Raw genomic sequence first — 57671 nt, 5'->3', positions numbered from 1 at the left:
ATCGTGCGCGCCGGTTTGCCTTCGTTCAGGCAGGCGGCGACCAGCGGGAGCAATTCGCCCAGCTTCGCAGCGTCTTTGTCGCCGGCGCGGACGGCTTTCAGGTTCTTCTCCTGAGCTTTTTCTACGGTGGTGAGGTCGGCGAGAGCCAGCTCGGTTACAATCGTTCCGATGTCGGACAGCGGATCGACTTTGCCGGACACGTGAATGACATTGTCGTCTTCGAAGCAGCGCACGACATTGACAATGCCGTCGGTTTCACGAATCGTTGCGAGGAATTGGTTTCCCAACCCTTCACCTTTCGAGGCGCCGGCCACCAATCCGGCGATGTCCACAAATTCGGTGGTGGCATATTGCATGCGTTGCGGCTTGACGATATCCGCCAGCGCCTGCATGCGCGCATCCGGGACTTCTACGATGCCGATATTCGGCTCGATCGTGCAGAACGGATAATTTTCCGCGGCGATCCCCGACTTGGTCAGCGCATTGAACAAGGTAGACTTGCCCACATTGGGCAGCCCGACGATTCCACATTTCACACTCATGACAACCCCTTTATAGTCATTGCAATAGTAGATGAGCCCCTGCCGGTGTCTCTGCAACGTCGGAGACGGAACCGTCAATGAAAACCGGTCGCGCATTCTACGTGGTCAGAGTCGGTTTGGTCCACCCCTCCGTATGGCAGGCCGGGGTGATCGAGCGGGGTTAGTGAGCGGCTAGGATCAGCTTGATAATGCCGGAGATGTCTTGGACATCGGCTGACGGGGACGCATTGTTCGTAAGGCGGTTATAGCCGGCTTCGAAAGACAGCAGCGTGGCCCATGCCTGCGAGCGCTGCAGGTCCCAGGCAAGGATGCCCTTCCCGCCGACTTGTTGGGTGTCGATCAGTCCGTCGCTTGAATGGGCACTGGTATAGTTGCCCGCAGCGCTCAGCCAGATGCGTTGATTGTGCCGGTACTGAACCGCCACGGATGCGGAGGGTGATTCGATTCTGGTGCCCGACCAATCTTGAAGTTCCTCTCGGTACGCCAGCGTTGGCGTGATGGTGAGGGTGTTCAAGGGCCGAATCGCGGCGGTGAACGTTTGCATGCGAACGGTATTCTCTGCTCCGTTGCGCTGTAGATCGCTGCCGAGAACATAGGCGGAGGCGAGTCGAGCGTTCCAGGCGGCACCGGTGTAGGCCAGGGCCCCTTCGAGGGTGTGGGTATGGTTTCGTTGTGGCGCCACTCCGAGCGGCTCCGCGGAACTTCTGATACCCGTGTTTGAGTAGGTCAGCATGAACTCAGGCAAGCCGGGACTCTTCCAGGCGAGTCCTAATCGGCCGTAGGTGTGTCCCAGCCTGCTCCTCGTGGTGTCCCCGGTTACGTTATTCCATTGCTGGCCTAGGGCACTTCGTAGTGTTGTCCGTCCGGACTTCCATTCCCCCCAGACTTCACGCGTCGCCTGATCCGGCCCATTGATGAAGGCTTGCCCGGCGGAACGGTAGAGCACGCCGTATCGGACCGAACCTGCCGTGCCGGTGACGCCCAGGCGCAGCATCTGGCCGGATGCGTCGTCTCGAGTATCCCCGGGGATTTTGTTCTGCAGCCAGGTCGCCCCACCCTCACTTTTTGCCATTTCCGCTTCTGTCACAATCAGGCCATTGAGTAGGTTGATCGACGAGAGGAGTCCATGGGTGCGAGCTTGTTCCGTTTCCGGCGTCAGGGTCTGCAGCCGCGTGGCGGTTACCGTGGGCGGAGGAGCAAAGTATGTCGATGTCAGGCTGGTTTGGTAGAGGGCAGGGGAGGCAGGTTTGAGATCGGTCTGAGTCGTTGGATCAGAAAACAGCGCGCTCCATTTCGCGAGGGTTTGGTCGGGCATCGATCCCTCTCCGCCCCACACGAGCGAGGCGGGGACTATCAATATAAGCGTGAGGATGAGTCGCCAGGGTAGCTGCATTTTTCTTAGGCATAAGCTCAGGGTTCACTATTAAATGTAGCACTTGAAAAATTGCCGTAAACCGCTGGAAAGGAAGGCCTGTTGGGCTGTTCTCAAATCGTGGGTTGAGGTAATGGCGGTCGGACTCGGTGGATAAAGGCAATCTATTCAGATAGTTGCATACGCAGTGACAATCGCGAACAGGCCTGAACAGTCTAGGATAAGGGGAGACTGTGAGGCGATGCTTGGATTCACGACACAGGACTATTGACGAACGCGGGCAAGTTTTTGGCTGTTAAGGGCTTCTTGCCCAGAAAAGCGAGGCGGATAGCTCATGATGTTCAGGAAGACGCAGGTGTCTTCCTGTTCATGGGGGGACGTCTCTCGAGAATGTCCTTGCAGCACCCCCCTCTCTTGGAGAGGCTTCGTCTCCCCGGAAGAGGGGTATTAACCTATTAGCAACGTTGGTACTCTTCGAAACGTTTGAGAGCAATTGAAGTAGGGCGTCTCCTATCGTGGACGACTGTTTCTGTAGTGGTTGGTTAACCGATGCATCCGGCTGGTTGCGAGAGTAGGGCTCTCTTCTTTCGACAAGTGAGTTTCAATCATTCCGAGACAGTTTGGGGGATCGACAATGGTGAGGCGAAGGTTATGGTCTGGTTCCAAGGACATCGTCGGTAATTATTGGCGGAGAAAACATGTGACGAGGGTAGGCCTATACTCGCTCGTAGCACTTTCCGCGCTCTGGTGTGTCTGGGCCAATGCAGAAACTACTCGCATCACTCGACCAGATCAGGGCCTCACGGCCATTTCTGGCGGTCAGAAAATGCATGCCCGCTACAAGGACGGAGAAGTGATCGTCAAGTTCCGCGACGGAGCATCGGCTGCCACCATTGCAGCTGCCGAGACAAAGACTGGCACGCAGGCGATAAAGTCGTTCATCGGAGGCTCCCATCGGTTGCATCATCTCAAGCTGGGGAAAGGAGTCTCAGTCGAAGCTGCTATTGCGACCTATCGGCAAGACCCCGCGGTCGAGTATGCCGAACCAAACTATATCTATGAACTCGCAGGCATTCCCAATGACTCGCTGTTCAGCCAGTTATGGGGGCTTCATAACACGGGCCAGACGGTTCGAGGTGTGACGGGTACTGCTGGCGCCGACATTCATGCGGTTGAAGCCTGGGACATTACCACCGGTAGTTCAAACGTCATTATCGCCGTCATAGATACAGGAATCGCCTACGACCATCCAGACCTTGCGCCTAATATGTGGACAAACCCTGGAGAAATACCGAATGACGGTATTGATAACGACGGAAACGGTTACGTGGATGATTACTATGGGTATGACTTTTCCAATAACGATAGCGACCCGATGGACGTAGTGCACTTTCCCACTGGCATGCTGGGGCATGGGACGGCGTTGTCAGGCACTATGGCAGCGGCGGGGAATAATAGTCTCGGCATAACCGGCGTCATGCAGACAGCAAAACTCATGGCTCTCAAAGCGGGAAGCGGGGTAGCGTTTGAACACGTGACAGCCGCCGGGTTCATTCCTGCAGGCAACTATGCAATTGCAAAGGGCGCCCGCGTAATCAATGCGAGTTTTGGAAGGCTTGGGGGAGCGTGCAGTCAGGCAGAATACAACATGCTGAGTGCCGCCAACGCGGCGGGCATTATGGTCCTTGCTGCAGCCGGTAACGATGCTCAGGACAACGATCTGGTGCCATGGTACCCGGCGCAGTACAGCGTGGCGACTCCGTGCGGGCCTGCTCTGCCGAACGTCATCGCGGTGGCTGCGACGAACCAGAACGACGGCCTGTCGTATTTTTCGAGCTTTGGCGCGACATCCGTTCAAATCGCAGCGCCGGGGACTGAAGAAACCTATACGACCTATCCGACGCAGAATGTGACCAACATCCTTTTACACACATTTGATTCGAACCCAGGCGGGCTTGGGTATATCTTCAGTGGTACCAATAATGGTTGGGCCTTCACCGATGCGCAAGCTGTAAGTCCTCCATACAGCCTCACGGACAGTCCGGGGGGCAACTATTTAAACAGTACCAATTCATTTGCCACGGGTCCGGTCTTTAGTACGGCTAGTCGACATGGCTGTCTGCTGATCGGCGATGTGCGCCTGGCTTCTGCCGGCAATGGTGACGGTATCCTGGTGCAGGCTTCCGGAGATGGAGGCACAACCTGGACAATCGGGAACAAGTTTACCTCCTCCTCGGCCGGCTTATTCAGGAGCCGTCCCCTGGAAGAAATACGCGATGACAACCTGTCCGCTCGCTTCCGGATCAACTTTTTCTCGGACGCTGCTGGCACAGATGACGGTGCGTATCTTGACAACCTGCGTGTTGACTGCGTGTCGGGTCCCCCCTCTGGAGTGACGGACTATGGTTTCCTGGGCGGCACGTCGTCGGCCACGGCGCACGTGACGGGTGTCGTGGGGCTCCTCCTGTCTGCCAATCCAACCTTAACCGTGGCGCAGATCCGCAATGCCATCATCAATACCGGCGATGTGCTCCCCGCGCTGGCCGGTAAGACGCTGACGGGTCGCCGACTCAATGCCCGCGCGGCGCTCGATAGTATCGGCACGTTTGCCGTCACTGTGAATAAGGCGGGGACTGGTTTGGGGGCGGTCACATCGGCACCGAACGGGATCAACTGCGGCGCTACCTGCAATTTCCAGTTTCCCGCAGGAGCGAGCGCAACGCTGACGGCTACTCCTGCGGCCGGATCAGTGTTCTCCGGATGGAGCGGGGGCGGGTGCACCGGTATCGGTACGTGCTCATTGTCCACGACCGCTAGTGTGACAGCCACCTTCACGTTGGCGCCGCCGGCACCGTTTACTGTGACGGTGTCCAAGAGCGGGGCCGGAAGCGGAACCGTGACGTCTGCGCCGCAAGGGAATAGTGGGGGTATCAACTGCGGAGTGACCTGTACGGATCAATTCAGCCAAGGCACGACAGTAACGCTTACCGCGACCCCTGCCGCCGGGTCTGTGTTCTCCGGGTGGAACGGGGGCAATTGTGTCGGTACTGGAACTTGTCAGGTCACCGGGGATGCGACGGTGACAGCAACCTTCACACTTCCTCCGCCGCCGAATACCTTCAATGTTTTGGTGGCAACGGTGGGAGCCGGATCAGGAACAGTCACGTCAACACCGGCTGGAATTAACTGTGGTGCGACCTGCAACGGTAACTTCCAGGATGGCACTATTGTGACTCTTGCGGCGACCGCAAACTCCGGCTCTACATTTACTGGTTGGAGCGGGGGTGGTTGTACGGGAGTCGGTCCCTGCGCCGTCAATACGGCTGCCACCGTGACCGCGTTGTTTGACGGTCCGGTTTCATCAGGGGGCGGGGGCTCTCAAGGTTCTTCCGGTGGTGGCGGAGGCTGTACGATTGCGCCGGTGGGCTCGAATGATGCCTTCATGCCGAGCCTACTTCTGCTGACGCTCGGTGCGTTGTGTTGGAGAGCTCGAAGCCGGGATTGCTGATGTGAGACCCCACTCTTCTGTCATTATCCCGCCGAGGTCTCCAGGTAACCCTCTGGAGCCTCGTCGAGATGTCAGTGCGTCCATGGCTTCTGTTGCATCAGTTCTCTATGAGCTCTTGGGGCGCAAGCCTGTAAAGGGGTTTTATCGTTCCTCCGCCTTTCTCTCCAGCCTGGCCGTAGGAACGGCTTTCTTTGGTGTGTTCCCCTTGCTGGTGGCAGTTCAGCCGTTACCCTGGCCGCGCATTTTGTCTGTGGGGTTCCTGATGGCTGCGGTGTGGCAGCCGATTGTCGAGGAGCTCTTGTTCCGGGGATGTTTGCAAGGAGTTCTGGTGCGTCGTGCCTGGGGAAGGCGAACGGTCATTGGGATAAGCCTAGCGAATCTATTGACGTCGATCTTCTTCATCGGTGCCCACATCCCGACACACTCGCTTCTTTGGGCATTGCTAATACTGTTTCCTTCTCTAGTTTTTGGAGTCCTACGCGATCGGTCGGGGTCGGTGGTTCCTCCTATCGCTCTCCATATGTTCTATAACACAGGATATTTCCTTATCGCCGGAGGCTCCGCTATCGTCTGAATGCGGATGATCTGTCTTCAAAGGTGACTCTCGACCCATTCCTCTGCCTCGTGGGCTATCCCATAGCAGCCCAGATCTTCTGCGCATTCTCGCCGGTGAATGTCATGTCATCCTGCGCGGACGAGCTCCGCTCAAAATAGAGATGCAATAATCCTCCACCAAAGTGGGCCTCACGGACGAGATCCAGATTGATTGCGACCTCACCGGTACGTTCTTCGTCATTCACTTTGACAAACCGCATGACTGTTCCCTCCTGGTTGTAGTCTCATGATAGGGGTAGTGACGTGACCGATTCCCATTTAGAGCAGGCCGTGCTCGATTTCACGCAGGTAGAGAAAGTCCGGGGCTTTGACTCCTGCCTTCCTTCTGATCTCGACCAACTCCGGTGATTCGAAGAAGCGACGAGCGTTGTCCAATGACGACCATTCTGAAAAGTGCACGATACGGTTGGCGTCGGTGTCGTATCGCAGCAGCTGATAGCGGATTTCTCCGGCAGTCTTTCTGATGCCGGCCGCCTGGTCGAAAATGGTTTTCCATTTCTGGTAGTCCTCGACTTCATGAATGATCAGCACGTGCGGCATGTGGACTCCAATGAGAGAATGTTGGTTCAGGAGACAGATAGGCTTGGTGCAATCAGTCTACTGCATCTATGGCAGGGCATTCATCTCTTGGAGTCTGCAGGAGGGGGAGATTTTCGTGTGGCGCTGTCAGGATTTAGAAGAGCGTCGCGTGTCAGAGTTGCGAAGGCGCTGTGCGCGGGCGCTTGTTTCCATTGGACTAGGTGGGGCGCTTCAGTAGAGCTGCGAGGCGTGCGAAAGGCGTGAAGGGTGACGGGGGATTTTGCTGCGGGTCTGGAATGGCCTCTCCGGGCGCATCAACGGCCTGATACCGCTGATGCTCATTGTCGTGACAATAGAGGCAGAGTAATTCCCAGTTGCTTCCGTCGGGCGGATTATTCTGATGGTTATGGTCCTTATGATGGACGGTGAGCTGGCTCAGTTTCTTGCCGTCGAATTCGCGTCCGCAGTGGGCGCAGATCCAGGGGAAGAGTTTGAGCGCCTGTTCGCGAGGGGTTTGTTTCCGTTGAGGCCGGTAGTCCGCTGCCATGCGCGCCTCGAAGTGAACCGCGACTTGATCAAAACGTATTCTACAGCAAGGCGCGAGCGAAATCCCGTCTCCGTTGCGTCAGGCCCGGCATAGGCCGGTCGCGCCGCGCAGCTGGATGAGCGGCGAGGAGAGGGAGGAGGTGGCGACTAGCTCTACGCCGGGCGACGGTCTCTGGGCATGGGATCCTCTCCGCTACATGCTTACGCCGCCGTCTGTTTGATGGTAAAAACTCCTACCCCTCTCGTAATGATGATCTGCCCCGCTCGGCTTAAGCGACCGACTTCTTGAAAGAACTCGTTCCAGGTGAATTCAGGGTAGCGGGCGACTAAGGCTTCGAATTCGTATTCTGCCGAACCTTCAAGGAATTCGAGTATCCGGCCGGTAATGGGTCTTTGCTGTGCCATCGCGATATCTCCTCATGAGCCTGTCATCTTCGGACAATGTGTATCTGGAATAGCCTGCCTGTTATGGTCTGCATGGTGAGGCCTTTCAATCTCCGGAGGGCGTCCCGTGCGTCGAAGGCATGTAGAGAAAGCAGAGCGCATCAGGGATATGGAAAAGCACTACAAGTGCTGCTGGCGTTCGGGCGGCGGAGACTGGAGCATCAATCGCATAAGAAAGGCGCGGGCCGCGCGATGGATCAAACAGTCGGCGAGGCAGAAACGTCTTCTATATATACTGTGCTTGAAGACACATGAGGTCAAGCGATATGTTGGCGCTCATATTGGGATGGAGATTGTGGTACCGTTCTCCCACGAGCGCTGCCGCTGAATGAGTCATAAAAGATGTGTATTCTCATGCCGCGTGCGGGGTGGACCGGAGGGTTGAGTGAGCGGCATGTGGTCGCTGTCGAAACGTAGGCCGTAAAATGAGTAACGGATCACTTTTAACCGCCCTTTAGGGCAGGCTAATTATTTTTCTTCCCGTGACATTACCTCCTTTTCAGACTCCGTCCGATAAAGTACAATAGCGGCGCTTACCGCGGTCGACCTTTCTAACCCTACACGAATGTGTGAAGAGGGCGGTGAACGATGAGAGCGACTTATGAATAGCTTGTCCAGCGAGTCCATCACTCAGCAATCGGGATCGGCGACCATTCAATGGGCCACCGCGATTCCGTTCATACTGGTTCACCTGATGGGCCTGTGGGCGATTCAGACCGGAGTCAGCGTTGAGCTCATTGTGCTGGCCATTGCCAGCTATTACCTGAGGATGTTGGCCATCACGGCAGGGTACCACCGCTACTTTTCCCATCGTTCCTATAAAACGGGCCGGGTCTTTCAGTTTCTCTTGGCTGTGCTTGCGATGACGTCGGCGCAGAAGGGGGTGTTGTGGTGGGCTGCCCACCATCGGCATCACCATAAGCACTCCGACCAGGAACAAGATCGCCACTCCCCGGTGCAGCGAGGGTTCTGGTATTCCCATGTCGGATGGCTCTTGACCAACGAATACGATCGCACTGAGTTCGCCATTGTGAAAGACTTGGTGAAGTATCCGGAGTTGCGCCTCCTCAACCGGTTTCACTATGTGCCGCCGTTCTTGTATGCGCTGCTGATCTATATGGTGTGGGGATTTCCCGGTCTCGTCTGGGGATTCTTTATTTCCACGACCGTGCTCTATCATTGCACCTTCTTCATCAACTCCCTGACCCACATCATTGGACGTGTGCGATACGACTCCCGCGATGGAAGCCGGAACAGCTTCATCCTGGCGATCCTCTGTTGCGGAGAAGGCTGGCACAACAACCATCACTACTATCAGTCATCGGTCAATCAGGGGTGGCGCTGGTGGGAGGTGGATTTTTCCTACTATCTCTTGATCCTGCTCTCCTGGTTTCGGATTGTGTGGGATCTTCGAACCCCTCCCGATCACATCAAGGCCAATATCTACGCTCCCGGCAGCTAAGTACTTCGGGGCCGTTCAGTCGCGCGGTCAATCTTCTCGTGCGGTCATCCATGCGCGCTCGGGCTTCACGCGAGTCAGCACCGGTGTGACGTATACCCGCGCACCATCTTCGAGGCGGGATGAGTGAGGACCTCGATATGAACCCACAGCATACGATTCAGGAATTACTCGAACGAGCCCGCGTGCACATTGGCGGCCCTGAGTCCGGGGATATCATGATTCATGATGAGCGCTTCTATACGCGTGTCCTTGCCGAGGGTTCGCTCGGACTCGGGGAGTCTTACATGGACGGCTGGTGGGATGCCAAGCAACTGGACGAGTTCTTTTTCCTGGTTGACTCTGCCGAACTCGACAAAGCCGTACACGATAAGCACCTCCTCCTGAATACGTTCAAGGCTCGCCTCTTCAATATGCAGGATAAGGCGCGCTCGAAACGGGTTGCGCAATGTCACTATGACCTGAGCAACGAGTTTTACGAACAGATGCTCGGCCCGCACATGCAATATACCTGTGGCTATTGGAAGAAGGCACAAACGCTGGCGGAGGCACAGGAGCACAAGCTGGATTTGATCTGTCGCAAACTACAGCTCAAGAAGGGCGAACGGGTGCTGGAGCTGGGCTGCGGGTGGGGAGGATTCGCCCGTTTTGCCGCGACTAACTATGGTTGTTCGGTGGTGGCCTACAATATTTCCGAGCAGCAGGCGGCCTATGCGCGTCGTTGGTGTGCCGGGCTTCCTGTTGAAATCCGGCTCAGCGACTATCGTGAAGCGACCGGGGAATTCGACAAAGTTGCCGCCATTGGCATTTGCGAGCACGTGGGATTTAAGAATTACCGCACGCTCATGGAGGTGGCTCAGCGGACCGTGAAGCCGCATGGGTTGGTGTTGGTCCATAGCATCGGCAACAATGCCTCGGTGAGCACCAGCGATCCGTGGTTCGATAAATATATCTTTCCCGGCGGGATGCTACCTTCGGTGGCGCAACTGGGCGCCGCGATGGACGGACTCTTCGTCATGGAAGACTGGCATAATTTCGGCCCCGACTATGACCGCACATTGTTGGCATGGCAGGAGAATGTCGATCGGCATCGGGGGGAATGGGACTCCACCTTCGACGAGCGGTTCTTCCGGATGTGGCGCTACTACCTGCTGTCTCTCGCGGGGGCGTTCCGCGCCCGCACCATCCATCTCTGGCAGATTGTCATGTCAAAGCATGGCCTGTTGGGTGGCTATGAATCGGTCCGGTAACGGTCATGATCTCGCCTGACGAGTATGTTCGAAAGCGGGAGGCAGTCGCCCAATTCCTTCGTACTTCAAATCAGACCGGAACCCTCGCCCTCGAAAAGACGACCTCCAATCTGTTCCGGCAACGAACTCCAGAGCCGCGGCACAAGCTGGATGTGCGTCACTTCAATCAGGTGATTCGCATTGATCCGGACGAGCGGGTTGCCGAGGTCGAAGGAATGACGACCTACGATGACCTGGTTCGTGAAACGCTGCCGTTCCAGTTGATGCCGGCCGTCGTGCCCCAGCTCAAGTCGATTACCATCGGCGGAGCCTTGGCTGGAGTGGGGATTGAGTCCTCCTCGTTCACGCATGGCTTTGTACACGAAACGATTCTTGAAATTGACATCCTCCTACCCGACGGCACGGTCGTCATCGCCACCAAAGACAATGAACACAAAGATCTGTTCTTTGGTTTTGCCAACTCCTATGGCACGTTGGGCTATGCGCTCAAAGTGAACGTGCAGCTTGTTCCCGTCAAGAAATTCGTCAAGCTCCGGCACGAGCGATACTCAGATCTGAATAGCTATTTTCACGCACTGGGGCTTGTATGCCGGGACAGGCAGGTGGATTTCGTCGACGGTACGATGTTCGAGGAGCACGAGCTCTATATCACGACGGGCGAGTGTGTCGACCGGGCCGAATGGCTCAGCGATTACACCTATCGCCATATCTATTATCGATCAATCCAGCAGAAGACCGTCGATTATCTGACGATCCACGACTACCTGTGGCGATGGGATACCGACTGGTTCTGGTGCTCAAAGCACTTCTTCGTCCAGTATCCTGTGGTGAGGTGGCTCTGGGGCAGGAAGCGTCTCTGTTCCACGGTGTATTGGAAGCTGCGCAGCCGGTTTAACCGTTCACCCTTTGCGCAGCGGGTGGCCAAGGCGCTGACCGGTCGGCAGGAGGCCGTGATTCAAGACGTCGAAATCCCGCTTGAGCATGCGGCGGAGTTTGCCGGGTTTTTCAATCGGGAGATCGGCATCAAGCCTGTCTGGATCTGTCCGGTCATGGCCGATGATCCGTCTGCCTCGTACCCGTTATATCCGATGACACCCGGGAAGCTCTACGTCAACTTCGGATTCTGGGATGCTGTGAGCACCGATCATGAGGACGGGTATTTCGACAAGAAAGTCGAAGCCAAGGTTCGGGAGCTGCACGGCAAAAAATCTCTCTACTCTAATGCGTACTATTCTCGCGAAGAGTTCTGGCAGTTGTTCAATGAACCAGCGTATCGGAGGCTCAAAGCACGATACGATCCCGCAGCCAGGATGAAAGACTTGTACGAAAAATGCGTGCTGAAGCAGTGACTTCTCGTCCCTTCCCTTCGTGCCCGTTCTACTGTTGGCATCAGGCATTTCTGCCAGGATCCTGCAGAATGGCTTGAGCATGCACTCACATTCCGACTCGGGAAAAATCGATATACCCGCGTTCAACGTTTGTGCTCACGAGTTGTACGTGCAGGGTGTCTCCCACATCAAGTCCGTTCGCACCCGTCGTCAGTTTCCCTTCCACCGGCGGCTCAAGCAGCCGAACCCAGGTACCCTTGTCGGAGGTGCCTGTCACAATGGCATCGAACCGTTGTCCGATCAGCGGCTCCAGCAAGAGGGCTGCGGCGGATTTGCGCAGTTGCCGCTCGACCCGTTCGGCATCGTCCTCCTTCTCCGTGCAGTGGCTTGCCAGATACTCCAATTCATCGAGACGATAGGGGGCAGGCGAGCCGGTCAGCGCAGCCTTGACCAATCGCTGGGTGATCAGATCGGGGAAGCGCCGGTTGGGTGCGGTGGAGTGCGTGTAGCCTTTCACGGCCAGTCCGAAATGTTCCGGCGCGCCGTCCGTCGAGCGGTCGAGCACATATTCGCCCCGGCCGATCAGCTTCACAATCGCCAGGGAGAGATCCGGAAATCTGAGGGGATCGGCCTGCCGCCGTTTCACGAGGAACGTTTCGAGTGCCTGTGCGTTGGGTTCCCCCGGCAAGGATTCGCCCCAGCGCGCCGCGACCTCGATGATCCGCTGCCAGCGCTCAGGCGATCGCAGGATGCGACGGAACGACGGCACGCCCTTACTCTTCAGGTAGGATGCGGTGGCCTGGTTGGCCGCAATCATGAAATCTTCGATGAGTTCCTTTGCGCGGTTCTTCTGCTCGACCCGGAGCGCAGTCAGCACCTCGCCTTCAAAGACGGCTCGCGGCTCAATCGTTTCAAGGCTGAGCGCGCCCTGCTGGTGCCGCCGTGCTTTGAGGCGCTGCGCGACCTGATCTTGAAGACGAAGCTGACCGTCAAGTCCAGGAACGGTCGTGATCCGTTCTGGCGCAGGACCGGTTCCCGCCAGCCATTCGGCCACCGCGTTATACGCCAGCTTGGCATGGTTATGGACCAGAGCCCGGTAGAGCGTGGAACTGAGCACCGCCCCATCCTGCGCGACCACGAACTCCACGACGAGCGCGAGACGGTCCTGCCCTTCGCCCAGCGACGTCAGATCCGTCGAGAGTTTTTCCGGCAGCATGGGAAAGAGATCGCCGGAGGTATAGACCGATGTCGTATTGTGCCGGGCGTGCGCATCCAGGGCGGAATCTTTCGTGACGAGCGCGTCAACATCGGCAATCGCAACCAGGATGTTCACCGACCGGTCCGGGTGCGGTGTGGAGACTGTGAGTTGGTCCAGGTCCCGGGAATCGTCATTGTCGATCGATGCCCACAGCAGTGCTCTCAGGTCGCGGAGGGAAGAGGACTGGTCCGTGGCGGGTGTCTGGATACGGCCTAATTCAGCCATTGCCGCGGCTGAAAAGTCCGGCAAGAGGCCGCGCTCAATCATGGCACGACGGGCGATGCTCTTGAGATCGGAGCGATGACCGGTCATAGGTTCCTCAGGGTAAAGAAAACACGTCCTTGAGGCCTAGCTATAGCACGAACGCGGTCTGCATGGCGTGATTCTTCATGCGTCGTTCCTGGAGGCCTGGAACCCATGGACCTTCCCTCAGGTTGCTGAACCTGCCGCGCTTCGCTATGATTCCTCGCACATGCCACCTCAACCAGAGCACCAGACGATATCGAAGGCCAGCAGGCTGACGCATATCGCGTTGATGGTCGGGACGCTCGCACTCGCTGGCCTTATCCTCAGCCCGCTATTTTCTCCCATCCTCTGGGCGGTTGTACTGGTCTATGCACTGTATCCGCTCTATGGCCGGGTCCTCCGGGCTACCGGCGGACGGGAAGCGCTGAGCGCCTTTCTTCTGTGCGCAATCATGACCATCGGATTCCTGCTCCCGCTGTTCTATCTGACGCTGCTCGTCGCGCAGGATCTCGCCGGGATGGTCTCCTCTCTGGTCACGTATCTGCAGCAGGGCGAACAGTCCGTCGGGGAAGGTTGGCGGCGGTACCCGGTGATCGCGGGGTTCGTCGCGCAATTTCAGAACCTCGAGCGGTTGACGGGGAGTGATTTGCAATCGAGCCTGGTAACGGGTGTGGCTGACCTCGGGAAGCTCTTGATTCAGCAGTCGACCAACGTAGTGAGCAATGTGGTGCAGTGGGCGATCGAGTTCGGCATCGTGCTGTTGACTGCGTTCTACTTTTTCAGGGACGGGAAGCGCTTTGTCGATTGGACGCAGGAGAATCTGCCTATCACGTCGGAGCGGCGCCGGTTGGTTCTGACGCGATTCGACGAAGTGGTCAAAGGCGCTGTGTATGGCAATACGATTGTGGCTTTGCTTGAAGGATTCATCGGCTGGTTGGCATTTTGGGCGGTGGGGTTACCGTCCCCGATCCTGTGGGGTACGGTCATGGCCATCACGGCCTATATTCCGTTCGTTGGTGCTGCCCTGGTCTGGGTTCCGGCTGCGATCTATTTGGCTATCCAGGGAGCGTATACGCAGGCGGGAGCGCTGGTCGCGGTGGGAATCGTGTTGTCCGTGGTGATCGATGAACTGGTGCGGAATATGATCGTCGGTAAAGCGTCGAAGGTGCACTCGTTGATCATGTTTTTCAGTGTGATCGGTGGCATACAGTTTTTTGGCTTGATCGGCATCGTGGCGGGACCATTGGTCGTCGCGGTGGCGTTGACCCTGCTGGAGACATACCGGAATGAGACGGCCGCGCCGGGTCCGATCGCGACGGAAAGATCGGAAGGGACGAATTGATGCGGAGAGAGCCCGCCGAGTAGCGGGTGACGTGTCACACAAGACAAAGCATGACGGTCCCTTTCCGCGCGCCGCGACCAGAGTTGCCACCGGTGCAGTCCCCGGGGAATTTACACGCGGCGACCTTGAATGACCCGGATCAGAATGACCACGATCGCGAGGACCAAGAGGGCATGAATGAATCCGCCCATGGTGTAGGAACTGACAAGGCCTAGAATCCAGAGAATTACGAGCACAATCGCAATCGTCTCGAGCATCGTGTGTCTCCTTGCTTTATAAAATGGTCTGCCGACGGTTCTCCTGTAGGGACCTAGTGGCTTCCTCGGGGCGTGGAGCCCTGTGTACCGCTCCGCATCTCCTGCATCCGTTTTTCATGTGATGCTTTGGCTTTCTCGCGTTGCTCGGGTGTCAGGACCGCCAGCGCGTCGCGGCGGGCTTTGAATGCCGACATCCGGAGTCCAACCTCGAGCATCTCGCTCTGTTTCACTTTGGCTTCGAGAGCGGACAGATCGGTCTTCTCATCTTCCACCAGCGCCAGTAATTCGCGTTCGGCCACGAGGATTTCCGCGTCGGCCTTAATCCGCGCGCGATCGTAATCCAGTTCGACGGTTTTCAATTTCTTGACCTGTTCTTCGGTCAGCCCGATCTCCTGCTGGTGCTTTAACATATGCCGGAGGTGGTCCGCCGCATGGCCATGATGGCCCATCCTTTCCTCATAACCGCCATGACTGCCCGCCGACGCATGCGCGGACCCATATTCCGAGTCTGCCAGGCTGGGCTGCACTCCCAGGCCTAACATGGCGATCATGCTCATGGTCCCTGTTATGAGTTGACGGGTCTTCATTGAAACCTCCTTGAATGGCGCCGCTCCTTGAAGGGCCGATGCCGAGTTGACGGTGTTATTCGGTCTTGGCCTTTAATTCTTTCGCCTTGCCTTTGATACGTTCGCCGGCGGCTTTGGTCTTGCCTTTTGCCCGCTCCATCGTTCCGCTGACTTTATTTCCCTGGGCCTCTTCTATTATGGCCTTCGTTTCGCCCTTCGCTTCTTGCCCCTTGGCCTTCACTTCCCCTTTCATACTTTCCATCTTGGCCTTCGCGTCATCGGCTTGAGCCATCTGTGGCATTCCCGAGAACATCCCGATCACTGCGATGGCGACTACCATGACCTTGTGCATTGAATCCTCCTGGTTAAAAGTGGAATCCGTAGACCTTCTGACTTGCCGCATATGACCGCAAGGCTCGACGAGCAAGCGATCAAGAAGCGCAACACTACATTTATGATATCCAGTGGGAATTCTGAAAACTGATCAATAGTGAACAGTTGAAGAGCGGTGTTGGTGCCAGAAAATCTGGTGGTTTGGATCAGTTCCTGTGTGACAGGGCTTTCAAGCGGCGACACCAAACACCGCGCCTACTCCGGCGGTCAAGGCCATGGCGAGGGCACCCCAAAAGGTCACCCGCGCGGTCGCCGTGAGTACGGGGGCTCCGCCGACCTGTGCAGCCAGGGCACCCAGGAGGGCGAGAAACAGGAGCGAACTGCCGGAGACGGCCCACATGAGCGTCGCTGTCGGCACGACAAGGACCACCAGGAGGGGCAGGATCGCACCCACTGAGAAGGTGACGGCTGATGCCAACGCGGCTTGAACCGGTCTTGCGGCCGATTTGCCGGATATCCCCAGCTCATCGCGTCCATGGGCGCCGAGGGCATCATGCGCCATCAACTGGGTCGCGACCTTCGAGGCGAGCGCTGCATCCAGTCCACGCCCGATGTAGATATCGGTCATTTCTTTCTGCTCCTGCTTGGGATGTGTTGCGAGCTCCCTTCGTTCACGGTCCAGGTCGGCCCGCTCGGTGTCGGCTTGTGAGCTCACCGACACATATTCTCCCGCCGCCATCGACATCGCGCCGGCCACCAGACCGGCCACTCCTGCGATCATAATGTTTGTTGTATTTGCGCCTGCGGCAGCCACGCCTAAGACGAGACTTGCGGTAGAGACAATCCCGTCGTTGGCGCCAAGCACGGCCGCACGGAGCCATCCGATGCGGTGGGTCTTGTGTATTTCGCTGTGTGGCATTCTGTGCCTTCCTTCGCAAGCATGTGCCAATCGCCAACTGACCCGTCCATCTATTCCGGACAAGGCTACGGCACTAGGGGCTTTCTATTCAGTACATCAGTGCTCTTCTCACGTGAGTATACGCCAGGGCCGGAGCGATCGTTTCGAGGAGAAGAGCCATGACGGGTGAGAAGCGTTTTGAAATCATGCAGACCAGTTGTGCTTTGTATCGTTCTCCGGTTTCTCGATGAAGTGAGCACTTTTGATCAGACGAGGCGCTTCGCAGTGCACCAGTATGTACAAAACGTATGATCTATGTCTAACAGGAGGTGCATTGTGAAACAGGTCTCTTTAGTTGTGAGTGTGATGCTCGCAGGGCTCATTCCCATCCTCGCATCGTGCGATTCCAATAAGCCGTCGATGCCTGCGGCGAAGACCAGTGCCGCAGAGGCGGTGCCTGCGTCGGAGACAGCGCTGATGGCGACTGCCGATTCTCCCGGCCGGGCGGACAATGACGAGGCCGTCTCCCAGTATAAGCAGGGGAAAATGGATGCCGCGATCGAAGGCTTCCAGAAAGCCGTCAAGGCTGATCCGAAGTCGGCTGAAGCCCAGTATAACTTGGGCCTCAGTTTCGACAAGATCGGAAAGCATGATCAGGCGACGGCGGCCTTCAAGCAGGCGGCGGCACTTTCCCCGACGAATCCGGCTATTAAAGATTCAGCAATCGTCAAGAAACACACGTCATAAGATTCTCGTCGGGAGCGTCGACGGGGCCCGCTCCGTCGACGTCCACTCCGGATGGACGAAGGCGTTGTGAGTCGATCACTGAGGGGCGGGGAGTAAGGCGTGTCTGACGCCTTGCTCATCCCGACCCGATTTCAGGAGGTATGCCATGGCGGAAAAACTATGTGCGCACCCGGGCTGTACCTGTCCGGCCGAGCCGGGGAAAGAATTCTGTTCGTCAAACTGTCGGGAGGCTAAAACCGGTGATCCCTGTCCTTGTGGTCATGCGGGATGCGGAAAGAAGTAATAGCAGATCGGGTCCTCGCAGGGGGCCGGAACATAGCAAAAGCAGCGAGGTGAATATGATGCGGTCTACACGTATGTGCGAACACGATTCCCCTTCACTGGCTCTCAGAAGATGGTCCGGGAAGCCGAATCAGCTTGCGAGCATTCTCATTCTGAGCTTTCTTCCTGTCGTGACCTATGCTGCCGATGGACTTCCGTCGTCCCCGCCGGCGGGCAGTCGCGCGCCGGACCCCGGCGTTATTCCGGAACAAATGATCGAGCCCGGCAAGGTCCCGCCTGCTCCGTCCAAGAGCGATCCGGGTATCCAGCATATGCCGGAGAAACTCGGTGATCCCCGCGGTGCGGTGAAACCACCGAGCCTTGATCCCGGTATATCGAAGAATCCTGACGCGGTGCCTCCCGCACAGAAGAGCATCAATCCCCCTGCTGGAGGATCACCACCGGGGAAATCAGGCGGGCGGTAGCGGAGAGAGTCGCCCCAAATATGACAGCTAGACCTGGTCAGTCGGTCTGGTCTCGTCTGTGTCTTAGACGCGAGGGTGTTTAGGTCACAGGCGAGAACGACCCGGCCTGAATCAGCGCACCCATGCGTCGCGAATGGGGTGTTCAGTTTCTCGCGAGGTTCTCATCAGTTATTGCTGATGGCGTGCATCATAAGGCATCGACTGGCACATGGCACGTCCTTGGCCTGGGTGTGAGTCTTGAGGGCAGTCATCGCAATTGTTACATCCTGAGCACTTTTGACCAGATTGCTTTCTCCCAGAGGATAAAATGATCCGGAGAGCCCAGTACTGAAACAGAGATTATTACCCAAGTACTATCGAATGAACCGAACTCCAAGCGATCTAACCTTCTTCGGAGAGCACACGATGATACCGACTGATCACCATCCAGAGCGCAGCGATATATGGAAAACAGACGTCACGGATCCATTGATGGGCCGTAGGGCTCTTTATCAGCAACCACAGGTATCGGTTGTTCTGATTTTCTTGGATGAAGCGCTGTACCTTCAAGAAGCGGTAGATAGCGTTTTGTCCCAGACCTGTGACACGTGGGAGTTACTTCTAGTGGATGACGGTTCCACGGACGGCAGTACCGACATTGCCAAAGTCGCGGCATGGCGGCTGCCACACAAAATCCGCTATCTTGAGCACGAGAGGCATGTCAACCGGGGGATGAGCGCATCACGTAATTTGGGACTCACGCATGCGCAGGGTGAGTATGTGCTGTTTCTAGACGGTGACGATGTCTTAACTCCGGAAGCACTGAGAGAGCAGGTGGCACTGCTGGAGGATCATCCGGAAGTGGGAATGGTCTATGGACCCATGCACCATTGGTTCGGGTGGAATGGAGACTCCGATGAGCAGCGTCGAGATTTCATTCAAAATCTTGATCAGGAACCCAATGTAGAAATTGAGGGCCCAAAGGTTTTGGCGGCTTTTATTCGTAACGAGAGTGCTACTCCCTCTGGCAATTTGTTCCGCACGGCGCTGGTTCGAGCGGTCGGCGGCTTCGAAGACAAATTCAGAGGTATGTATGAGGACCAGGTATTCAGGGTCAAATTCTGTTTACGGTTCCTCGTCTATGCGTCGAGTCGGGTGTGGTACAAGTATCGGAAACACTCGGATTCGAGTTGTGCTCAAGCTGTGAAGCTGAATCAAGCTTACGATGCGAGAGGAAGATTCCTGCAATGGGCAGAAGACTTTTGCCGTCACCATCATGTCCGGGATGCCCGCGTGTGGATCGCGTTGAGAGAAGCCCTGCACCCCTATAGGTATCCCAGGCTCGCCAGGCTTAAGACGCAGATGCTTCGGTATAAAACCCGCGTGGTCTGGCGTATCATTGAGGTCATCAGTCCGGTTGCTCGCCGACTACTTTCCAAAGCGACTCGAGAACGGATTTGGAGCTACCTAAACGGTATGAAGAGCCTTCTCGCTCCATCTGGCGGTGTAAAGCAGAAACAGCCGGTAGCACAGGATCAGATTGCGGTGAAAGTTGAGCGGCTGTCTAAGCAATACACCATTACGGTGAGACCAGAGAGCAGCCAAACGCTATCCGAACGGCTTCATGAATCGTTCAGAAATATCTGGAGAAGTCCTAGGGAGACGAGCCAAGAAGCGATTTGGTCGTTACAGGATGCCTCATTCGAAATTATGCGTGGAGAGGTCGTGGGCGTTATCGGAAGGAACGGGGCAGGGAAAAGCACCCTGTTGAAGATCTTATCGCGTGTCACTGAGCCGACGAGCGGCCGCGTCGAAATATTCGGGAGGGTCGGGACACTGCTCGAAGTCGGTACCGGCTTTCACCCCGAGCTGTCGGGACGTGACAACGTCTACTTGAGCGGCATTATCCTGGGGATGAAAAAGCAAGAAATTGACGCGCGATTTGATGAGATTGTGGCGTTCTCTGGGATTGGAAAGTATCTCGATACGCCGGTCAAACGTTATTCAAGCGGCATGTATGTCAGGCTCGCCTTCGCCGTCGCCGCACATTTAGAGTCTGAAGTACTAATTGTGGATGAGGTGCTCTCGGTTGGTGACGGGGAGTTTCAGAAGAAATGCTTGAGTAAGATACAGGAGATGGGGAAGCAAGGAAGGACTGTGATTGTAGTTTCTCATGACCTTCCCACGGTTACGAGGCTCTGTCATAGAGCGATCCTTTTGGACAAAGGACGCTTGGTTGCCGATGGGCCGACAGGAGAAGTCGTCAGCAAGTACCTGCATGGCGGGATTCATGCGTCCAGTGCAAGGGAGTGGTATGACCGGGCGAGTGCTCCTGGAAATGATGCTGTCAGGATTCGTGCCGTACGCATTCACAATGATCACAGAGCGATTGCCAATGTCATCGACATCAGCAGGCCGTTCAGTGTGGAGTTGGAATACGAGGTGCTTCAACCAGGTCTCATTCTCGCCCCTCATTTCGGACTGTTCAATGAAAAGGGCGATCTGCTGTTCCTGGCGTATGAGGTTAATAGCGCTTGGAGAGATTGTCCTCGAACTATCGGAAAGTATATGAGTCAGGGAACCGTGCCCGGTCACTTGCTCACTGAGGGAACGTATTTTGTCAGCGTGTTTTGCCGAACCTTGCAAACGAGGGAGGTTGATATTGAGGAACACGAGGCTGTGATGTTCCAAGTGGTGGAAAGTAAGCAAGGCAATTCTGCGCGCGGGAACATCGGAGGGCATATACCCGGTTTGATCAGGCCGCTGCTGGAATGGAGCACTCATTTCGAAGAGCTCGCAGAGGCCATTGTTCCTTGCGAGTTGACTAATAAGTAATCATTGAGGAGGATTCATCAGAGGGACAGAGAATCCTCAATCGGATAGACGCTGCCAAGAGTTATTCCCTCGTCAAGGACGCACTGGCGATCGGCCTGCGACTTCTCCAGCCTCCCTTGAATTCCACGTTCGGCGAGCCCTTCGACATTGCCGACCGCACTCTTTCGGACAAGGTGAACGGCACGACTGGTCTGATTTCTCCAGTCATCAAATGGGTCGCCGCGTCAGTTGACCGAAAGTTGGTGGGGGCGTACGATCAAAACATATTCATGCCGACTACGTCCGGGCTGGAGGAGGTTCTCGTGGAGAATCAAATCGAAGATCAGCCGGTCCTCACTCACATTCAGCGCCTGGTCGAAGAAGAGCACCAATTGCACGAGCTTAGAGCGCATCCCAAAGCTGATCGGAAGCGGCTGGCGCAAGTCAGGGTCGAACTGGATCAGTGCTGGGATCTCTTGCGCCAGCGACGAGCACTTCGCGACGTCGGGCTTGATCCGAACGAGGCGGGAATTCGCCCGCCGGAGATCGTCGAGAATTATGAGCAGTAGGGCTCAAGTCCCGCTCGGCGCCGCGCTTCGCTGGTGCGGTTTGTATCGATAGGCTTCCTGTTCCTGGTCTGCCGGCATGATCTCCTCCGTACGTCATCATATCTTTAACCAAGGAGGGTGCGATGAGTAAGCCAATGTTGTTTGCCGGTATGGTTGCCTGTTGTCTCGCCATACCGGCCGTCGTCCTCGCGGCGGATAAAGCGCCGAAGCAGGGGGCCTCCGTGAAGGAAGTCAAAGCCATGTCTGTGCAGGAACAGGCCGCCCTCGCGTTGAGCGCGGCGACGCCGCTCATTTCGAAAGACGCCGGCGTGATGGTGTTCGGTGCGGATGGAAAGCTGACCGAAGCGCGAAAGAGCGCCAACGGTTTCACGTGCATTCCTACGGTCCTGAACCTGCCGGCTCCGGATCCGATGTGCATGGATGCGGCTGCGCAGCAATGGATGACTGATTTGATGAATAACGCCCAGAAGCCGACGAACACAGTTCCGGGAATCGCCTATATGGCCCGCGGCGGTTCGCACTTTGAAAAAAGCGGCCAAGTGGTGATGTCGGCAGATGGAGCGAAAAATGTCTCCGAACCTCCACACTGGATGCTCATGTGGCCGTTTGATGCCGCAGGCACGAAGCTGCCGGTCGCGCCGAACCCGTCAGGAGTCTACATCATGTTTGAGGGCACCCCGTATGCGCATCTCATGGTGTATCAAGACCCCAGAAAAATGAAGTAACCGCCGTGAGCCGTGCGGAGAGTCTCGTCTTTCTGCACGGCGCCCGTTCGGCAGCTGACTGCTCCTGCAAGACAACCCTGATCGGCCGTTCGCTTTCCACCTGTGAAGATGGTCATATCCGCACTGTGCGGGTTGAGCGAAAACACTCATGGAATGAGAAGTCGCGTGGACGTCGGCTCCGCGATGAATGAGAAATAAGCGATTGGCCTGCATCCGGCTGCATTTCTTCGATCTCTCCAATCCTTTGTGAAATTAGGTTTGCTGTTTGCAAAGAGGCGGTCATGGCCGGTTGCTGAAACTATGTGACAGGTGAGGGCATCATGATCTGGTGCGGGTTATGGATTGTGTGGAGGGGGAACGCATGAAGGTGTATGGGATACTGCTGATGGTCGCGATGCTTCTGTCGCCTTCGCTGAGCGACGCCCGCTGCCGGTCTCTGGCTGAGAGTGCCAGCCTCGGGAGTGAGTACGGCACGTTCCCTTTGTACCCGGCCGAACGCGTCGTTGAAGCAGGTCAGGATCGTGGGAGTGTGGCGCTGCAATGGGTCGGGTACGGCATCGGAGTTCCGCTGTTTATCGTGTCGATTCCGGTGGCCATGGCCGGAGCCGGTGTCGGCGCCGCGCTGCATCCCTGGACGACGTGCAAAGAGGCGGAAGGCCGATTGCCGATGCCGGAGGTTCAGCAGACCGCGGTTCAGCGGCCGTCGATTCAGGAATGACTCCACCGAGTGCTGAACCGATAGTCAAATAGACTGTCGTCGCCTCTCGTTCCCTTCCGGAGGTCTCTTCAACGTATCGGCGAAGGCCTACTTCACAAACGGATGGCCGGCCTGTTGCCAGTCCTCGAGGGGCATCACCACCGCAGTTGTGTGTGTGAATCCCAACTCAGCTAGCGACTGGGCGGCTAGTGAGGCGCGGTTGCCGCTTTGGCATTGAAGGATCACATTTCGCCCAAGGTCGGGGTTAGCCGGAAAGCCCACCTGCTTCCAGATTTGGAATTCGAGAACTCCGCGGGGAATGTTGATCGCCCCCGGCACATGCCCGGCGGCAAACTCGTTCGGCTCGCGCACATCCACGATCAGCGCATCACCCGGACTCTCCACGACTTTGCGATACTCCTCCATGCCGATCGTCTTGACCTGCTTCTTCGCCGCGTGAACTTTCTGCATCACCACCGGCGGAACACTCTGCCCGAACGCGTGGGGGGGAACCGCCAGCACCACACCGATCATAATGGCCATTGAGGATGTGAATAACTGCTTCATGGGGATCTGCCTTTTGTGGGAGGTGAGAGGAAGCCGCTACGCTAGCGCCTTCCTATTGATGACCGCAAGAAGTCTACCCCGTTCCATTGAAATGCTCAAGGCGCTGCGGAGTGTGGGGGGAGGCAGATTCGTCGTTCGTGAAACGTGAAACGGATCTGGTAATGGAAGGCTATCGATTAGAAAGACGAGAAGCGAACGACGTTTCACAAGAATGGAGTTGCCACTCGCCGGGAAAGCGGCTCGAACATGGCCATGGTGTAACTATGATAGTGAGCTGTATTGACCAGACCGGACATCTCGCTTGAGACACTATTTGAATAAGTGATCCATGCCACAAGGGGGATTCATTGCAACGTTATCCTTCCCATCGAAGTATTCTGTCGGCCGTGCTCCTTCCGATACTCGTGGCCTTATCCCTGAGCGCCTGCGGAGACGTCAGTACGATTTCTGCTCCTTCTGCCCCTGCAGCATCAGGCCCATTGACGATTCTCACATCTGATCCTCTTCCAGTTGGAACAGTCCAGGCTGACTATAACGTGACGCTGGCGCCTAATGGAGGAACACCACCCTACACCTGGAGCTTGGCCACTGGATCGCCGGCATTGCCTAACGGGCTTACGTTGACTCCATCCACGGGGAAAATTGCAGGGGTACCAACCACCGCCACCGCGACCAGGTTCACCGAGTTCACCTTGCAGGACTCGAAGGGACAGTCGGTCCAAAAGGTCCTCGCGATTACGGTTAATACCGCGCCGACGCCTTTGGCCATACTCACAGGCTTCCTCCCAGCCGGAACCATCAACCAACTGTACGCATTTGCGTTAAGCGGGACCGGCGGGACTACACCTTACACGTGGGGCCTCAAAAATGGCTCTGCCCCTCTGCCCAGTGGTCTCACCCTGGATTCGAGTGGAGTCATCAGCGGAACACCCGTTGTAACCGGTAACGATGCCCATACCGTTACGGTACGAGATGCGACGGGATTGACGGTCGAGAAATCCCTGGCGTTGACCATCAGTTCCGTTCCGCTCTCGATTACGACCACCTCACTCCCGCAAGGGACCGCAAATCAGAGCTATAGCGCCACGTTAGCAGCATCAGGAGGCACGGGGGCCTACACCTGGGGACTCGCCGGCGGATCCCCGGCTCTACCGAATGGATTGACACTGAACCAGTCTACAGGTGTCATCAGCGGCATCCCGACCAACACAAGCAGTCTTTCCTATACATTCACCGTGAGAGATGCCACACCGCCCATACCCCAAACAGCGACCCAGACAATGCAATTGATTGTCGGAGCGGCTCCGCCGGCACTTGCTATTACGACGAACTCCCTGCCGCCAGGCACCGTGGCGCAGTCTTATACAGCTACAGTAGGAGCCTCAGGAGGCACGGGCATAACAACGTGGGATCTCGCCGGCGGCTCATTGCCTGTCGGGCTCAACCTCAGTTCAAGCGGGGTGCTTACCGGGATACCAACGACGGCAGGGACATCTTCACCGACCTTCAGAGTCCGGGATTCCGGGACACCGCAACAGTCAACGCAAAAAACCTTGCCGATCACGATCAACTTACCCGCGGCGCCGAACATCAACACCACGTCGCTTCCCGCGGGAACATTCAACGAGGCCTACAACCAGACTGTTTCGGTCACGGGCGGCATAGGGACTTTGATCTGGGGTGTGACCAGCGGCGCGCTGCCCCCTGGCCTGAACCTCAATGCCTCAAGTGGAACGGTTTCAGGAAGGCCGACCAGCACGGGCCCGTTCACCTTTACCCTGCGGGTCACTGATGCGATTCCGCAATTCGATGAGCAGAATTTGACGATCGCCATCAACTCTCCGGCTCCGCCCTCCATCACCACATCATCGCTCCCGACCGGCACGGTCAACCAGCCATACTCCAATACCCAATTGACGGCCACCGGCGGTGCGCAGCCTTATTCATGGTCAGTGAGTCCGGCGTTGCCGAACGGTCTCTTGCTCAACCCATCGTCAGGCGTCATCAGTGGAACACCGCTCAGTGGAAGTAACGGCAATTCCAACCAGGAATTCACCGTGACTGATTCAACCCTCCCGATTAATCAGCAAGGCAAGAGAACACTGTCGCTCGCTATCCTTGCGAATGTTACGCCTGTGACGATCACGACCGCCTCTCTACCAGGCGGCACGGTCGGCCAATCCTATACTGCTCCATTGCTGATAGCCTCAGGAGGTACCTCTCCCTATAATTGGAGTCTCAATAGCGGCTCGTCGCTGCCGCCAGGCCTTACATTGAGCGCGTCCGGAGCCATCACCGGCACGCCGACCGCCTCAGGCACAACCTCCACGACATTCAAGGTGCTGGACTCCACTGTTCCCAACCAGCAGTCGGCCATCAAATCACTTTCGATCGCGATTAGCGCCTCGCGACAACCATTGAACATCACGACGAAGTCGCTGCCGGACGGCAAGAGAAATCAAGCCTATACTGCGACGCTCACGGCCTCGGGAGGCACGACACCCTATACCTGGTCAGTGACCCCTGCCTTAGCCGCAGGGCTCACACTGTCTCCCGCGACGGGAGTGATCAGTGGTACCCCAACGGCGACAAGTGAAACCGAGCACGATTTTACTGTTCGGGATTCCACCAATCAGACGACCACAAAAGAGCTCGACCTTCGGATCAAAAAGTAGCTGGGAATCCTCCTTCGAATGCACCCGCTAGTTGTCGGGCTTCTCTCGCCTATGAAATGTCAGAATCATGAATGTCCTTGCGGGATCTGGGATCAAATGGCACACGTAGACTATGAGTCACGTGCGAAGAAAACTATGTGGCAGTTTGGGGTGTGGTCTCTGGCTGGCGAGCGTGCTGAGTGCCTGCGGCACCGCGCCTGCCACTATGCCCGCCGCTCCGCCCGCCACCCCAGTGGTGCACAGAAGTAGTCAGGTTGTCGAAGAGTCAAGTGTTGTGCAATCGCTTCAAAAGCAATTGCGCGAGCGGGAGAAGCGGATTGACGAATTACAATCCCAACTGAATATCCTGAAGATGATTGATCAGGACGTTCAAGTGCGGAGAAAGCCTGCCCGTACACCTGCAACGCTGAAGCCGGGCGAGTGAACCTCGCTGGAGCCTTCCCGCGTGGCTTCCTTCGCTCGGACACTACGGAGGAGGATGAATCGCCGCGATTATGCGGAGCGGACCGCCGGTCCCACCGACAATCTTCATCGGCAGGGCAACCACCTCAAATCCCATATTCGGAAGAGCGCGGAGGTCGGCAAGATTTTCGAACACCGGCACGTTTCGGGAGAGGAGCGCGACATGCGCCTCAAAATGGGTGGATTGTCCATAATCGATCGAGGCCGTGTCGATTCCGACGGCCTTGATCTGTCGCTCGCGCACCAGCCACGCAGCGGCTTCAGGATGCACACCAGGGAAATGGAGTGCACGCACACCCTCAGGCCCTCTCAGTTCTGTTCCCAGATAGTCCTGCCTCGACGGCCAAAACCTGGAAAACCCGGTATCGAGTAACAGGATCGTCCGGTCAGGAATGCGCCCGTGCGTCGTTTCCCATCGTTCGAAATCCTGGATCGTGATGCGGTAATCCCGATCCCGGGCGCATTGTTCCGATACATCGATTCGGACACCGGCTCCTGCCAGATTATCAAGCGGAATCTGATCCAGCGTCTGTCCGCCTTTGGCAAAATGAATGGGCGCATCAATGTGCGTCCCGCCATGTTCGGCCATCTCCAGGCGGTTCGACGCGTAATAGTAGCCGCCTGGCGTCTCACCCTCATGCTGGACGACGAGCCGGAAGTCATGTTCCGTCGGCCATACAATCGTGTCTGCTCCGAACGCATGGGTGAGATCGATCAGCCGTGAGTGCTCCAACGTCGGATGATCAAGCCGAGGCTGGCTGACATTGCATCCCGCGCTCACCAGGATCAGTGACAGCACGAGCCCATTCATCAACTGTTTCACCATAGCAGCGTCCCTCAATACTCAGTCTTCTTGCGGTATTCTCATTTATCGAATGTCGGCAAGTCTACGGCAAATCCGGAGATGGATTCATCATGTCTGAGCCGAGGGGGAGTAGTGTGGGGGGAAAGCGAGGAGTACGCCGAATTCTTTCAATGTTTTTCCCCCTCACGTGATGGTACAAGATTGCCTAGTCATGTTTCCCCATCGCTAGAAGCCTCAATGCGAAACTCCGGCCGTACCCGGCAAACGATCTTCATCTTCGTGGTTGGCGCGCTGGTGATGGCGCTGAGTCTGCTCTGTGCTGAGATGGCCATTAGGTATCTTGTAGCCTATGATGCCGATGGAACCTCCCGGCTCTCTATCCTGAATAAGACCCTGTATCTCAAGCCGTTTCGCTCGCCCGTCAATGCGGTAAACGATATGATGGAGAAGTATCGCTCCGGGCGGTCCTACCTGACGTACGACTCCACACTGGGGTGGGTGCAAAGGCCCGGCAGCACCTCTGAGAACGGGTTGTATCACGCGAACCGCGACGGTGTGCGAGCAGGATCGAGCGAGGAGGGGATGCCGGCCAGGAGCAACCGTCTGCGGGTGGTCTTGCTAGGGGATTCCTATACCCATGGCGACGAAGTTCCTTTCGAACAGACTTGGGGCGCGTATCTGGAAAAGAAGTTAACGGAAGCGGGGATCCCAGCCGAGATCGTCAACCTGGGGGCGCCGGGCTATGGTATGGACCAAGCCTATCTGCGCTGGCAGACGTCAGGCGCGGCGTTTCATCCGGACCTCGTCATTTTTGGATTTCAACCTGAGAACGTGAAGCGCAATCTCAACATCTTGAGGATGCTCTACCACAGGCCCTCCCGCATGCCCTTGAGCAAACCGCGCTTCATTCTGGACGATCGCCACCTGGAAGCGATCAACATTCCGACCGTAACGCCGGACGAACTGTCCGACCTCTATGCGCACATTGACAGATGGGAGAATCTCCGCTTCGAGTACTTCTATCGACCGGCCGACTATGAAGAGCATATCTGGATAAAGAGCAAACTGGTGGCTGCCGTCATGGCACTAATCGGCCAGTGGTCGGCGGAGTGGAAAGACCCCGCATTTTATGCGATCGAGAACGAGCCGAGCCAATTGGCCCTCGCAATCTTGAGCGAACTTCAATCTGATGTCGAGCGACAGGGGGCCGCCTTTCTCGTGGCCGCCTTCATCCCGAAATGGAATTTTCAGTATGTGAGTGCCGCACGCCCCTTGCCGTATCAGGATTTGCTGGAAGCCATCAAACAGCGGTACGACACGGTGGAGACCGCGCAACAGCTCTATGCTCAGGTGAAAGAGGGGGATCTCAACGAGTTATTTGTAGGGGAGCATTATTCGGCAAAGGCGAACAAAATAGTGGCAGGAGTGATTGCCGAGGCCATCAAGCAACGTCAATCGACAAAGCTGCCATCCCGCGGGCGCTAAGCGCGCGTCACGCAGTCTCCGTCGATACGATGCGATGAATATGAATTGCGGGCCGCGACGGCAGGGCTGATAAATCATCGATCCCCCGCCATGCGGCGGTCAGAAAATTTCATCAATTCCCGGCTTCAAGTGCGTTATGTATAAGCCATGAAGATTCTGCTAGTCAGCGATTACTCGGTGCCGAGAGGCGGCAACGAGGTAGTCACGCTGTCGCTCCGTGACGGGTTGCGGGCGCGCGGCCATGATGTGCGTCTTTTTGCGAGCCGCGCATATGCGGATGAAGCCGCCGAACCGGCGGAGTACGGCTGTTTTGGAACGGCGACGCCGCTACGGGCGGCGTTGTGGTGCGGCAATCCGTCCGCGTTTCTCGGATTACGCCACGCCCTGGCCGATTTTCAGCCTGATGTCGTGCATGTGCGATTGTTTCTGTCTCAACTGTCGCCGCTGATCCTCCCGTTACTGCGCGAGGTCCCTGCCGTGTATCACGACGGGTGGTATCGAACCGTGTGTCCGATCGGATCGAGAGTGTTGCCGGACGGGAAGGGATGCCATGAGCCGGCCGGCTCGATTTGTTATCGAGCCGGGTGCGTGCCGGCCCTCGCCTGGCCGCTCTTAATGACGCAACTGCATCTCTGGAGGTGTTGGCGTGACGTATTCGATGTCGTCGTCGCCAATAGCCGATCGGTCGCCGAGTGGCTGGAAGTCTCCGGTATCCCCCGTGTTGAGGTGATTCCAAACGGCATCAAGGCCCGTGAGCCGCGCCCTCCGCTCTCGGGCCCGCCGATTATCGCATTTGCCGGTCGATTGGCGTACGAGAAGGGGGTCGATACGCTTTTAGACGCGTACAAACTGGTCATCAAGCAGCGGCCCGACACGCAATTGCTGATTGCCGGAGAAGGGCCCGAAAGCGGTCGGCTGCGGAGGATCGCGGAGCAGCTCGATGCGAAGATCGAGTTTCTCGGCCATCAGCCGCGCGAGATCATCGAACACCGGTTCAATGCCGCCTGGGTGCAGGTCGTGCCCTCGCGCGGGAGCGAGGCCTTCGGAAATGCAGCGGCCGAAGCGATGATGCGGGGCACCGCCCTGGTGGCCAGCGCCACCGGAGGCTTCACTGAGTACGTGCGGCACGAAGAGACGGGGCTCCTGGTTGCGCCCGGCGACCACGCCGCACTCGGACGCCTGTTGCTCAAGGTCCTCGGCGATCGGGAGTATGCCGAATCCCTCGGCCTGGCCGGCCGGCGCTATGCGCTCATGGCCTTCGATCAGGGACAATTTCTCGACCGGTTTATTGCCATCTACGAAGGGCTGACCAAGGCGCGATCCGTTTCTGTGTAAGCCGGTTGGGGCTCTTAGGGCCTCGCAGCCGGTCCGCTGCTCCGTTCCCGGACTGGCGCGATCATATCGGCACAGTCGGCGACGCGAACAGAAGAACCGGAGTCGGCCGCCTGGGTGACCGCAAGGGCGACACGGGTGGCTGCCAGCCCGTCCGCAAATGTGGCGCCGGATCGGGTGCCGTCGTGAATGGCTTGGACGAAGCCCTGCCACTGATTGGCATACGCGTTGGCGTAGTATCCTCCGATGGCGGCTCCCTGTATTGTACGGAGCACTCGATCAGGCGCGGAGAGAACTCTGTTCATGAGTTTATTCATCCCCTTGCATCCGGACGGATCGAAGCGGAGCCCGTCGAGCGCGTATCCGGAAATGCGCAGCCGACCGGCCGATCCATAGATGTCGATCTCCAGGTCGTCCACCGTTCCCTGGCAAAACCCGGCGGTGGCAACGATGCCGTTCCCCAGTCGCGCCGTCACTGCTGCCGTAATGTCATTGGGCTGTTCTGAGCGGCTCACGACCTGGACTTCCTCGACGCGGCTTCCGGTGAGGAATCGCCAGAGGTCATAGTAGTGCACCCCCGACTCGATCAAGACGCCGCCGCCCGCCTCGCGGCGCTGACGCCAGGCCGGCACATTCGCGCGCCGGAGAATTCCGCTGGTAAACACGGTCCGGAGCAGTTCGACTCTGCCGAGACGGCCGGAGGCAATCCGTTTCTGCGCCTCTTGCACGAGCCGATGCCAGCGAAGATGGAAGCCGACCATGGTCGTCACCTGCGCCGATTCGGCTGCCTGGACCAACTGCGCGCACTGTCCGAGCGAGAGGGCCAGCGGCTTTTCCATGAAAAGGTGCTTCTTCGCGTCCAGAGCTGCCAGTCCGATGACGTCGTGCAGGGCCGGCGGGACGCAGACTGCCACGGCATCGACCGATGGATCGCGCAGCAGGGCGCGATAGTCGAGGTATCGGCCGGGGATTGCGTAGCGATCGGCCATTGCGTAAAGGGTTTCCCCGGTAGTTCCGGCGATCGCGGTCACCCGTACTCCGGGGAGACGGGTCAGGACAGGCAGGTGCAGCCGTGATGCGGCCCCGGCATAACCGATGACTCCTATTCCGATAGACATTCGACATCCTTTCAGGATTCGGTTGCGGGTCCTCGCTTCCGTTTCAACCCGCGAAGGGAGATCGCAGGCCGTCGCATGGATGACGCCCTGCGCGCGCCCTTGAACCGGTGCTGAGGGAGGGTTATTCTGCCGCTGATCTCAGCAACCCGGAGTCTCGCATGAACCAGACAGGTGAACGCGGTCCGCTCGTGCTCCTGGCTTTTGATGCTGGCGATGCCGGACTGATCGAGCAATGGGCTGATGAGGGCTACCTGCCGACGATCAAGGGGCTGCTCGAGCGGGGAGTGCAAAGCCGGCTCACCGGCTCCGAGTTTGTCAGCGAAAACGGGATCTGGGTCTCCCTGCTCTCCGGTCTGTCCCGGGCGCAACACGGGTATTACTACTGGCGTCCGCTCAAACCGGGCACCTATGAACTCGAGCTCTCCGATCAACGGGTCGACGATGCCGTGCCCTTCTGGGGGCAGCTCCGCGACAGTGGCATGCGTGTGGCGGCCATCGATGTGCCGGAAGTGCATTGTACGATCGGCGTGCCCGGCGTGCAGGTGGCTAACTGGTCGCCTCACAACGCGCGATTTGCGGGGTACTCCGTTCCGTCGTCGCTGTTTGCGGATCTGCGCAGGCAATTCGGTTCACCTCTCGGGGTGGAAGAACTGGTCGGAGGCACCGTCGATGACGACGAACGGATCTACAAGGGATTGTTGAAGCAGATTGAACAGAAAGCCGCCATCTGTCGGCATCTGCTGGCTCGCGATCATTTTGACCTGGTTGTCATCGGGTTTCACGAAGCCCACATCGCCGGACACCAATTCTGGAAGTATTCCGACCGCGCCAGCACCCCGGTGCCCAACGGAGGCCGTTTGAAGCATGCGACGCGTGACGTGTACCAGGCGATCGATCACATGTTCGGCCGGGTGCTGGATCAACTGGGGCAGGATAGCACAGCGATCGTGGTGTCGAACATGGGGATCCAGGAGGACTACCCGAACCTTGAACTCACGCGGGCCTTCTGCCGGCAGCTGGGCTATCATCGGATGCAACAGCCTGCCGGCTCAGAGCCGGCCGCAGCTCGCCTGATCCGGCGAATGATCCCGCAATCCTGGCAGCGGGCGATCAGCGACCGGCTGCCGGATGGCTTTCATGGCCGCATGCTGACACGAGAGTGGTTCGGGGGCACCGACTGGCCGGCCACCACATTGTTTCCGATCCCGTCGTATTTTCTCGGGCTCCTGCGCGTCAATCTCCGCGGACGGGAACCGCAGGGCGTCGTCGAGCCCGGTGCCGACTACCGGAAGCTGCTGGATCGGGTGGAAGATGATCTGAAGCGGCTGATCGATCCCAAGAGTGGTCTACCAGCCGTTCGGTACATCGCCCGTACCGTGGATCTCTACCGGACGGAGCCGCACCGGTCACTGCCGGACATCTTCTTCGACTGGGCTCCCGCACCCTATCCGAAGCGGCGGATTGAACACCCGCGCGCCGTGCTCGAACAGAAAGATTTGTTTTTCAACCGCGATACCCGGCACGATCTCCGGGGATTCTTTGCCGCTGCAGGACCGGGTATTTCCGGCCGGGGGCGGCTTCCCAACTTGTCAGTGCTCGACGTGGCGCCGACCTGTTTGCGTTTGATGGGACAGCCGATACCCGAGGCGATGCAGGGCGTCGTGCCTTCGCAGATGCTCGGCTAGACGACGGTCCGGCGAGCAGTAAATAAAAGGGGGGAAAGGCGGGGCATGCGGCACTGTCGTGGATAGTGGCTCGCCTATAGGTGTATGCAGTGATGGGTAGGGAGGCGAAGAAGGGATCGGACTTCCACGCGTCGGGAAATGTTGGAACGCATGACCTGCCCCCCCAGCTTCCCCCATGAAGTGCATCGAGCCCGACGCCTTGCCTTCTGAGGGCCCTCCGTAGAGTTAGCGGCTCGGTATCGGTTTGGCCTGACCAACCGTGCACATTAGACTCGACGGGATGTCGAGTTGCCCGGACGGGCGGTATCCCCACGCTGTGGCGAAGGCCTGGCAAGTCAGGTTTCGAAAGGTCTCAACGCTGAGCTCGACACATTGCGGGTAATGGGCGTTCGCTCGCAGTGCGACACCTCTGCTCTCCACTGATAGCCCGCTTATGCGAACGTCCACAGAGAAGAGAGGACCGCATTGCGGCTCGATTAGGGCCCCGTCCTTGCTCTCCTCGCGTTCAAGAAAAAGCACATAGTCGGCCTGCATGCTCCTTGCGACGGCATATGCAACCTTGTGATCTGAAAAGGTGTGAGAAATTTGAGGAGTGTGGAGGGAGCCGTTTTCGGGCATCAGGACACTCGAGTAGTGATGGGACCGAAGCCATTCCATCGCAACATCGGTCAGGGGAGGATCCCCCCATAGAAGGATGCGCTGTTGGGGGGTTGGCAAGGTGGTATGGGAACCGGATGTGATCGGGAATCGGACGCTGGAAGGCGGAGATTTGGAATTGCATCCTTCCACAAGCAGCACGACGGAGAGCAGACACAGTGCCTGGATAGCCAGACCGGCGCGCTGCTGTATGGCGTACATGGAAGTATTGTATTCTTCATTTCTCTCAGTATCCAGGGCCGTCTTCCGCTCGTTCCATCTCGCCGGGAAGGAGGCCTGAACGAAGAGTCTGTTTGCGGTGGTTCAGCCAGAAGAGAAGACTGTGGAAGGCGCCGGACCGCCACGCGCCGGGAAATGGGTCCTGTGCTTTGCCTGCTCAGAAATCCATACTCATGCCTGCCCCCAGCGCATGATGACCCCAAATTATTCAGCGGAAACCCCTAGAAAAGCAGCCTGTCCGATTTGCGTTCCTTCGATTGGCTGCGGAACCGGGCGGGCGGCAGGCCGAACTCCCGTTTGAACGCGCGGTTGAAGGAGGGCTCGGACTCGTAGCCGACATCGCCCGCCACTTCGGCTACGCTTTTGGACGTCGATGTCAACAGCTGTGCGGCGAGCTGTAGTCTCCAGCGCGTGAGATAGCCGATCGGCGTGTCTGACAGATAATGCTGGAATCGCTCGGCGAGCACGGAGCGGGATAGGCCGACCTCGCTGGCGAGCGTGGCAATGGTCCACGGGTGAGCCGGCTGCTTGTGCAATAGCGCCAGAGCCTTTCCCACGTCCGGATCGCGCACCCCGGCGAGCCATCCGGTCTGTGTCCGCGGCAACTTCTCGATGTACCGACGCAAGGTTTCGACGAACAAGACTTCCGACAATTTGGCGATGACCGCGGCGCCGCCAGGGCCTGAGGTCTCGGCATGGTTGACGGAGTATCGAAGGGTGTCTTCCACCCACCGTCCAGACGGATTGTCCCGAATATGGACTTTGACGATCGGGGGAAGCCCCGCCAGAAAGACCTGCGAAAGTTGCGGGTCGCAGGTCATGTACCCACAGACCAGCCTCGTCAGTTCTCCGCCGCCTCCAAATTGGGACAGCATTTTCCCCTCTGCAAGGACCTGCCTCAGTTGTTCGCTGCTGTCTACAGGTGTGACCGGAGGGCCGTTTCCCATCAGGTGCGCGTCGCCGTGCGGGACGATGATGATGTCGCCGGCCTCAAGGGATATCGCGCGGCCGTTCTGCTCAACCCGGGCATACCCCCGTCCTTCGGTCACCAAGTGATAGATGATCACGTGCTTGGTGTTGGCGGACAGATAGGAGGCCATAGCACAGGCATCGGGCTGGCGCGAACACCAGGGCGAAGAAAACTCGCCGTGGAAAAAGACCGCGCCATCAAGCTTCACGGCCTTCAGAACTTCAGACAACACATCCATGTGATGTGATCCCGTCGCAAGCGTTTCGGCTAAACGGGCCGGACGCCCGGATAAACGATCCGCCAGCTTAGCATTCTCCTGATAAGAGAGCCAGACGAGCGGATAAGACGCCGGAACACCGGCTCCGTATAGTGCGAGCAGAGACAACGTGGCACTGATCTGCGGCGTCATTCTAAGACCAGAGGGAGGAACCGATCATGACGAGCACAGCGATTCGGGAATTGGACAATCTAAAAGTGCGGCTCAAGACCATCTGGATGGCCGGCGACTACGACCGATTCTCGCGGTACATGGAGGGCGGCGCGCGGGAGTTTTACGAGCGGCTGCCGGTCGCACCGGGAAGCCGGTTCCTGGACGTGGGCTGCGGTTCCGGCCAGCTCGCTCTGATGGCCGCGAAGGACGGCCTGGAGGTGGCCGGAGTCGATATCGCCAGTAACTGGGTGGAGCGGGCGCAGGCCCGTGCGCATGCTGAGGGTCTCCGGGCTCGCTTCGAAGAAGCTGATGCAGAAGCGCTGCCCTTCGAGGATGCGAGCTTCGATGTCGTCACGAGCCTGATCGGCGCGATGTTCGCGCCGCGGCCGGATCTGGTCGCGAAGGAACTGCTGCGCGTGTGTGCACCGGGGGGAACCGTGGCGATGGCGAACTGGACGCCGCAGGGATTTGTCGGACAGATGTTCAAGACCGTCTCGAAATTCATTGCGCCCTCCGGCATGCCCTCGCCGGTCCTATGGGGCGACGAAGCTACAGTGCGTGAACGGCTCGGGACGGGGCTGTCGGAACTCAGCCTGACCAGGAGGCCGTATACGTTCACGTACCCCTTTCCTCCTTCGGAAGTCGTCGAGCTGTTCCGCCTTTACTATGGACCGACGAATCAGGCTTTCGCGTCCCTAGATGTCGACGGTCAGGAACGTCTTCGCGGGGAACTCGAAGCCCTTTGGTCCGCTCACAATCGAGCCGGGAACGGGTGTACGACGGTCTTCGCCGAGTATCTGGAAGTGATCGGCATCCGGGCCTGAAATTTCAATAGAAGGAATATCCTGACAACCCTCAATCAGCAACCACACAGTACGGGGAGGCGAGTATGTACGACATGAAGAACCTTGCGAAGTTGAAGGAGTTAGAAACCCATGCGCCGGAAGCGGCGAAAGCATTTTCGGCTTCCGATAAGGCGGCCTGGGCTGAGGGCGCGATTCCGAGAAAGTATAAGGAATTGATCGCCGTTTCTGTCGCGCTGACGATCCAGTGTCCCTATTGCATCGACCTCCACGTGGGGAGGGCAAGAGAGCGAGGCGCTACGGATCCGGAGATCGCCAAAACCGTATTGGCTGCGGCCGCGTTACGCGCGGGCGGGGCTGTCACGCACGGCACTCATGCGATGAATAAAGCCTGAATGGCCAGGCGGGTCGGCGGGCCGACCCGCCACGTACCAGGGCGTGGGGCGCAACACCGGACAGTGGTGCCGGCCCGCGGCGTACAGATCGCCAAACATGATGACGTCTGTCTTCATTCATACAGAAGGAGGCTGCCATGAACACATTACGATTGCTTACGTTGGGCTTGGGCCTGCTGCTTGCCGGCACGGTTCCCGCATCAGCGGAACTGCTTGCCCTGATAAACTATGAGAGTAAAGCCGATCAGCCGGTGAGACGGGAGGGAATTGCGATCATGGATATTGATCCGGAGTCTGCGGGCTACGGGAAGATTCTCATGGAGATTCCGCTGCCATCCGACCTCGTCGCCCATCACATCTTCTTTAACCGGGACCGCACCAAAGCCTATGTGACAGCCTTGGGGAAAAGCGTCCTCCACGTCGTGGACCTCACGACGTTTCCCTATCGGCTTCGCGCTATTAATGTCCCGGACTGTGAGGTCGGAGAGGATCTCGCCGTTTCGGAGGATAACCGGACCTGGTATCTCACCTGCATGGGCTCAAGCACGGTGATTATGGGAGACGCGCTGCTCGACAAGCCGATCAAGACGATCAGTGCCGTCGAGCCGTCCCCAGCGACGATTCTGTACCCGCACGGGATCGCGATTCACAACGGCATCGACCGCGTACTCGTCACCAGTACGGAGAAGCCGGACATGACCGCACAGGGGGATTCAGTTACTGTGATCGAGGCCAGTACTGGGAAAGTGCTGTCGACGCACAAAATTGGGTCGAAGCCGGCTCCGGCCAAATCCGCTCCGGTCGAAATTATGTTCAGCCCCAATGCGAATCCCCCCGTGGTGCACATCACCAATTTGATGGAAGGCACGTTGTGGGCCGGGGTCTGGGATCCGAAGAGCCAGGCCTTCTCGTTCTATGAGATCGATGATTTCGGACCGCGGCAACAAGAGATGCCGCTGGAGATGGTCTATAACGCGAAGGGAGATCGCCTGTTCGTCACGACGGCGAAGCCGGGGTTCGTCAATCTGTATGACAACAGCGATCCGCGGCAGCCTAAGTTTCTCAAAACTATCGCGGCAGCCGCCGGCGCCCATCATAGCGTGCTGTCGCCCGATGAACGGTACCTCTTTGTTCAGAACAGCCTGCTGAATCTCGAAGGGTTGAGCGACGGGTCCATTACGGTGATCGATCTGAAACAGGATAAAGTGTTGGGGAGTATTGAGACCTTGAAGGCGCAGGGGTTGAACCCCAACTGCATCATGTTGCTGCCGGATCAGTCTGGCGACTTGCGGGCAAGCCGGGCTGTAGAGTGAGCCGGAGGGAAGGCAATGAAATGTGTGCAGGGACAGGAGGAATAGTCCTTCTGTCCCTGCCACTCTGCCCTCCGCTCCGACCGCCATCCCGGTGGTGCACAAAAGCAGTCAGGTTGCCGAGGAGTCCAGCGTCGTGCAGTCTCTCCAAAAACAACTGCGCGAGCGAGAGAAGCGGATTGACGAATTAGAGTCCCAGCTGAATATCCTGAAGATGATTGATCAGGATGTGGAGTTGCGGAGAAAGCCGTCACGCCCTCCAGCGACACTCACGCCGAGTGAAATACCATCGCATTGATTCTCCCGGGCGCCTGGGCTTTCGCAACATTCGCAGGTCGTCCCTCATGTACTGCCTGAACCGTGCGTGACGCCAACGCTGTCCTTCGAATCCCCAATCTGTATCGTTTTCGTGGCAGCGTATCGATCTCGATACGTCAGCGTTCCTCGCTCTCTTCCGTTTAACGACCCAGGGCTGAATATTCAGGCGCATAATGCCCTGCCGGCATTCGGCATGTAGCTTGCTGAGGTTTCCCTCGTATCGAACCTCACACAAGGAGTGCCTGTCATGACGAATGCCCCACTACCGCTATCCAATGAGCTGTTGGTCCCAGGTATTTATGTGGATGAGAGTGCTGCCGGTGTTCTAGATATGCCTGCCCTGACGCGGGAGCTGGCTCGGGCGTCACTGAATCAAATCTGCCAACGTGAGCTGGCTTGGCTGATCTACGAGACGAATACGCCTGAGATCAGGGTGCAACTGAAGGAGACCCTGAGGGGGCATTTGGTCATGCTATGGGCGAAGGATGCGTTGCAAGGAAGGAGTGCAACGGAAGCCTTTTTCATCCGTTGCGAGGAGGCGTTGATCGCGCAGGCCGACATCGATAATGGAGTCCTGACCTGTGAGGTGGGCATGGCGCCGGTCAACCCGTCGGAGTTTATCATCTTCCGCATTCGGGTCAGATTTGTGCGTCGGGAGTGAGGCTTTGGCGGAGAGGATAACCCGGATTCGATGACGGGCCTGCTTCAATAAGGTGTCGCGATGGAGCTCCGGCTCCGTTGTGAACAGTCCCGGCGCTTGTGACTGTGTTTCACGGCTCTTCCCTCACAGCGAGTGAATGAAGGCGGCTAGGTCGCGATCCATCGACAGGCTTTTGACCGACTCGGCGATGGCCTGACCCAAGACGTCTTTCCAGACCTTAGGCGGGAGATCCGGCCCATTGGCGAAGTGGTATCCCCGATAGCGCTTCGTGAATGCCTTCTTGCCCCCGGCTGCAGGACGGACCGTGATGGTGATCTCGACGTTGCCGGTGATGGTGGTCAGCGAGTTGCCGATGTCGCGGCGGAGTGAATGCTGAGTCACGGTGCCTTCAATCAAAAAGTCTCCTTTTGATTGCTGGCCGTCTTGGATCGGGCGATGGCCGGTGCGCTCCAACTCTCGATGCACGGCGGAAGTTATCATCGCTGCCGGAGACTCCTCGAGCGTCAATTTGTTGAAGGCGACTTGAAGAATCACCGGCGCGGCCAGGTTCTGCTGATCAGTGAACGGGTGCAAGATGAAGGACTGGGATCGCGGGCTGGTGAGCGGGCTGGTGGCCTGCACCGACGGGATATCCTGTGCGCTCATGGTGACCGAGCACCCGGCCAGGACGGCAAAGGCAACAACGAGACCGATGGTCCGGCGGAGGCACACGAGCGTCGGTAGCATACCACTCCTCCCTTGTGAGAGCGCCTGAACGAGATAGTCGTAAGGTACCCGATGAATGACCACTTGCATAATAAAATGTAAAAAGAGGAGGGGGATGGGTGAGGGGGGAGCGACCAGCGATGTTTAAGAAGAAGGACGGTGCAGCCGCGGGGAATCGAACGGACCCTGGCAGGGTGCGCGCGGCGGCTTAGGGTGTTGGGGGCAGCACGGCGATGATGCGGAGCGGGCCGCTTGTCCCACCGGCGATCTTCATCGGCAGGGCAATCACCTCAAATCCCGTGTCCGGAAGAGGGTGGAGGTCGGCGAGATAGTCGAACACCGGCACGTTTTGAGAGAGGAGCGCGACGTGCGCTTCCGATCACCCATATAAACCAGTGTCGTCACGACAGATGCGAAAGCTTGATGCGTCTGTCGGCAAATGATATACATCACAACGCATTGATTTACCCGCGAGGTATCGTGACACGATGACAACCATTCGGCAGAGCATCGGAATTAGCATGGCGGCGGCGATGATGATCGCCCGCTCCGCCTGAGCCTGCCTGCGACTGGAAATGCACGCGAGCAGCGGCCCCTGGCGGATTTGGTTCCACCAGGGGTTTTCTTTTGCAGAGGGGCCTGAAGGAATTACGGGAAGGAGAACGGGGCATGGTCAATCTTGAGTCGATCGAAGCAGCCGCTGCCCGCATCGGTGCATCCATCTATGAATCGCTGTTGATGCATTCGAAAATGCTGTCCCGGCTGACGGGGAATTCCGTCTTCCTGAAGCTGGAAAATCTGCAGATGACCGGCGCGTTCAAGGAGCGCGGCGCGCTGAATCGTATCTTGACCCTGACGGAGGAGGAGCGGCGGCAGGGAGTGATCGCAGCTTCGGCAGGAAACCATGGGCAGGGGGTGGCCTATCACGCGACCCAGCGGGGCATTCCGGCTCAAATCTGGATGCCTCGGTTGACGCCCTTGATCAAGTTCTCCGCCACGCGCGCCTATGGGGCGGATGTCGTGCTGCATGGCGACAATTATGACGAGGCCTGCGCGGCGGCCATCGAACGGAGCGTGGAGCGGAAGGCAGTATTTATTCACCCCTTCGACGACGACGCGGTCATCGCCGGACAGGGGACCATCGGGCTGGAACTCTTGAAGCAGAACCCCGCGCTGGATGTGATCGTCGTGCCGGTCGGAGGAGGCGGGCTGATCGGGGGGATCGGCTGCGCGGTCAAGGCGCTCAATCCGCGGGTCGAGATCGTCGGCGTGCAAACCGCCCGGCTGCCGTCGATGCAGGCGGCGCTGCAGCAGCAGGAACCGGTCGATCTCCCGGCGAAATCGACGTTGGCCGACGGCATCGCTGTTCGCCGGGCAGGCCAGCGCACGCTGCCGCTCGTGAGCCGGTACGTCGATCGGATCGTGACGGTCGACGAAGACGAAATCGCGGAGGCGATCCTGATGCTGCTGGAAGGGGAGAAGACGGTGGCGGAAGGGGCCGGTGCCGTGGCGCTGGCCGCGGTCTTGGAAGGTAAAACTGGTCATCACGGGAAAAACATTGCGGTGCTGGTCTCCGGCGGTAACCTTGATGTGAATCTGCTGGCGAGAATCATCGAGCAAGGCATGGTGCGGGACGGCAGACGGTTGCGCCTCCGCGTCCTGCTTCCGGACTATCCCGGCGCGCTGGAAGGCCTCACGGCGGTTATCTCCAAAGCCCGCGCCAACATCGTGGAGACATCCTACAACCGTGCGCACTACGGGGTCAGCCTGAACCAAGCCGCAATCGATATCACCATGGAAACCCGGGGCCGGGATCACGCGTCGGAACTGTTGGCCGCGCTGACAAGCGCCCGCTATGAATTCAGCGTTGTGGAGTAAGTATGAAGAAGCCGTCTCAATTGAAGGGAGTCGGGTGTGTGTGGCGATTTCTGGTCGTCGATTGAAATAGCCCAGCCCCTTCTATAGACTGCGTCGCATGAGAAAACGATACTCGCCCTCAGAATGGATGGCAGCACTTGAGCGGGATCCCGGTCTACGGGGTTTCTCTCCCACAGCTACCGCGAAACGGTTGAATATCAGCGAGCAGGCATTCGGAGAACTGGTTTTGAGCGGCGCCCTCAACATCGCAGATATATACGAGGACGGCGAGATCGTGCATAGCATCGTTCCGGACCGCGAAATCCAGCGGTATGTGGCCAAGTCAGCAGAGATAAAGCCATAGAAGTCAGGGCAGCGGCATGTGTCCGTGCCTGCCGTGATGGTGTCCTCCCCTTCACTCGTGTTCTTTTCCCCTCTACAGATCCTTCTGCGACGTTTACCGGATGAGCTGTGAGAGAGGCGCTCGACTGCGTCGGGCGTCCGGTTCAGTTCATCTTGTCGCAAATCGGCGCGAAGTCGTCGAGATCGATCACCGGCTGTCCGGCCAGCCGCGGATCGAGTTCTGCCGGTTCTTCGCTGGGGCCGTTGAGAAATCCGACCAGCATCTGGCTGTCGCGTGGCACCCGTTCTGTCTTGACGAGATAGCGGAAGGGGCCCCGCTGTCGGGCCAGGTCGCGCAGGCTGCACAAGAGAAAGAAGGAGGAGCCCACCGAGGAGCCGATGGCCGTGATCTGAATGTCGACAATAGAGGTTCTCGTCAGGCGCTCGGTCTCGGTCAGGACAATGTCCATCTTCGGATTGCCGAACCGCTTCGAATCAGAGCGAAAGGTCTCTGCTTGTGCAGGAGCGACCGCCAGCACCGCGATGACAAGCGTGACGAACAAGCGGCCGGCCAGAGAGAGCGCAGGCCGGCTGAGTAGTGGGGGAGTTCTTCGCGAGGCCCTCAAGGGGGTGTCCTCCGCGGGTGGTTACGCGCAATCTATCATGCGTACGGGGAAAAGGGAGTAGTCGGGAGTGAACCGGGAGCCGCCACGCGCCGGGACATGGATCCTGGCGCCTTCTCTTCTCTGAGGCGGTCAGGCCCGAAACCGGCGGTTCTTGTTCTCTCAGGGCGCGACGGCCACTCCGTTTTGCGCGAGCACCTGCAGCACCTTCGGAATGTCGGGCGGGCCGGGAGGGATCTCTTGGTGCACGGCCGTAAACATTTGGGTCGCCAGGCCACCTTGGCCGGTAAACTCAAGCATCTCGCCGCCGCCGACTCCATAGCAGAAGCCGTGCATCGTGTTGGCGGGCACGTGCACGAGCGTCCCTGGTTTGCACAGGACGGTTTTTCCGGCGGTAGTAAATTCGATCGAGCCCTTGAGGACAAAGAATGATTCGTCCCAGTTGTGACAATGCAACGGCGGCCCTGTTCCTTCGTCACCTCGCTGCAAGGTGATTTCATATGAGTGTGTCGCGGCGTTTGACGCAAGCACGGTGACTTTGGTGCCGAGGACATCTAACGGGGAAGCGTAGTTGGTGGGGCCCACGACGAAGGGTTGGGCTCTCAGGGTGTCCTGTGCGGTCATGTTGCCCTCCTGTACTAAGTGGTAGGCAATTGTGGCGGGGACATGGATTACATGTCAACGCGTGGGATAGAGGCGAAGGGGGGAGGTGTCAGAGGGGGTGGGGAGGCGCCGGACGGTCACGCGTCCGCATGGTTGCTACCAACGGGTGTCTCGTCAGCCAGCCGCGGTGGTTTTCTTGTCGCGTTTTCAGTTCCTGCTACCTTGAGTATGGATGGCACGGGTAATGCTGATGCCTATTTTGAAAAAAGAAACGGCTCCGGTTGACATCGTTTCTTGAGGAGGAGTAAGGATGAACCTATGCGTGCAGTCTCTCCTGAAGAGGAGGCTGGCGCAGGGCGAGGCTGTCCGCAATCCTTCAGATCACTTCGAATCCAGGAGGAGGTGGAGATGCAAGACCTTAGTCCGCCTGACCACCATGGCCCGCCGAGCGATGGGCGGGTTTCTCGTCAGTCACGCTAGCCGGTTCTCCATCGGCTGTCGCTTTCCCGCGTCAGGGAACCACACGTACCGATGAGCTATTGTGGAGAGACCGGGCCGGCGTGAGGAGTGTCCACTCCACTCACCCTTCTCCACTGACGAGCTGCCGTCACACCCATTCTTGAGCGGGCCTTCCCGATCAGCCCAAGCGAAAGCCAGTCGGCGCCCTAAGCGCCACACGCGGGCGATCTTCTCGCTTCCTGCAAGATCGCCCGTGCTGTTTCCTTCTTGATCGATCCAGCGATCGTGAAGGCAGGCGACCAGTCCTGGTCGTTGCGGCGTCGACGGAGCACGTACGTGGGGCGAGCGCCGAACTTCTCCTTGCATCGCGAGAAGGAGGTGGTCATGCGAGTCCATGACGTCATGTCAACCAGCATCGTCACTGCCGGAAAGACGGATTCGGTTCGATCGATTGTCATAAAAATGATGAATCGCAATTGCGGGGCCATTCCCGTGATAGACGGAGACGCCCGGCTTATCGGGATGGTGACGCTACGCGACGTCCTGCTGCCGTTGTATCCTAACTATGGCGAATACATTCATGACAACGTGCATAGTCGGGATTTTGTCGAAATGGAAGAGGGGTATCCTGAGGCGCTTGGCAGGAAAGTCGAAGAGATCATGAGTCAGAATCCCTTGACGGTGGCGCCCCACGACCCTGTTTTGGAAGCGGCCTCCTATATGGGGCTCAAGAACTTCCGGCGCATTCCCGTCGTCGAGAAGGGCATGCTGGTCGGGATGCTCAGCATCGGCGACATCAACCGTGGATTGTTCTTCGAGAAAGGCATGCGAGGCTGACCGTAGCGTGCCGGTGACGCACCGAGTTTACGAATGCCCGTGCCCTGGGTGACCATGCGTGGGTGTGGGGAAAGTTGGGTGTGCCTTGCCGGTGTCGTGCATCCGGATGTACCAGAAATGCCGAATGAACCATTCCCTCGCCACGCGCCGGGGAATGCAGAATGTCCCTGTTTTGTCTTCCCTTGTTCTGGGGGAGAGGGGAGGTTATCGGTAGATCGCTTTCCGGTCGCCGATCTTCACGACGAGGACGATCAGTTGCTTGTCTTGAATCGTATAGATGATGCGGTAATCGCCTTCCCGAATACGATACAAGTCCTCTTCGCCGGCGAGTTTCTTGATGCCATGAGGGCGAGGATTCTCACGTAATGATTTGAGACGTTTCACGATCCGCTTTTGAACCGGTTCGGCGAGCGCTTTGAGCTGTCGCTCAGCAGGCGGGGCGAGGAGAATCGAGTAGGCCATGGGGGAAGGCTAGAGACCGAGTTCCTTTATGACGGCCTCCAGAGACTTCGCGCCTTTCTTCTTCGTCTCGGCTAAGGCGGCTCGCGCATCTACCAGGTCGATGCGGTCTTCCAAGTCTTCCAGTAATCGCAAATCCTCCATCGAAACCACGGCGGCCACTTCCTTTCCGCGCCGTCGCAAGACCACCCGCTCTTTGCCGAATGCGACGCGGTTGATGGTGTCTGCAAACCCTTCGCGTGCTTTACTGGATGGAAGATGCGCCATGAATCACCTCATTGGAAGTGTACGAATCGTACAAAGCGTACGTTTGGTGCGATTGTTTGTCAAGGGGAGGGAGGCAAGATGCGAGAGGGCATGGCGGGGAAGGCGCCGGACGGCCACGCGCCGGGAAATTCAGAAGATTACGGGTTTCCAACCCCAAGCGAAGATTTCGGCGACGCTGGGATTGGAATCGAGGGAGGACGAGGAAGCTGCTCGCTTAGCCTGTCCTCTTTCTCGTCCTCCCCCTGCTTATCCAGTTTCTTTCGATGCATACCTCATAAGTCTTGATGGCGGGTGGACTTACTGAGGGGGCATTGTTGTCGTCGTGGTGGTCGTGGTCGACGTGGAGCTTGTCGGGCTAGTCGGTTTGTCGCTGGTTTGATCGCTCGGGCGGCCTGGCTTTTGATCACTGATGCGATCGCTGGCCTGCCCACTGGTTCGATCATTGGGTTGCTCCCCGGTCTGCCCGCTGCTTCGGCCACGGTTTTGCTCACTGGTTTGACCAACGGCCTGCCCGCCCTGTCCGCCAACCTTGATAACTCCAGGAACGTTGAGCTCGCCGGTCGTTCTCGCTGATTCCATCCTGACGGTGTACCGGAACGTGCCGGCATCCCTAAAACAGACACTCGCAGTTTGGTTCGTGGCCAGTTGTGCTGTCCCACTGGGTGTCATCCATCCGCCGAAATTATTGTTGCACGACAACTGCTTATCCAACACCGGGTCGATAAAGACGACTCGAACAGGCGCGGTTCTCTTGTTGACCCACCGAATTTCATCGCCTGGACTAACGGAGATGTCGCCTGACGTAAGGTTATCTCCGATGATGATGTCTTTGACATCCCCGGTCCTCGTCACGGTTGGCGTACCCTGACACCCCAACACAAACACTAACGCAAACCCCAGATATCGAATTTGGTTCATGGCCTACCCCCTGTAGTAATGTGAAACTCATCAACCGAATGTAATCGGTTCGTTTCTGACGGTCACAACGTGAACTCACTTGGCACGATCAACTGGCAGCGAACTGATCGCCCGTGGTGAATGCGATTCTACGCGCAGGAACGAGTAATAATCTGATCAATGCAGCTCAGTATAAGGGGGACCGGTTTATGGTGAAGACGGCTTGAAGAAAGAAGGCAGGAGTGATCAGGTGGCCCGGCCGGCTCGCATGTTGGCGGGGATGGCGATATCCATTTTGGCCGGACGTGGCACGTTTCTCCGATTCATCATGTCGACGAAGGTCGCCCGGTCGATCGAGAGGTTGAGGCGTTCGTTGAATCGCTTTTCCTCGCCGATCGTGGAGGAGATCCGGCCCTGATAATCATGCCCGGGGTAGACGATCGTGTCGTCCGGCAGCGCGAACAGTTTCTTCCGAACGGAGTCGAACAGTTTCTCCGGCGAGCCGCCCTGAAAATCGGTCCGGCCGTTGCCGCGGATGAACAACGCATCGCCCGTGAAGACGGCGCCAGGGAGCACGTAGCTCGTGCAGCCGTTCGTATGACCGGGGGTTGCCAGCGCCGTCAGTGACGTCTGACCGAGCTGCAGCGCCTCGCCCTCGAACAGGAACAGATCCGCGCCAGTGACCTCGCCCTTGGCGCCGCCGCCGTACACGATCTGCGCGCCGGTTCGATCTTTGATGGCCGAGGCGCCGGTGATGTGATCGGCATGGATGTGCGTTTCGACGGCAAAGCGGAGGGTGAGCCCAAGCTCGTTGATGAGTCGAAGGGCGCGCTCGACGTTTTCGATGACGGCATCGATGATCACGGCCTGCTTGGACTCGCGATCACCGACGATATAGCTGCGGCTTTCCGCCCGGTCGTCCACGTCCTGAATCTCGTTGACGTCCAACAGAACGGTGACGATATAGGTCGTAGTGATTGCCATGGGATGTATTTGCAAAATCTATTGCGAAGCGAGCAGAAAGCGCGGCCATTGTAACGTGGCCTGTCGGTTTGGTCTATCGCGGAAGTAGGTGAGGCAGGAGATGCAGGGCGTGACGGCTGCTTGTCGTGCAGGAATGAAGCGTCGAATGAAGCATGCGCGGTTAGGAGGGCGCAGCTGAACTGCTGAGGTAGGCCAGACGGATCTCAGGCAACGTCCGCTCAGCGAGGGAGCGCAGTTCCTCTAGGGTCTGCAACAGCAATGTGCCGGTCGCTCCAGTCGCTCCTACATGACCTGTCCTTATTGCGGAAAATGATTTGAGGGCGATATCGACTAGACGTTGATGATCGACCGAATAATAATGCAGGCGTTGCTGCAAAGTTTCCGCCTGGTCATCGATTAAGACCTGGTGAGCAGATCCAAATGCCGTGACGGCGTCGGCAATCGCATTGTCGAGGCAACGGTTGAGCGTGCGAAATTCAGTTGTAGAGATTTCCATGTCCTGTTCGCCGGCTAACTGGGTGACGGATTGGCACACATCGCCATAATCGTGCACGACCTGGTCGATGGAATATCCGAGTCGGAGTAAATCGCCGCCGTGCACGGCAGCGGCGCGACCGATTTCCGTATGAGCCGGCGTCGGCGTTGTTTCGACAGTATCAACGTGAGGGGTCGTTTGTTCGAGACGAAGGGTCTCGACGAGCTGCTGCAGGAATAGCGGGACACCATGATCGAGCGCGATGGGACTCTCGGATGGCGAGAACCTTCTCACCGCATTGTTCCTGCAACGCGTGATCAACTCTGTACGATTCGAAGTCAAAAATTCGTGGAGCATGCTGTGATGATACTCGATCGCTTCTTGGGTGGCTGCTCACAATTGCTCAGTTTGTCTGCCCACTTTTCTTGTTCCGTAATTTGTTAGGCTGCGAGCCAGTGATAGAGCATCAGTATTGTAAGCGCCCCGATGATTGCGAAGACAAACGCGACGATATCGGAATCCCCGCTGAGACCTACTTGGCCTCCAAGGCAGCCGCCGATCAACCCGCCTCCGATCCCGATCACCGTCGTCCCGATCAACTGACCCGGATCCTTTCCGGGCATCAGCACTTTGGCGATGACGCCCACAACGAGCGCAAACACCAGAAATTCAACGGTAGTAGTAAGCGAAGTCCAATCCATGAAGCCTCCGACGATGTGATTTTGGTGAACGGCTTACTATACAGGTTTCTTGCCCCAGGGCAGCAAGCCTTGAGGCAAAGAGAAAGGGGACTAGATCGATCAGTGCCTCTTTGATCATGAACTGGTCATGTTGCGGATCTGCATGAATCGGCAGCAGCCATTGGGGAGGGAAAACTGGCGAGCGAAGATTGAGGCGACGATGGGCTTGGAATCGACGATGCGGCAGTTGGTGAGGCCGAGGAGGCCGCATATGTGCCCTACGCGGTGTCAATGAAATTGGGGGCGGCTCAGAATCTCCCTCTTTTTCTTCCCAACGTCTTAGCTGCCAATATCCCAAGGTTCTCGGCGAACAAGTGCCTGTAAATCCCGAGCACCGTGGACGACTCGAAGAATGAAGACGGTGTCGTCTTTCACGAGATAGACGATTCGATAAGTTCTGAAAATCACTTCTCGAAGATCCGAGCGATCGAACTCGGGAACAACGCGTCCGATGTGGGAGTTCGTGAGAAGTGTCTCTGTGGATTCAACCAGGCGGTCGACGAACGTGATCGCATGGAGTACGGAATCACGGGCGATGAAGTCTTCGATGTCCTGAAGATCGTTCCCGGCAGTCAGCGACCAGCGGACTTGCGCCATCGGGCCATTCTCTCCTTCAGCTCTGCCTGGGTGAGGATGCGCCCATCAGCTACGTCCTGAAGGCCTTTTTCCACCTGCTGCTTGAAGAACAGCTCCTCCATAATCCCACTCGTGGTTACATCGTCCGGCAGCTTCTTGATCAGTTCCAGCGCTTCAGCTTTTGCCTTTGCCATGGGTGTTCTCCTTAGCCGTTCTTGCAGGTAAGGCTATGCCCGGATGCCTGAAAATGCAAGCCTGCCGAGGGATGAGATGAGAAGAAGGGGGAGAAGTGGGGCGAGGAAGGCGCCGATGGTCATGTGCCGGGAAATGCTTCCTGACAGATTTTTCTTAGTCTAGTCCGTCGTCACCGGCGATTAGTCTTCCACGCCCACGCCGATCACGAGTAGAACGGCATAGTCCTGCTTCGCGCAGCCCTCGACCGGAGGCATCGCTCCTCCTGGCGCAACTGGAAATGCAGTCTGCCGCGCATTTGCCGGCGAGCACGAACCGCCAACCGCAGCCGGTGTATAGCGCGCGGAGCGGCAGGCCAGGTGCGTCACGTCGTAGAGCGTCGCGCCTTTATCGAGTTCCCAGCGCCTGTCGCCATTCCTGTCGGCGGGATGAATGGTCAGCACAGCCGTCACGTCGCGGCGGCCCGTGACCAGGTATTTGCCGGGAGGGAGCGGAAAGGTCGGCTGCTCCATGATCAAGCCATGCTCCTCCAGCCACCAGTCCCTGTCGTCGAAATTCCAGCGCGCTGGGGCGACGCCACCTGCATCCTTCAACCGTTTATAGTTGGTCAGCTCAACGCCCCGAGGACCCGGGTCCAGAGGCCACAGACCCCACGATTGCGCGCCGCTCCCGGAGGTCGCACCTGGATCGCCCAACGCCGCGATGAACTGTGTCGATATGCGCTGGAACTTCGTCTGACCTTTGCTTGCGGCGCGGGCTTGGCTTGGACTCAGATCGAAGGAAGGGAGCACGAACGAACCGAGCAGAAACAGAACCGGGATGAGCAGAAAAAACGCAGAACGAGCAGAAGAACCACCGTCTTGTTGTGTCATCGTTGCTCCTGCGCCTCGGTGCCTAGCAGAAAGCCATGGGTAACTCTACTCTTTCCCGACCGACTGGTCCATCGGTCTGTGTTGTGAAGGGGAAAGGTAAAGGTAAAGGCGTCGGCCCGCCCCGCGCCGGAAATTTGAGAATGTCCCCATTCTTTTCCTGCGCCAGGTTGTTGAACTAACCAAGTCCGGTCGAGCGGCGTAACCACGTGAGATACCCGTCCGGACGGGTGAACAATCCCTCGACTCCAACTTGAGCAGGAGCTTGAGCCAGTGGCCGCCGATACGTTCCCAACAACCGATCCCACACCATTATCAGTGAGCCGAAATTGCAATGTCCCTCCTGTCGATCAGCCGAATGGTGCCAACGATGCAAATCAGCCGTCGAGAGGAAAAGATTCCATCCGTTGTAGCGCAGGTCGGCATTGGCATGCTGGAATACCGATACGACCGTCCCAAACAGAATCAACATGTGCAGCGTGGGTGCCGGTGCCCCGATCAGCATCAACATGAAGAGCCCCGAGAGTTTGTGCCATGCCACATTCAGCGGATTGACTCTAAATCCATTCAGCCAGTATAGCCGGGGTGGGCTGTGATGAAAGCTGTGTACGCCCCACATCCAGCGCTGCGAATGAGCGGCACGATGCACGGCGTACTGGCCGAATTCCGCAATGACAGCCGCCAGCACGAGCTGCGCAGGAATCGGCCAGTCCGTCGGAAACCAGCCGAGCCCACCTCCTGGATGGGCCACCGTCACGGTCAATGACAGCAGCAAGGGCATGACGCTCTGTTTGAGCATCGGGTCGATCAGGGTCATCAGGACCACGAGCGAAGTGGCGTCGACACGACGTTCGATCGATGCCGTCTGCCGCCACCGGCGCTCGAACGGAATAACATGCTCCGCAGCGATGACAGCCAGCAGCGCGATGGCAAAGATTCCCATCTGCGCCACCATCGGTGGCACAAGGCCGTGGTAGATGGCCAACGAGGCGAGACCTGCGAGGACCAGCACAAATGGGAACAGGCCCCACTGTATCGCGAATCGCCACGTGAGCTGATCGGTAACGGATTGTGGTGGCTGAGTAGTAATGGCCTTGGCCGGGAACTGATAGGTGTCCATGGAGCCCCTCCTGTTGTGTCAAGGTGACGACGCTCTGAGCGTCCTACCTCAATAGACGGAGAGATTCCAAAAAGGACGCAAGGTCAGTAAACGCCAGCCTGAATCAAGAGGGGGGCAGGCTTGAGTATTGACTTATTGTAATAGGTGAAGCTGGAGCGCATGACGTATCTGGGTTTCGATTGTGGTGTCGGGGTGGGCTGTATAGGCGGCGGCCAGGCGGCTGATCATGGATGGATCACGTCGCAGCCGTCGGCCCAATTCACGAGTGGTCAGGACGCTCCATCTCCGTGCAAGACCCACCAGCATCGTGCGGGCCGGGACCACGGCCCGGTGCCGCCCCGGAGCAAGAATCGTCTTCGGTGTCACCTCGTAGGCCGTGGCAACCGCCGTCAGGAGCGTTCCGAAAGGCACCCGCTTGGGGCGGGCCGACACCTCTCGCGTTGCGGCAGTGCGCCGATCTGCTTCTTCGATAAACCGTTCATCGCCGAGAAATCGCTGATCCACGGTGTCGTAGAATCGTTCTTGATGCCCGTGGGCCAAGCCGTCCATCAGAAAACGACGGTAGGCCTGCCGGGCAGGACCCACCTGTCGATGAAGCGATTCCAAGACGCTCGACGTCTGGACCGTGACGGGACCAACGCGGCCGAGATACACCGCATGACTGCTCCACTGGTAGGTCCACGGGTTCAGCGGCGTCCGCAGTCGGGCGGGATTTAGGTGAAGGTACCGGACCAATTCCAGCAGGTAGGCGTCGCGGTCACAGAGAATGGCGTGATAGCGCCCTTGAAACACATGGCCGCTCTTGTTGTACCGGCGATTGTAGTATTGGCTGTAAGTGAACTGCAGGGTTTGCATCGTACGGGCCAGCGGGTGTGCCCCGGTTTCTAACAACAGATGCACGTGATTCTTCATCAGGACGTAAGCATGGAGCGTGACGCCATCCCGAAGGCGATAGCGTTCGAGGCGCTCCAGATAGGCGGTGTAATCAGCGGGGTCATGAAAGATTGTCGCGCGCTGGTTGCCACGGACGATCACATGGTAGAAAGCCCCCGGAAAATCGATGCGCGGCTTGCGAGCCATGGCGGGGAGTCTAGGTTTCGAGATGAAATAAGTCAATACTCATGCCTGACCCCACTACTAACGCGCTTTTTCGTGAATCTCCTCTTGGAGCATCTTTATCCACTGCTGGAAAAATCGATTTACTTTGGCCTGCTCTCGTTCTGACCAAGCACCTGCGGCTGCAGATAGAACGCCACCTAAAAGCGGAATTGCACCACTAGCGACTTGAAGCACACCGCGTACCACCTTTTCGGTGTTTCCCTCTTCGGGTATATCCTCTCTTTTAGGGTCTTGAGCGTCGCTCATGATTTTCCCTCGCACTTAGGTCAGCTTGTTATTAGCGTGTGGCGCATCCTCAGTAATCTGTATGGGGTAGTCTACTGCAAAGTGAAAGGCGTATTCATCGTCCTGATGCGATGGGGGACGGCGAGGGGGTGGTAATGGCAGGCGAGGAAGGTGTCGGTCGGTCACGCGCCTGGAAACTCAGAATGTCCCCGTTCTTTTCCTCTCTTCAAGTAAAGGTTGCGGCGATACCGGGCTTGGAATCGACGATGCGGCAGCGGGTGAGGCTGAGCGCTAGAAAAGTAGCCTGTCTTATTTATTGTCCCCAATTAACTAGCATGTGGAGGGATTTGAGCGTTCTGTGAGAAGATTCCACCCATCTATTATGCTCCCTGAGGAATAATGGCGATACCCGCCTTTGAGAAAGTAGCCGTCGTCGGAGACAACGCTAGGCTTGTCGCAGAAATTTCATCTCTTTTTACACGTCCGCATTATCTGCCAATCATTTCTGGGCCTCACCTTGCCCGACCTGATTGGAGTAATGAAGTGATTAGACGTACTAATGCGATCTCAACGGCTGAAAGCCGGAGGGTGCTACTGGCTGATACGACGGTCGATCAAAACCGATCAATGTCGGAGGGCAAGCCAGCGGGAATGTTCATTCACGTCAGGTCCAGAGACGAGGCTCAAGAAGCGCTGAAAGGCTGGACGAAGGGTCCGAAGAAAAGGCTTGTTTGGGGGAGCGACAACCTCGGTATTGGTGTTCTGCTAGCCCGTCGATCAAAAAAACTTTTGGATACGACTACAGCTGAATCCCACACAACGGATTTTGTCGCCAGTGGCACGCACCTCTTGATCATTTGCGAGAGAGGCAATCCTCTTGCGGAGGTGATTGCTAGCAATATGGCCTTTGCTACGGATGCATCGTTTTTGACGCATCCTAAGCTTCCGGACTCTGAACAAACAGAATGGCTGGAAGAAATCTATGCCCTTGGTTCTGGTGGAAACGCCTCACATCGATTTGCCACCATTCGGGATCGGGTTCGTGGACAACTCCCCAATATAGACTTCAGCCAGTACAAGCAACTCCTGTTTATCACGAACCGTTTCCCCTGGGGCATAGCGGTACCTGAACGTCCAACCACGCACATGTTTGCATTTCCGGACTTTGGACTTTCGATGGTGGAAGGGCTCTGGGCCGCTTCTCAAGCAGAGCACAGCGCAAGGACCGCCCTTCTAATTCAACCAGGTGAAGTATCTGGATCTGAGATCGATGTCATTGCCGAATCATTAGGCCAAAATAAAACGCTCGTTCGCGTTCAGCTCGGTCCTGCTGCCACTGTCCTTAACGTTATGATGCTGATGGAAACTGTGCCCTTTGACATCATCGTAATATCGACTCATGCGGGCGATGTTCCGGGGCAACGGGTCACTTATGACTTCAAAGATAGCGAGGGCATCGCCCGCCGTCTCGTTATCGATGAAGGAGTCGGGTTTGCGTACGACCACAAGTCGGAAAAAGTACTCGTGCAAACCTTCAGCCGCTTTCACGAGTTGGACGGCGTGGATTGGACAGACTCAGCTGCAAAATCCAACCTATACGTCGGTACGTCGATAACTACTTGGGCAGGAATGGACATCTTCGAAAAGAAGAAGTACAGAGTGGCGAGCGAGGAGATCTCTCGAGTAATCGGATCGATGGGCCTTCAAATGCATGATCATATGTGGATTCCCGCTCTTCACGGCTTCGCACCTGACTGTACCCCAGTTATTTTTAACAACGCTTGCTCGTCGTGGCATCGCTTGAGTGCATCTTTTATGTTCGCTGGAGCTCGTGCCTACGTTGGAACACTTTTCCCAGTGATAGAGCCTGAGGCCCAAGAAATTGGCAGATCTTTCTTTCGGGAAGGACTCGGCTTGTCTTTGCCAGAGGCCCTGTGGGCTTCGCAAAACCGTGTCTATCAGAGCCAAGATAGACGCCCGTATGCGATGGTGGGCCTCCCATTTTGCTCAATTCGGGTTAACACCGTAAATTCCGTCAAGTATCTATCGAGCTACTACCCACGCGCGATTTCTGATTGTAGCCGGCACGCAGAAATGACCCCATACCGGGAGCTTCGAGAGAACTACCTGCGACATAGAGACTTCTTGACTAAAGAAGCAGAGACGCTCAGCAAATCGTTACGGCCACTAATAGATTCCAGTATCTAGGTCGACTGTTATAGGGATATGAGCGGGGAGAGACGACGAGTTTGGCTCAGATCTTAGCGAGGTTAGGTGATGCATGAGCAAAGTTGAAGCGATCGAAGAACAGATTGAGAAGTTGTCTCCCGATGAGCTTGCCGCGTTTCGCCGATGGTATGCGGCATTTGACGGGGAGACATGGGATCGTCAGTTCGAGGCTGATGTGAAGGCCGGTAAACTTGATGCCTTTGCTGAAAAAGCTCTTCGCGCTCATACCTCGGGTCAGTCAAAACCGCTTTGATTCATTGCGCCTCTCTGCTAATATTTCGCTATGGGATCTGATGCAACAAAATTGTTAGAGGATGCGCTTAAACTTCCTCCAGAAGCTCGGGCCGCGATGGCGGGGTCGCTATTGGAGAGTCTGGACGCAACCGTTGATGCCGATGCTGAAGCGGAATGGAACAAAGAGATTGCCCGTAGGTTGAAGGACCTTGATTCACCTCGCCCGCCGTTGCTGGTCTCCTGGAGTGACGCTCGTCGAAAGATCCTCGGTCTCTAATGCCGGGCCTGTCTGTTGTGTTCCATCCCGACGCTGTTCAAGAAGCTCAAGCTGCTCGACAATGGTATCTAGCAAGAAGCCCGTCTGCCGCGGATTCGTTCCTAGCTGAACTGGACCGCGGGGTCGAATCGGTTGTTCTGGCTCCCGAACGCTGGCCCCTCTTTGTTCATGGGACTCGGCGCTATCTCTTTCAGCGGTTCCCGTTTCAATTAATCTACCGGGTTAAGGGCGACCGGATTGAGATTTTGGCTGTTGCTCATGGCCGACGAAGGCCCGGCTATTGGAAGATTCGCTAGCCCTAGATCAGGCTTCGCACCTTCCGCCCTTGAATATCCCTCTACCGCCCCCTTACAATGTGTCCTCCTATAGCTAACCCCTTGGCATTCTTTCAATTTCTGAATGCCGGAGCGATAGACGAGGAGCCTCCTTCATGCGCATTGAGTATTCGAAGGGCGAGCGGGCTTCTAAAGAACTGATTCTCCTGAATCGTCAGAGTTTCGAAGCTTCCAGCGGCCGGAAGATGAAGGTCATGCTGATCTTCCCGCCCGATTGGTTTCCCTCCGAACCCTATCTGAGCCTTCCCTCCCTCACCGCCGTCCTCCGTCAGGCCGGCCATACCGTCATCCAAAAAGACATCAACCTCGAAATGTGGGACTGGTACTTCAGCGAGGACTTTTTGAAGAAAGTCCTGCGCCGGGTGCCGCAGCAACTCGACCGGCTCCGAAAGCTCTCCAAGAAGCGGGATCTGGACGCCAACGAGATGGATTTGCAGCTGGCGCTCTGCGACGTGACCAGGCAGCGGATCGACGAATTGATCAAGAAAGCGGAGAAGGCGAAGGCGATTATCCGTGGGGAAGTATTCTACGAAATCGACCAGTTAGAGTGGGCTATTCAAGTGTTCCGCGAAGTGACGTCGGTCATTTCCATGGTCTATGCCCCGGCGCGGATCTGTATGCCGCCGATGGAGACGGATCTGTCCTATAAGGTCTTCGTTTCTTCCGAAGTCATCGACGCGGTGAACGATACGCAGGTGAATATCTACCGCGACGTGTTCGAGCATCTGGTGAAGCCGGCGATTGAGCAGGCCCAGCCGGACGTGATCGGGATCTCGATCGTGTTGCAGCAGCAGATGTTCTCTACCATGACCTTCTGTGCCCTCATCAAGCAGCACTTCCCCCATATCCACGTCACGATCGGCGGCAATACGGTCACGCGCCTGCGCGATGTGCTCCCACAGTCGCCGCTGTTCCAATACTTCGACAGTGCCGTGGTCTATGAAGGGGAGACGGCCTTTGTCCAACTCGTCTCGGCGGTGGGGGCGAAGCGGAGCCTGGCCGACGTGCCGAACACGATCTACAAGGACGAGACCGGCGTCCATACGTCGGAGACGAGTTTTGCGGAAGATATGCATGCGCTGCCGCCGCCTGATTTCGACGGCCTGCTGCTGGAGAAGTATTTCGTTCCGACGAAGATTCTGCCCTATCTGGCCACGCGCGGCTGCTACTGGGGCCGCTGCGAGTTCTGCGACCATGGCGAGGGCTATACCGCCGGATACCGGAGCAAGAAGATCCAGGACATTCTGGCGGAGATCACACATCTGCGCGATAAGTACGGGGCGAAGCATTTCCATTTCACCGACGAGTCGTACCCTCCGGCCCTGTTCCGCAAGCTAGCGCGTGGGCTGATCGATACCAGGATGGATATCACCTGGACGACGCACATGCGGTTCGAGAAGAGCCTGTTGGAAGATCAAGTCTGGCAGGATGCGAAGGAGTCGGGCTGCAAGTACCTCCACTTCGGCTACGAGTCGGGAAACGAGCGGGTGCTGAAGCTGATGGACAAGGCCACGACGACCGCCATCATGACCGAGCATCTCAAGCGCACGGCGGAGGCAGGTATCTGGAACCACTGCATGGGCTTCTTCGGCTTTCCCGGCGAGACGAAAGAGGAAGCCTGGTCGTCGGTGGAGTTCCTGGAGCAGAACAAAGACTATGTGCATTCGCTGGGGTTCGGCACGTTCGACCTGGGTCGGCATAACCCCGTGGCGAAGCATCCGGAGAAGTGGGGCGTGACGGCCTACAAGAACCCCGAGTGGGATCTGGCGCTCGACTATTACTACACGGTGAAGAACGGGATGAGTATCGAAGAGGCCGAACGGGTGTTTCAGCAATTCGAACAGAACCATTACGCGGGCTGGGACCTGCGGCTCTACATCAGGGAATATATTTTTCTTTATATCGCGAAGTTCGGGTTGGAGAAGTTGCGGGATCTGCAATATCAGTCAATGAAAACGGCTGGTGTGACGCACACACTAGCGGGGAAGATGTAGCTCGGTGAAAGGCGCGTCTCGGCGCGCCGGGGTGGGTGGGTGAGAATAGAATGTCTGCTTCAGGACTCGTGCAAATAGACGGTTTGTCGCCGATCAAGAAAGAGGATCGGAAGACCTCGAAGGTGATGCTGCTGTTTCCGCCCGAGTGGGTGCCGACGGCGCCCTATCTGGCGCTGCCGTCGCTGACGGCGGTGCTGCGGGAGGCCGGTCATCAGGTCGTGCAGCGTGACATCAACATCGAGATGTACGATCACTTCTTCACCATGGAGTTCCTGATCTGGGTGAAGGCTCGGCTCGGCATGCAGCTCAAGCCGCTGCAGGACAAGGAAAAGGCCGGGACGCTCACGGATCGCGAGGCGGATCAGAAATCGGTCGTCGAGCAGGCCTATGCGGTGGATGTGTTCGACCTGGCGGAGCGGGCGGAAGATGCCAAGCTGGTCGTGCGCGGCGAGCGGTTCTACGAAGCCGAGAAGCTGGAGCTGGCGCTCAATACCTTCCGTGAGGCGATGCAGTACATCTCCGCTGCCTATTATCCTGCCTCGCTCGTCTTCTATCCGATGGAAAGCAACCTGGGCTACCGGCCGGGCGTCTCGAAGGAAGT

Annotated in this window: 56 protein-coding genes (2 of these 56 only partly in view); 25 read left to right on the top strand and 31 right to left on the bottom strand. The window is 57.5% G+C overall.

The features are described 5' to 3' along the window. Both ychF and Q7U39_09275 read right to left on the bottom strand, forming a co-directional pair. Positions 1-542, bottom strand: partial view of a redox-regulated ATPase YchF gene (gene ychF, locus Q7U39_09280; GenBank protein MDO9118137.1) — the 5' portion only. 550 nt of this gene lie to the left of the window's left edge; 542 of the gene's 1092 nt are visible here — the first part of the coding sequence; it begins with the start codon at positions 540-542; the stop codon falls past the left edge of the window. Positions 543-702: 160 nt separating this feature from the next. Continuing rightward, positions 703-1857 (bottom strand): hypothetical protein, encoded by a 1155-nt coding sequence (locus tag Q7U39_09275; GenBank protein MDO9118136.1) that lies wholly within the window; start codon positions 1855-1857, stop codon positions 703-705. Positions 1858-2614: 757 nt separating this feature from the next. Here Q7U39_09275 and Q7U39_09270 point away from each other — a divergent pair. After that, positions 2615-5422, top strand: coding sequence for a S8 family serine peptidase (locus Q7U39_09270; protein MDO9118135.1), 2808 nt, complete (start codon positions 2615-2617; stop codon positions 5420-5422). A gap of 629 nt (positions 5423-6051) precedes the next feature. Here Q7U39_09270 and Q7U39_09265 read toward each other — a convergent pair. The 4 genes from Q7U39_09265 to Q7U39_09250 form a co-directional block, all read right to left on the bottom strand. After that, entirely contained in the window at positions 6052-6237 is a 186-nt protein-coding gene (locus tag Q7U39_09265; GenBank protein MDO9118134.1) for a hypothetical protein, read from the bottom strand. Between the two features lie 58 nt (positions 6238-6295). Beyond that, positions 6296-6577, bottom strand: coding sequence for an antibiotic biosynthesis monooxygenase (locus Q7U39_09260; GenBank protein ID MDO9118133.1), 282 nt, complete (start codon positions 6575-6577; stop codon positions 6296-6298). Between the two features lie 196 nt (positions 6578-6773). Next, entirely contained in the window at positions 6774-7103 is a 330-nt protein-coding gene (locus tag Q7U39_09255) for a YajD family HNH nuclease (GenBank protein ID MDO9118132.1), read from the bottom strand. Between the two features lie 200 nt (positions 7104-7303). After that, a complete protein-coding gene (locus Q7U39_09250) occupies positions 7304-7507 on the bottom strand; it encodes a hypothetical protein (GenBank protein MDO9118131.1) in 204 nt (67 codons plus the stop codon). A 640-nt stretch (positions 7508-8147) separates the two neighbouring features. Between Q7U39_09250 and Q7U39_09245 the strand changes: the two genes are divergently transcribed. The 3 genes from Q7U39_09245 (at position 8148) to Q7U39_09235 (ending at position 11604) form a co-directional block, all read left to right on the top strand. Further along, a complete protein-coding gene (locus tag Q7U39_09245; protein MDO9118130.1) occupies positions 8148-9008 on the top strand; it encodes an acyl-CoA desaturase in 861 nt (286 codons plus the stop codon). Between the two features lie 137 nt (positions 9009-9145). Beyond that, complete coding sequence (cfa, locus tag Q7U39_09240; GenBank protein ID MDO9118129.1) at positions 9146-10255, top strand: cyclopropane fatty acyl phospholipid synthase; 1110 nt, start codon at positions 9146-9148, stop codon at positions 10253-10255. A 5-nt stretch (positions 10256-10260) separates the two neighbouring features. Beyond that, positions 10261-11604: an FAD-binding oxidoreductase gene (locus Q7U39_09235; protein ID MDO9118128.1), complete on the top strand. Its 1344-nt coding sequence runs from the start codon at positions 10261-10263 to the stop codon at positions 11602-11604. An 85-nt stretch (positions 11605-11689) separates the two neighbouring features. Here Q7U39_09235 and Q7U39_09230 read toward each other — a convergent pair whose 3' ends face one another. Next, positions 11690-13153, bottom strand: a complete 1464-nt coding sequence (locus Q7U39_09230) for an RNB domain-containing ribonuclease (GenBank protein ID MDO9118127.1) — start codon at positions 13151-13153, stop codon at positions 11690-11692. A 160-nt stretch (positions 13154-13313) separates the two neighbouring features. Here Q7U39_09230 and Q7U39_09225 point away from each other — a divergent pair, with 160 nt between their 5' ends. Continuing rightward, positions 13314-14429 (top strand): AI-2E family transporter, encoded by a 1116-nt coding sequence (locus tag Q7U39_09225; GenBank protein MDO9118126.1) that lies wholly within the window; start codon positions 13314-13316, stop codon positions 14427-14429. A gap of 110 nt (positions 14430-14539) precedes the next feature. Here the strand turns inward: Q7U39_09225 and Q7U39_09220 are convergent, their stop codons facing one another. From Q7U39_09220 to Q7U39_09205, 4 genes are all read right to left on the bottom strand, one after another. Further along, positions 14540-14686 (bottom strand): lmo0937 family membrane protein, encoded by a 147-nt coding sequence (locus Q7U39_09220; GenBank protein ID MDO9118125.1) that lies wholly within the window; start codon positions 14684-14686, stop codon positions 14540-14542. A 53-nt stretch (positions 14687-14739) separates the two neighbouring features. Beyond that, positions 14740-15273, bottom strand: coding sequence for a periplasmic heavy metal sensor (locus tag Q7U39_09215; protein MDO9118124.1), 534 nt, complete (start codon positions 15271-15273; stop codon positions 14740-14742). A gap of 55 nt (positions 15274-15328) precedes the next feature. Beyond that, positions 15329-15604 carry a hypothetical protein gene (locus Q7U39_09210; GenBank protein ID MDO9118123.1) on the bottom strand — a complete coding sequence of 92 codons (276 nt, stop codon included), beginning with the start codon at positions 15602-15604 and terminating at the stop codon, positions 15329-15331. Positions 15605-15814: 210 nt separating this feature from the next. Beyond that, a complete protein-coding gene (locus tag Q7U39_09205) occupies positions 15815-16504 on the bottom strand; it encodes a VIT family protein (protein ID MDO9118122.1) in 690 nt (229 codons plus the stop codon). A 315-nt stretch (positions 16505-16819) separates the two neighbouring features. Between Q7U39_09205 and Q7U39_09200 the strand changes: the two genes are divergently transcribed. From Q7U39_09200 to Q7U39_09175, 6 genes are all read left to right on the top strand, one after another. Next, complete coding sequence (locus Q7U39_09200) at positions 16820-17230, top strand: tetratricopeptide repeat protein (protein ID MDO9118121.1); 411 nt, start codon at positions 16820-16822, stop codon at positions 17228-17230. A 338-nt stretch (positions 17231-17568) separates the two neighbouring features. Further along, positions 17569-17976, top strand: coding sequence for a hypothetical protein (locus Q7U39_09195; protein ID MDO9118120.1), 408 nt, complete (start codon positions 17569-17571; stop codon positions 17974-17976). Positions 17977-18381: 405 nt separating this feature from the next. Then, positions 18382-20790 (top strand): glycosyltransferase, encoded by a 2409-nt coding sequence (locus tag Q7U39_09190; GenBank protein ID MDO9118119.1) that lies wholly within the window; start codon positions 18382-18384, stop codon positions 20788-20790. Between the two features lie 302 nt (positions 20791-21092). Further along, the gene (locus Q7U39_09185; GenBank protein ID MDO9118118.1) at positions 21093-21338 is read left to right on the top strand and encodes a DUF2630 family protein; all 246 of its coding nucleotides are present in this window, start codon (positions 21093-21095) and stop codon (positions 21336-21338) included. Between the two features lie 122 nt (positions 21339-21460). Continuing rightward, the gene (locus Q7U39_09180) at positions 21461-22063 is read left to right on the top strand and encodes a hypothetical protein (protein MDO9118117.1); all 603 of its coding nucleotides are present in this window, start codon (positions 21461-21463) and stop codon (positions 22061-22063) included. Positions 22064-22424: 361 nt separating this feature from the next. Further along, positions 22425-22781: a hypothetical protein gene (locus tag Q7U39_09175; protein ID MDO9118116.1), complete on the top strand. Its 357-nt coding sequence runs from the start codon at positions 22425-22427 to the stop codon at positions 22779-22781. A gap of 87 nt (positions 22782-22868) precedes the next feature. Here the strand turns inward: Q7U39_09175 and Q7U39_09170 are convergent, their stop codons facing one another. Next, positions 22869-23327, bottom strand: a complete 459-nt coding sequence (locus Q7U39_09170; protein ID MDO9118115.1) for a rhodanese-like domain-containing protein — start codon at positions 23325-23327, stop codon at positions 22869-22871. Between the two features lie 404 nt (positions 23328-23731). On the opposite strand from Q7U39_09170, the gene Q7U39_09165 reads away from it, so the two are divergent. Further along, positions 23732-26002: a putative Ig domain-containing protein gene (locus tag Q7U39_09165; GenBank protein ID MDO9118114.1), complete on the top strand. Its 2271-nt coding sequence runs from the start codon at positions 23732-23734 to the stop codon at positions 26000-26002. A 466-nt stretch (positions 26003-26468) separates the two neighbouring features. On the opposite strand, the gene Q7U39_09160 is transcribed toward Q7U39_09165, so the two are convergent. Then, entirely contained in the window at positions 26469-27290 is an 822-nt protein-coding gene (locus Q7U39_09160; GenBank protein MDO9118113.1) for a cyclase family protein, read from the bottom strand. Between the two features lie 216 nt (positions 27291-27506). Between Q7U39_09160 and Q7U39_09155 the strand changes: the two genes are divergently transcribed. Both Q7U39_09155 and Q7U39_09150 read left to right on the top strand, forming a co-directional pair. Then, complete coding sequence (locus Q7U39_09155) at positions 27507-28754, top strand: hypothetical protein (GenBank protein MDO9118112.1); 1248 nt, start codon at positions 27507-27509, stop codon at positions 28752-28754. 147 nt (positions 28755-28901) lie between these two features. Next, positions 28902-30089, top strand: coding sequence for a glycosyltransferase family 4 protein (locus tag Q7U39_09150; GenBank protein MDO9118111.1), 1188 nt, complete (start codon positions 28902-28904; stop codon positions 30087-30089). 14 nt (positions 30090-30103) lie between these two features. Here Q7U39_09150 and Q7U39_09145 read toward each other — a convergent pair whose 3' ends face one another. Further along, positions 30104-31204, bottom strand: a complete 1101-nt coding sequence (locus tag Q7U39_09145) for a Gfo/Idh/MocA family oxidoreductase (GenBank protein ID MDO9118110.1) — start codon at positions 31202-31204, stop codon at positions 30104-30106. A gap of 158 nt (positions 31205-31362) precedes the next feature. Here Q7U39_09145 and Q7U39_09140 point away from each other — a divergent pair, with 158 nt between their 5' ends. Next, on the top strand, positions 31363-32889 hold the full coding sequence (locus Q7U39_09140; GenBank protein ID MDO9118109.1) for an alkaline phosphatase family protein: 1527 nt from the start codon (positions 31363-31365) through the stop codon (positions 32887-32889). 1097 nt (positions 32890-33986) lie between these two features. On the opposite strand, the gene Q7U39_09135 is transcribed toward Q7U39_09140, so the two are convergent. Then, positions 33987-35144, bottom strand: a complete 1158-nt coding sequence (locus Q7U39_09135; protein MDO9118108.1) for an AraC family transcriptional regulator — start codon at positions 35142-35144, stop codon at positions 33987-33989. A gap of 26 nt (positions 35145-35170) precedes the next feature. On the opposite strand from Q7U39_09135, the gene Q7U39_09130 reads away from it, so the two are divergent. The 4 genes from Q7U39_09130 (at position 35171) to Q7U39_09115 (ending at position 38652) form a co-directional block, all read left to right on the top strand. Next, positions 35171-35989: a class I SAM-dependent methyltransferase gene (locus Q7U39_09130; protein ID MDO9118107.1), complete on the top strand. Its 819-nt coding sequence runs from the start codon at positions 35171-35173 to the stop codon at positions 35987-35989. Positions 35990-36054: 65 nt separating this feature from the next. Further along, positions 36055-36363, top strand: a complete 309-nt coding sequence (locus Q7U39_09125) for a carboxymuconolactone decarboxylase family protein (protein ID MDO9118106.1) — start codon at positions 36055-36057, stop codon at positions 36361-36363. Positions 36364-36500: 137 nt separating this feature from the next. Further along, positions 36501-37676, top strand: coding sequence for a YncE family protein (locus Q7U39_09120; GenBank protein ID MDO9118105.1), 1176 nt, complete (start codon positions 36501-36503; stop codon positions 37674-37676). A 562-nt stretch (positions 37677-38238) separates the two neighbouring features. Continuing rightward, a complete protein-coding gene (locus tag Q7U39_09115; GenBank protein ID MDO9118104.1) occupies positions 38239-38652 on the top strand; it encodes a phage tail sheath C-terminal domain-containing protein in 414 nt (137 codons plus the stop codon). Positions 38653-38775: 123 nt separating this feature from the next. On the opposite strand, the gene Q7U39_09110 is transcribed toward Q7U39_09115, so the two are convergent. Together Q7U39_09110 and Q7U39_09105 are read right to left on the bottom strand one after the other, a co-directional pair. After that, positions 38776-39378 (bottom strand): hypothetical protein, encoded by a 603-nt coding sequence (locus Q7U39_09110; protein MDO9118103.1) that lies wholly within the window; start codon positions 39376-39378, stop codon positions 38776-38778. Positions 39379-39565: 187 nt separating this feature from the next. Beyond that, entirely contained in the window at positions 39566-39697 is a 132-nt protein-coding gene (locus Q7U39_09105; protein MDO9118102.1) for a hypothetical protein, read from the bottom strand. 329 nt (positions 39698-40026) lie between these two features. Here Q7U39_09105 and ilvA point away from each other — a divergent pair, with 329 nt between their 5' ends. Further along, complete coding sequence (gene ilvA / locus Q7U39_09100) at positions 40027-41235, top strand: threonine ammonia-lyase (GenBank protein MDO9118101.1); 1209 nt, start codon at positions 40027-40029, stop codon at positions 41233-41235. Between the two features lie 485 nt (positions 41236-41720). Here ilvA and Q7U39_09095 read toward each other — a convergent pair whose 3' ends face one another. Both Q7U39_09095 and Q7U39_09090 read right to left on the bottom strand, forming a co-directional pair. Then, positions 41721-42182 carry a hypothetical protein gene (locus Q7U39_09095; protein ID MDO9118100.1) on the bottom strand — a complete coding sequence of 154 codons (462 nt, stop codon included), beginning with the start codon at positions 42180-42182 and terminating at the stop codon, positions 41721-41723. 159 nt (positions 42183-42341) lie between these two features. Beyond that, positions 42342-42803, bottom strand: a complete 462-nt coding sequence (locus Q7U39_09090) for a cupin domain-containing protein (protein MDO9118099.1) — start codon at positions 42801-42803, stop codon at positions 42342-42344. Positions 42804-43625: 822 nt separating this feature from the next. Between Q7U39_09090 and Q7U39_09085 the strand changes: the two genes are divergently transcribed. After that, positions 43626-44078: a CBS domain-containing protein gene (locus tag Q7U39_09085; protein ID MDO9118098.1), complete on the top strand. Its 453-nt coding sequence runs from the start codon at positions 43626-43628 to the stop codon at positions 44076-44078. A gap of 204 nt (positions 44079-44282) precedes the next feature. Here Q7U39_09085 and Q7U39_09080 read toward each other — a convergent pair whose 3' ends face one another. The 12 genes from Q7U39_09080 to Q7U39_09025 form a co-directional block, all read right to left on the bottom strand. After that, on the bottom strand, positions 44283-44540 hold the full coding sequence (locus tag Q7U39_09080; protein MDO9118097.1) for a type II toxin-antitoxin system RelE/ParE family toxin: 258 nt from the start codon (positions 44538-44540) through the stop codon (positions 44283-44285). Between the two features lie 9 nt (positions 44541-44549). After that, complete coding sequence (locus Q7U39_09075) at positions 44550-44804, bottom strand: type II toxin-antitoxin system prevent-host-death family antitoxin (protein ID MDO9118096.1); 255 nt, start codon at positions 44802-44804, stop codon at positions 44550-44552. A gap of 297 nt (positions 44805-45101) precedes the next feature. Beyond that, on the bottom strand, positions 45102-45722 hold the full coding sequence (locus Q7U39_09070) for a hypothetical protein (GenBank protein MDO9118095.1): 621 nt from the start codon (positions 45720-45722) through the stop codon (positions 45102-45104). Positions 45723-45947: 225 nt separating this feature from the next. Further along, positions 45948-46685: an MBL fold metallo-hydrolase gene (locus tag Q7U39_09065; GenBank protein ID MDO9118094.1), complete on the bottom strand. Its 738-nt coding sequence runs from the start codon at positions 46683-46685 to the stop codon at positions 45948-45950. 160 nt (positions 46686-46845) lie between these two features. After that, positions 46846-47454, bottom strand: coding sequence for a hypothetical protein (locus Q7U39_09060; protein MDO9118093.1), 609 nt, complete (start codon positions 47452-47454; stop codon positions 46846-46848). 146 nt (positions 47455-47600) lie between these two features. After that, complete coding sequence (locus Q7U39_09055) at positions 47601-47861, bottom strand: GlsB/YeaQ/YmgE family stress response membrane protein (protein ID MDO9118092.1); 261 nt, start codon at positions 47859-47861, stop codon at positions 47601-47603. Between the two features lie 318 nt (positions 47862-48179). Beyond that, positions 48180-48497, bottom strand: coding sequence for a type II toxin-antitoxin system RelE/ParE family toxin (locus Q7U39_09050; protein ID MDO9118091.1), 318 nt, complete (start codon positions 48495-48497; stop codon positions 48180-48182). Beyond that, positions 48473-48670 (bottom strand): hypothetical protein, encoded by a 198-nt coding sequence (locus Q7U39_09045; protein ID MDO9118090.1) that lies wholly within the window; start codon positions 48668-48670, stop codon positions 48473-48475. The genes Q7U39_09050 and Q7U39_09045 overlap by 25 nt, the downstream gene beginning before the upstream one ends. A gap of 180 nt (positions 48671-48850) precedes the next feature. Beyond that, entirely contained in the window at positions 48851-49540 is a 690-nt protein-coding gene (locus tag Q7U39_09040; protein ID MDO9118089.1) for a hypothetical protein, read from the bottom strand. 175 nt (positions 49541-49715) lie between these two features. Next, positions 49716-50657 (bottom strand): sterol desaturase family protein, encoded by a 942-nt coding sequence (locus Q7U39_09035; GenBank protein MDO9118088.1) that lies wholly within the window; start codon positions 50655-50657, stop codon positions 49716-49718. 132 nt (positions 50658-50789) lie between these two features. Next, on the bottom strand, positions 50790-51737 hold the full coding sequence (locus tag Q7U39_09030; protein ID MDO9118087.1) for a transposase: 948 nt from the start codon (positions 51735-51737) through the stop codon (positions 50790-50792). A 57-nt stretch (positions 51738-51794) separates the two neighbouring features. Continuing rightward, on the bottom strand, positions 51795-52022 hold the full coding sequence (locus Q7U39_09025) for a hypothetical protein (GenBank protein MDO9118086.1): 228 nt from the start codon (positions 52020-52022) through the stop codon (positions 51795-51797). 378 nt (positions 52023-52400) lie between these two features. Here Q7U39_09025 and Q7U39_09020 point away from each other — a divergent pair, with 378 nt between their 5' ends. The 4 genes from Q7U39_09020 to Q7U39_09005 form a co-directional block, all read left to right on the top strand. After that, entirely contained in the window at positions 52401-54209 is a 1809-nt protein-coding gene (locus tag Q7U39_09020; protein ID MDO9118085.1) for a hypothetical protein, read from the top strand. Positions 54210-54282: 73 nt separating this feature from the next. Beyond that, entirely contained in the window at positions 54283-54483 is a 201-nt protein-coding gene (locus Q7U39_09015; GenBank protein MDO9118084.1) for a hypothetical protein, read from the top strand. 688 nt (positions 54484-55171) lie between these two features. Continuing rightward, positions 55172-57070, top strand: coding sequence for a radical SAM protein (locus Q7U39_09010; protein ID MDO9118083.1), 1899 nt, complete (start codon positions 55172-55174; stop codon positions 57068-57070). A 50-nt stretch (positions 57071-57120) separates the two neighbouring features. Beyond that, on the top strand, positions 57121-57671 hold the 5' end (the start) of the coding sequence (locus tag Q7U39_09005) for a radical SAM protein (GenBank protein MDO9118082.1). The gene runs 1408 nt beyond the window's last position; only the first 551 of its 1959 coding nucleotides appear in the window; its start codon is at positions 57121-57123; its stop codon lies off the right edge, out of view.

It is taken from the genome of Nitrospira sp., assembly GCA_030653545.1.
Taxonomy (GTDB): Bacteria; Nitrospirota; Nitrospiria; order Nitrospirales; family Nitrospiraceae; genus Nitrospira_D.
The sequence above is the reverse complement of the archived record's forward strand: the minus strand, read 5'-3'. Positions and strand labels throughout refer to the sequence as shown.

Excerpts from the sequence above, each read along its gene's own strand:
- Q7U39_09275 (MDO9118136.1), bottom strand. The coding sequence starts at position 1,857 with ATGCCCGACCAAACCCTCGCGAAATGGAGCGCGCTGTTTTCTGATCCA.
- Q7U39_09265 (MDO9118134.1), bottom strand. The coding sequence starts at position 6,237 with ATGCGGTTTGTCAAAGTGAATGACGAAGAACGTACCGGTGAGGTCGCA.
- Q7U39_09260 (MDO9118133.1), bottom strand. The coding sequence starts at position 6,577 with ATGCCGCACGTGCTGATCATTCATGAAGTCGAGGACTACCAGAAATGG.
- Q7U39_09255 (MDO9118132.1), bottom strand. The coding sequence starts at position 7,103 with ATGGCAGCGGACTACCGGCCTCAACGGAAACAAACCCCTCGCGAACAG.
- Q7U39_09250 (MDO9118131.1), bottom strand. The coding sequence starts at position 7,507 with ATGGCACAGCAAAGACCCATTACCGGCCGGATACTCGAATTCCTTGAA.
- Q7U39_09245 (MDO9118130.1), top strand. The coding sequence starts at position 8,148 with ATGAATAGCTTGTCCAGCGAGTCCATCACTCAGCAATCGGGATCGGCG.
- cfa (MDO9118129.1), top strand. The coding sequence starts at position 9,146 with ATGAACCCACAGCATACGATTCAGGAATTACTCGAACGAGCCCGCGTG.
- Q7U39_09235 (MDO9118128.1), top strand. The coding sequence starts at position 10,261 with ATGATCTCGCCTGACGAGTATGTTCGAAAGCGGGAGGCAGTCGCCCAA.
- Q7U39_09230 (MDO9118127.1), bottom strand. The coding sequence starts at position 13,153 with ATGACCGGTCATCGCTCCGATCTCAAGAGCATCGCCCGTCGTGCCATG.
- Q7U39_09225 (MDO9118126.1), top strand. The coding sequence starts at position 13,314 with ATGCCACCTCAACCAGAGCACCAGACGATATCGAAGGCCAGCAGGCTG.
- Q7U39_09220 (MDO9118125.1), bottom strand. The coding sequence starts at position 14,686 with ATGCTCGAGACGATTGCGATTGTGCTCGTAATTCTCTGGATTCTAGGC.
- Q7U39_09215 (MDO9118124.1), bottom strand. The coding sequence starts at position 15,273 with ATGAAGACCCGTCAACTCATAACAGGGACCATGAGCATGATCGCCATG.
- Q7U39_09210 (MDO9118123.1), bottom strand. The coding sequence starts at position 15,604 with ATGCACAAGGTCATGGTAGTCGCCATCGCAGTGATCGGGATGTTCTCG.
- Q7U39_09205 (MDO9118122.1), bottom strand. The coding sequence starts at position 16,504 with ATGCCACACAGCGAAATACACAAGACCCACCGCATCGGATGGCTCCGT.
- Q7U39_09195 (MDO9118120.1), top strand. The coding sequence starts at position 17,569 with ATGATGCGGTCTACACGTATGTGCGAACACGATTCCCCTTCACTGGCT.
- Q7U39_09190 (MDO9118119.1), top strand. The coding sequence starts at position 18,382 with ATGATACCGACTGATCACCATCCAGAGCGCAGCGATATATGGAAAACA.
- Q7U39_09180 (MDO9118117.1), top strand. The coding sequence starts at position 21,461 with ATGAGTAAGCCAATGTTGTTTGCCGGTATGGTTGCCTGTTGTCTCGCC.
- Q7U39_09175 (MDO9118116.1), top strand. The coding sequence starts at position 22,425 with ATGAAGGTGTATGGGATACTGCTGATGGTCGCGATGCTTCTGTCGCCT.
- Q7U39_09170 (MDO9118115.1), bottom strand. The coding sequence starts at position 23,327 with ATGAAGCAGTTATTCACATCCTCAATGGCCATTATGATCGGTGTGGTG.
- Q7U39_09160 (MDO9118113.1), bottom strand. The coding sequence starts at position 27,290 with ATGGTGAAACAGTTGATGAATGGGCTCGTGCTGTCACTGATCCTGGTG.
- Q7U39_09155 (MDO9118112.1), top strand. The coding sequence starts at position 27,507 with ATGCGAAACTCCGGCCGTACCCGGCAAACGATCTTCATCTTCGTGGTT.
- Q7U39_09150 (MDO9118111.1), top strand. The coding sequence starts at position 28,902 with ATGAAGATTCTGCTAGTCAGCGATTACTCGGTGCCGAGAGGCGGCAAC.
- Q7U39_09145 (MDO9118110.1), bottom strand. The coding sequence starts at position 31,204 with ATGTCTATCGGAATAGGAGTCATCGGTTATGCCGGGGCCGCATCACGG.
- Q7U39_09140 (MDO9118109.1), top strand. The coding sequence starts at position 31,363 with ATGAACCAGACAGGTGAACGCGGTCCGCTCGTGCTCCTGGCTTTTGAT.
- Q7U39_09135 (MDO9118108.1), bottom strand. The coding sequence starts at position 35,144 with ATGACGCCGCAGATCAGTGCCACGTTGTCTCTGCTCGCACTATACGGA.
- Q7U39_09130 (MDO9118107.1), top strand. The coding sequence starts at position 35,171 with ATGACGAGCACAGCGATTCGGGAATTGGACAATCTAAAAGTGCGGCTC.
- Q7U39_09125 (MDO9118106.1), top strand. The coding sequence starts at position 36,055 with ATGTACGACATGAAGAACCTTGCGAAGTTGAAGGAGTTAGAAACCCAT.
- Q7U39_09120 (MDO9118105.1), top strand. The coding sequence starts at position 36,501 with ATGAACACATTACGATTGCTTACGTTGGGCTTGGGCCTGCTGCTTGCC.
- Q7U39_09115 (MDO9118104.1), top strand. The coding sequence starts at position 38,239 with ATGACGAATGCCCCACTACCGCTATCCAATGAGCTGTTGGTCCCAGGT.
- Q7U39_09110 (MDO9118103.1), bottom strand. The coding sequence starts at position 39,378 with ATGCTACCGACGCTCGTGTGCCTCCGCCGGACCATCGGTCTCGTTGTT.
- ilvA (MDO9118101.1), top strand. The coding sequence starts at position 40,027 with ATGGTCAATCTTGAGTCGATCGAAGCAGCCGCTGCCCGCATCGGTGCA.
- Q7U39_09090 (MDO9118099.1), bottom strand. The coding sequence starts at position 42,803 with ATGACCGCACAGGACACCCTGAGAGCCCAACCCTTCGTCGTGGGCCCC.
- Q7U39_09085 (MDO9118098.1), top strand. The coding sequence starts at position 43,626 with ATGCGAGTCCATGACGTCATGTCAACCAGCATCGTCACTGCCGGAAAG.
- Q7U39_09080 (MDO9118097.1), bottom strand. The coding sequence starts at position 44,540 with ATGGCCTACTCGATTCTCCTCGCCCCGCCTGCTGAGCGACAGCTCAAA.
- Q7U39_09075 (MDO9118096.1), bottom strand. The coding sequence starts at position 44,804 with ATGGCGCATCTTCCATCCAGTAAAGCACGCGAAGGGTTTGCAGACACC.
- Q7U39_09070 (MDO9118095.1), bottom strand. The coding sequence starts at position 45,722 with ATGAACCAAATTCGATATCTGGGGTTTGCGTTAGTGTTTGTGTTGGGG.
- Q7U39_09065 (MDO9118094.1), bottom strand. The coding sequence starts at position 46,685 with ATGGCAATCACTACGACCTATATCGTCACCGTTCTGTTGGACGTCAAC.
- Q7U39_09055 (MDO9118092.1), bottom strand. The coding sequence starts at position 47,861 with ATGGATTGGACTTCGCTTACTACTACCGTTGAATTTCTGGTGTTTGCG.
- Q7U39_09050 (MDO9118091.1), bottom strand. The coding sequence starts at position 48,497 with ATGGCGCAAGTCCGCTGGTCGCTGACTGCCGGGAACGATCTTCAGGAC.
- Q7U39_09045 (MDO9118090.1), bottom strand. The coding sequence starts at position 48,670 with ATGGCAAAGGCAAAAGCTGAAGCGCTGGAACTGATCAAGAAGCTGCCG.
- Q7U39_09040 (MDO9118089.1), bottom strand. The coding sequence starts at position 49,540 with ATGACACAACAAGACGGTGGTTCTTCTGCTCGTTCTGCGTTTTTTCTG.
- Q7U39_09035 (MDO9118088.1), bottom strand. The coding sequence starts at position 50,657 with ATGGACACCTATCAGTTCCCGGCCAAGGCCATTACTACTCAGCCACCA.
- Q7U39_09030 (MDO9118087.1), bottom strand. The coding sequence starts at position 51,737 with ATGGCTCGCAAGCCGCGCATCGATTTTCCGGGGGCTTTCTACCATGTG.
- Q7U39_09025 (MDO9118086.1), bottom strand. The coding sequence starts at position 52,022 with ATGAGCGACGCTCAAGACCCTAAAAGAGAGGATATACCCGAAGAGGGA.
- Q7U39_09020 (MDO9118085.1), top strand. The coding sequence starts at position 52,401 with ATGGCGATACCCGCCTTTGAGAAAGTAGCCGTCGTCGGAGACAACGCT.
- Q7U39_09015 (MDO9118084.1), top strand. The coding sequence starts at position 54,283 with ATGAGCAAAGTTGAAGCGATCGAAGAACAGATTGAGAAGTTGTCTCCC.
- Q7U39_09010 (MDO9118083.1), top strand. The coding sequence starts at position 55,172 with ATGCGCATTGAGTATTCGAAGGGCGAGCGGGCTTCTAAAGAACTGATT.